Annotated in this window: 53 protein-coding genes, 3 tRNA genes and 1 pseudogene (1 of these 57 only partly in view); 33 read left to right on the plus strand and 24 right to left on the minus strand. The window is 68.0% G+C overall.

Annotated elements, in window-relative coordinates:
* Positions 1-249 precede the first annotated feature (249 nt).
* Together hutH and ACYSM9_RS14310 are read left to right on the plus strand one after the other, a co-directional pair.
* Positions 250-1,842, plus strand: coding sequence for a histidine ammonia-lyase (hutH, locus tag ACYSM9_RS14305; RefSeq protein WP_461857617.1), 1,593 nt, complete (start codon positions 250-252; stop codon positions 1,840-1,842).
* A gap of 162 nt (positions 1,843-2,004) precedes the next feature.
* Positions 2,005-2,250, plus strand: coding sequence for a hypothetical protein (locus tag ACYSM9_RS14310; protein WP_461857618.1), 246 nt, complete (start codon positions 2,005-2,007; stop codon positions 2,248-2,250).
* 110 nt (positions 2,251-2,360) lie between these two features.
* Here the strand turns inward: ACYSM9_RS14310 and ACYSM9_RS14315 are convergent, their stop codons facing one another.
* Entirely contained in the window at positions 2,361-2,621 is a 261-nt protein-coding gene (locus ACYSM9_RS14315; protein ID WP_461857619.1) for a hypothetical protein, read from the minus strand.
* Positions 2,622-2,823: 202 nt separating this feature from the next.
* Between ACYSM9_RS14315 and ACYSM9_RS14320 the strand changes: the two genes are divergently transcribed.
* Positions 2,824-3,705: a fumarylacetoacetate hydrolase family protein gene (locus ACYSM9_RS14320; RefSeq protein ID WP_461857620.1), complete on the plus strand. Its 882-nt coding sequence runs from the start codon at positions 2,824-2,826 to the stop codon at positions 3,703-3,705.
* Positions 3,706-3,716: 11 nt separating this feature from the next.
* On the opposite strand, the gene ACYSM9_RS14325 is transcribed toward ACYSM9_RS14320, so the two are convergent.
* Genes ACYSM9_RS14325 through ACYSM9_RS14340 form a run of 4 tightly spaced genes read right to left on the minus strand, consistent with a single transcriptional unit; the run spans position 3,717 to position 7,197 of the window.
* Positions 3,717-4,109: a universal stress protein gene (locus ACYSM9_RS14325; protein ID WP_461857621.1), complete on the minus strand. Its 393-nt coding sequence runs from the start codon at positions 4,107-4,109 to the stop codon at positions 3,717-3,719.
* 38 nt (positions 4,110-4,147) lie between these two features.
* Positions 4,148-5,686, minus strand: a complete 1,539-nt coding sequence (locus tag ACYSM9_RS14330; protein WP_461857622.1) for a tripartite tricarboxylate transporter permease — start codon at positions 5,684-5,686, stop codon at positions 4,148-4,150.
* Complete coding sequence (locus ACYSM9_RS14335; RefSeq protein WP_461857623.1) at positions 5,687-6,190, minus strand: tripartite tricarboxylate transporter TctB family protein; 504 nt, start codon at positions 6,188-6,190, stop codon at positions 5,687-5,689.
* A complete protein-coding gene (locus tag ACYSM9_RS14340) occupies positions 6,187-7,197 on the minus strand; it encodes a Bug family tripartite tricarboxylate transporter substrate binding protein (protein WP_461857624.1) in 1,011 nt (336 codons plus the stop codon). Before ACYSM9_RS14340 ends, ACYSM9_RS14335 begins: the two co-directional genes overlap by 4 nt.
* A 241-nt stretch (positions 7,198-7,438) precedes the next feature.
* Between ACYSM9_RS14340 and ACYSM9_RS14345 the strand changes: the two genes are divergently transcribed.
* Entirely contained in the window at positions 7,439-9,019 is a 1,581-nt protein-coding gene (locus ACYSM9_RS14345; RefSeq protein ID WP_461857677.1) for a sensor histidine kinase, read from the plus strand.
* Positions 9,016-9,696 (plus strand): response regulator, encoded by a 681-nt coding sequence (locus tag ACYSM9_RS14350; protein ID WP_461857625.1) that lies wholly within the window; start codon positions 9,016-9,018, stop codon positions 9,694-9,696. Before ACYSM9_RS14345 ends, ACYSM9_RS14350 begins: the two co-directional genes overlap by 4 nt.
* Positions 9,697-9,735: 39 nt before the next feature.
* Here ACYSM9_RS14350 and hutG read toward each other — a convergent pair whose 3' ends face one another.
* Positions 9,736-10,686: a formimidoylglutamase gene (gene hutG, locus ACYSM9_RS14355; RefSeq protein WP_461857626.1), complete on the minus strand. Its 951-nt coding sequence runs from the start codon at positions 10,684-10,686 to the stop codon at positions 9,736-9,738.
* Positions 10,687-10,888: 202 nt separating this feature from the next.
* Here hutG and ACYSM9_RS14360 point away from each other — a divergent pair, with 202 nt between their 5' ends.
* Entirely contained in the window at positions 10,889-12,193 is a 1,305-nt protein-coding gene (locus tag ACYSM9_RS14360; protein ID WP_461857627.1) for a cation:proton antiporter, read from the plus strand.
* A gap of 65 nt (positions 12,194-12,258) precedes the next feature.
* On the opposite strand, the gene ACYSM9_RS14365 is transcribed toward ACYSM9_RS14360, so the two are convergent.
* Complete coding sequence (locus tag ACYSM9_RS14365) at positions 12,259-13,698, minus strand: NCS2 family permease (RefSeq protein WP_461857628.1); 1,440 nt, start codon at positions 13,696-13,698, stop codon at positions 12,259-12,261.
* 111 nt (positions 13,699-13,809) lie between these two features.
* Between ACYSM9_RS14365 and ACYSM9_RS14370 the strand changes: the two genes are divergently transcribed.
* Complete coding sequence (locus ACYSM9_RS14370) at positions 13,810-14,463, plus strand: copper resistance CopC family protein (RefSeq protein WP_461857629.1); 654 nt, start codon at positions 13,810-13,812, stop codon at positions 14,461-14,463.
* A gap of 28 nt (positions 14,464-14,491) precedes the next feature.
* Here the strand turns inward: ACYSM9_RS14370 and ACYSM9_RS14375 are convergent, their stop codons facing one another.
* Complete coding sequence (locus ACYSM9_RS14375) at positions 14,492-15,115, minus strand: NAD(P)-binding protein (RefSeq protein WP_461857678.1); 624 nt, start codon at positions 15,113-15,115, stop codon at positions 14,492-14,494.
* A 425-nt stretch (positions 15,116-15,540) separates the two neighbouring features.
* Between ACYSM9_RS14375 and ACYSM9_RS14380 the strand changes: the two genes are divergently transcribed.
* The 5 genes from ACYSM9_RS14380 to ACYSM9_RS14400 are packed head-to-tail and all read left to right on the plus strand — an operon-like array spanning position 15,541 to position 22,633.
* Entirely contained in the window at positions 15,541-16,581 is a 1,041-nt protein-coding gene (locus ACYSM9_RS14380) for a universal stress protein (RefSeq protein WP_461857630.1), read from the plus strand.
* Between the two features lie 32 nt (positions 16,582-16,613).
* Entirely contained in the window at positions 16,614-19,424 is a 2,811-nt protein-coding gene (locus tag ACYSM9_RS14385; protein ID WP_461857631.1) for a PEP/pyruvate-binding domain-containing protein, read from the plus strand.
* A gap of 48 nt (positions 19,425-19,472) precedes the next feature.
* Positions 19,473-20,669, plus strand: a complete 1,197-nt coding sequence (locus tag ACYSM9_RS14390) for a LolA family protein (RefSeq protein ID WP_461857632.1) — start codon at positions 19,473-19,475, stop codon at positions 20,667-20,669.
* 10 nt (positions 20,670-20,679) lie between these two features.
* Entirely contained in the window at positions 20,680-21,753 is a 1,074-nt protein-coding gene (locus ACYSM9_RS14395) for an ABC transporter ATP-binding protein (protein WP_461857633.1), read from the plus strand.
* Positions 21,743-22,633: an ABC transporter permease gene (locus tag ACYSM9_RS14400; RefSeq protein ID WP_461857634.1), complete on the plus strand. Its 891-nt coding sequence runs from the start codon at positions 21,743-21,745 to the stop codon at positions 22,631-22,633. The genes ACYSM9_RS14395 and ACYSM9_RS14400 overlap by 11 nt, the downstream gene beginning before the upstream one ends.
* A gap of 50 nt (positions 22,634-22,683) precedes the next feature.
* On the opposite strand, the gene ACYSM9_RS14405 is transcribed toward ACYSM9_RS14400, so the two are convergent.
* The 5 genes from ACYSM9_RS14405 to ACYSM9_RS14425 all read right to left on the minus strand — a co-directional run bounded on the left by ACYSM9_RS14405 (position 22,684) and on the right by ACYSM9_RS14425 (position 27,733).
* Complete coding sequence (locus ACYSM9_RS14405) at positions 22,684-24,096, minus strand: C40 family peptidase (RefSeq protein ID WP_461857635.1); 1,413 nt, start codon at positions 24,094-24,096, stop codon at positions 22,684-22,686.
* A 180-nt stretch (positions 24,097-24,276) separates the two neighbouring features.
* Positions 24,277-25,197: a cation diffusion facilitator family transporter gene (locus tag ACYSM9_RS14410; RefSeq protein ID WP_461857636.1), complete on the minus strand. Its 921-nt coding sequence runs from the start codon at positions 25,195-25,197 to the stop codon at positions 24,277-24,279.
* A gap of 9 nt (positions 25,198-25,206) precedes the next feature.
* Positions 25,207-25,635, minus strand: coding sequence for a metallopeptidase family protein (locus ACYSM9_RS14415; RefSeq protein ID WP_461857637.1), 429 nt, complete (start codon positions 25,633-25,635; stop codon positions 25,207-25,209).
* A gap of 9 nt (positions 25,636-25,644) precedes the next feature.
* Positions 25,645-26,622 carry a DMT family transporter gene (locus tag ACYSM9_RS14420; protein ID WP_461857638.1) on the minus strand — a complete coding sequence of 326 codons (978 nt, stop codon included), beginning with the start codon at positions 26,620-26,622 and terminating at the stop codon, positions 25,645-25,647.
* A gap of 94 nt (positions 26,623-26,716) precedes the next feature.
* Complete coding sequence (locus ACYSM9_RS14425; RefSeq protein WP_461857639.1) at positions 26,717-27,733, minus strand: PHP domain-containing protein; 1,017 nt, start codon at positions 27,731-27,733, stop codon at positions 26,717-26,719.
* A 164-nt stretch (positions 27,734-27,897) separates the two neighbouring features.
* On the opposite strand from ACYSM9_RS14425, the gene ACYSM9_RS14430 reads away from it, so the two are divergent.
* From ACYSM9_RS14430 to ACYSM9_RS14470, 9 genes are all read left to right on the plus strand, one after another.
* Positions 27,898-27,970: transfer RNA gene (locus tag ACYSM9_RS14430), tRNA-Glu, on the plus strand.
* 91 nt (positions 27,971-28,061) lie between these two features.
* Positions 28,062-28,135: transfer RNA gene (locus tag ACYSM9_RS14435), tRNA-Asp, on the plus strand.
* Between the two features lie 48 nt (positions 28,136-28,183).
* A tRNA-Phe gene (locus ACYSM9_RS14440) sits at positions 28,184-28,259 on the plus strand.
* A 545-nt stretch (positions 28,260-28,804) separates the two neighbouring features.
* Entirely contained in the window at positions 28,805-30,403 is a 1,599-nt protein-coding gene (locus ACYSM9_RS14445; protein ID WP_461857640.1) for a glycoside hydrolase family 68 protein, read from the plus strand.
* A gap of 171 nt (positions 30,404-30,574) precedes the next feature.
* The gene (locus tag ACYSM9_RS14450; RefSeq protein WP_461857641.1) at positions 30,575-31,030 is read left to right on the plus strand and encodes an Asp23/Gls24 family envelope stress response protein; all 456 of its coding nucleotides are present in this window, start codon (positions 30,575-30,577) and stop codon (positions 31,028-31,030) included.
* Positions 31,027-31,218 (plus strand): hypothetical protein, encoded by a 192-nt coding sequence (locus ACYSM9_RS14455; protein WP_221385384.1) that lies wholly within the window; start codon positions 31,027-31,029, stop codon positions 31,216-31,218. Before ACYSM9_RS14450 ends, ACYSM9_RS14455 begins: the two co-directional genes overlap by 4 nt.
* Complete coding sequence (locus tag ACYSM9_RS14460) at positions 31,215-31,595, plus strand: hypothetical protein (protein ID WP_461857642.1); 381 nt, start codon at positions 31,215-31,217, stop codon at positions 31,593-31,595. Before ACYSM9_RS14455 ends, ACYSM9_RS14460 begins: the two co-directional genes overlap by 4 nt.
* Positions 31,592-32,230: a hypothetical protein gene (locus tag ACYSM9_RS14465; RefSeq protein ID WP_461857643.1), complete on the plus strand. Its 639-nt coding sequence runs from the start codon at positions 31,592-31,594 to the stop codon at positions 32,228-32,230. Before ACYSM9_RS14460 ends, ACYSM9_RS14465 begins: the two co-directional genes overlap by 4 nt.
* The gene (locus ACYSM9_RS14470) at positions 32,227-32,838 is read left to right on the plus strand and encodes a hypothetical protein (RefSeq protein WP_461857644.1); all 612 of its coding nucleotides are present in this window, start codon (positions 32,227-32,229) and stop codon (positions 32,836-32,838) included. Before ACYSM9_RS14465 ends, ACYSM9_RS14470 begins: the two co-directional genes overlap by 4 nt.
* A 5-nt stretch (positions 32,839-32,843) precedes the next feature.
* Here the strand turns inward: ACYSM9_RS14470 and ACYSM9_RS14475 are convergent, their stop codons facing one another.
* Positions 32,844-34,649 carry a glycoside hydrolase family 13 protein gene (locus ACYSM9_RS14475; RefSeq protein WP_461857645.1) on the minus strand — a complete coding sequence of 602 codons (1,806 nt, stop codon included), beginning with the start codon at positions 34,647-34,649 and terminating at the stop codon, positions 32,844-32,846.
* A 140-nt stretch (positions 34,650-34,789) separates the two neighbouring features.
* On the opposite strand from ACYSM9_RS14475, the gene ACYSM9_RS14480 reads away from it, so the two are divergent.
* The 5 genes from ACYSM9_RS14480 (at position 34,790) to ACYSM9_RS14500 (ending at position 39,418) form a co-directional block, all read left to right on the plus strand.
* Positions 34,790-36,082 carry an ABC transporter substrate-binding protein gene (locus ACYSM9_RS14480; protein WP_461857646.1) on the plus strand — a complete coding sequence of 431 codons (1,293 nt, stop codon included), beginning with the start codon at positions 34,790-34,792 and terminating at the stop codon, positions 36,080-36,082.
* Positions 36,083-36,089: 7 nt separating this feature from the next.
* Positions 36,090-37,127, plus strand: coding sequence for a carbohydrate ABC transporter permease (locus ACYSM9_RS14485; RefSeq protein ID WP_461857647.1), 1,038 nt, complete (start codon positions 36,090-36,092; stop codon positions 37,125-37,127).
* Entirely contained in the window at positions 37,124-38,023 is a 900-nt protein-coding gene (locus ACYSM9_RS14490; protein WP_461857648.1) for a carbohydrate ABC transporter permease, read from the plus strand. Before ACYSM9_RS14485 ends, ACYSM9_RS14490 begins: the two co-directional genes overlap by 4 nt.
* On the plus strand, positions 38,020-38,274 hold the full coding sequence (locus ACYSM9_RS14495) for a hypothetical protein (protein WP_461857649.1): 255 nt from the start codon (positions 38,020-38,022) through the stop codon (positions 38,272-38,274). Before ACYSM9_RS14490 ends, ACYSM9_RS14495 begins: the two co-directional genes overlap by 4 nt.
* Positions 38,275-38,365: 91 nt before the next feature.
* Positions 38,366-39,418 carry a LacI family DNA-binding transcriptional regulator gene (locus tag ACYSM9_RS14500; protein ID WP_461857650.1) on the plus strand — a complete coding sequence of 351 codons (1,053 nt, stop codon included), beginning with the start codon at positions 38,366-38,368 and terminating at the stop codon, positions 39,416-39,418.
* 54 nt (positions 39,419-39,472) lie between these two features.
* On the opposite strand, the gene ACYSM9_RS14505 is transcribed toward ACYSM9_RS14500, so the two are convergent.
* The gene (locus tag ACYSM9_RS14505) at positions 39,473-40,354 is read right to left on the minus strand and encodes a hypothetical protein (protein ID WP_461857651.1); all 882 of its coding nucleotides are present in this window, start codon (positions 40,352-40,354) and stop codon (positions 39,473-39,475) included.
* Positions 40,355-40,388: 34 nt separating this feature from the next.
* Positions 40,389-41,195: an exodeoxyribonuclease III gene (locus tag ACYSM9_RS14510; RefSeq protein ID WP_461857652.1), complete on the minus strand. Its 807-nt coding sequence runs from the start codon at positions 41,193-41,195 to the stop codon at positions 40,389-40,391.
* A 168-nt stretch (positions 41,196-41,363) separates the two neighbouring features.
* Here ACYSM9_RS14510 and ACYSM9_RS14515 point away from each other — a divergent pair, with 168 nt between their 5' ends.
* From ACYSM9_RS14515 to ACYSM9_RS14540, 6 genes and pseudogenes are all read left to right on the plus strand, one after another.
* Positions 41,364-42,860 carry a CoA-acylating methylmalonate-semialdehyde dehydrogenase gene (locus tag ACYSM9_RS14515; RefSeq protein WP_461857653.1) on the plus strand — a complete coding sequence of 499 codons (1,497 nt, stop codon included), beginning with the start codon at positions 41,364-41,366 and terminating at the stop codon, positions 42,858-42,860.
* Positions 42,860-43,966, plus strand: coding sequence for an enoyl-CoA hydratase/isomerase family protein (locus tag ACYSM9_RS14520; protein WP_461857654.1), 1,107 nt, complete (start codon positions 42,860-42,862; stop codon positions 43,964-43,966). The genes ACYSM9_RS14515 and ACYSM9_RS14520 overlap by 1 nt, the downstream gene beginning before the upstream one ends.
* Entirely contained in the window at positions 43,959-44,960 is a 1,002-nt protein-coding gene (mmsB, locus tag ACYSM9_RS14525; protein WP_461857655.1) for a 3-hydroxyisobutyrate dehydrogenase, read from the plus strand. Before ACYSM9_RS14520 ends, mmsB begins: the two co-directional genes overlap by 8 nt.
* The gene (locus ACYSM9_RS14530) at positions 44,957-45,733 is read left to right on the plus strand and encodes an enoyl-CoA hydratase (protein ID WP_461857656.1); all 777 of its coding nucleotides are present in this window, start codon (positions 44,957-44,959) and stop codon (positions 45,731-45,733) included. Before mmsB ends, ACYSM9_RS14530 begins: the two co-directional genes overlap by 4 nt.
* Before the next feature lie 11 nt (positions 45,734-45,744).
* Entirely contained in the window at positions 45,745-46,398 is a 654-nt protein-coding gene (locus ACYSM9_RS14535) for a DedA family protein (protein WP_461857657.1), read from the plus strand.
* 67 nt (positions 46,399-46,465) lie between these two features.
* A pseudogene (locus ACYSM9_RS14540) lies at positions 46,466-47,607 on the plus strand (acyl-CoA dehydrogenase family protein).
* On the opposite strand, the gene ACYSM9_RS14545 reads toward ACYSM9_RS14540, so the two are convergent.
* The 5 genes from ACYSM9_RS14545 to ACYSM9_RS14565 form a co-directional block, all read right to left on the minus strand.
* Positions 47,604-48,383, minus strand: coding sequence for a MerR family transcriptional regulator (locus ACYSM9_RS14545; RefSeq protein WP_461857658.1), 780 nt, complete (start codon positions 48,381-48,383; stop codon positions 47,604-47,606). The pseudogene ACYSM9_RS14540 and the gene ACYSM9_RS14545 sit on opposite strands and share 4 nt — an antisense overlap.
* 47 nt (positions 48,384-48,430) lie before the next feature.
* Positions 48,431-48,766, minus strand: coding sequence for a hypothetical protein (locus tag ACYSM9_RS14550; protein ID WP_461857659.1), 336 nt, complete (start codon positions 48,764-48,766; stop codon positions 48,431-48,433).
* Between the two features lie 125 nt (positions 48,767-48,891).
* Entirely contained in the window at positions 48,892-49,095 is a 204-nt protein-coding gene (locus ACYSM9_RS14555; RefSeq protein WP_009357211.1) for a cold-shock protein, read from the minus strand.
* 132 nt (positions 49,096-49,227) lie between these two features.
* Entirely contained in the window at positions 49,228-49,854 is a 627-nt protein-coding gene (locus ACYSM9_RS14560; RefSeq protein ID WP_461857660.1) for a response regulator, read from the minus strand.
* Positions 49,851-51,077, minus strand: a complete 1,227-nt coding sequence (locus ACYSM9_RS14565) for a sensor histidine kinase (RefSeq protein ID WP_461857679.1) — start codon at positions 51,075-51,077, stop codon at positions 49,851-49,853. Before ACYSM9_RS14565 ends, ACYSM9_RS14560 begins: the two co-directional genes overlap by 4 nt.
* A gap of 187 nt (positions 51,078-51,264) precedes the next feature.
* On the opposite strand from ACYSM9_RS14565, the gene ACYSM9_RS14570 reads away from it, so the two are divergent.
* On the plus strand, positions 51,265-51,843 hold the full coding sequence (locus tag ACYSM9_RS14570) for a GlcG/HbpS family heme-binding protein (RefSeq protein ID WP_461857661.1): 579 nt from the start codon (positions 51,265-51,267) through the stop codon (positions 51,841-51,843).
* A 120-nt stretch (positions 51,844-51,963) separates the two neighbouring features.
* On the opposite strand, the gene ACYSM9_RS14575 is transcribed toward ACYSM9_RS14570, so the two are convergent.
* The 3 genes in view from ACYSM9_RS14575 to ACYSM9_RS14585 are tightly spaced (at most 30 nt apart) and all read right to left on the minus strand, a layout consistent with a single transcriptional unit that may run on beyond the window.
* Positions 51,964-53,157, minus strand: a complete 1,194-nt coding sequence (locus ACYSM9_RS14575; protein WP_461857662.1) for an acetyl-CoA acetyltransferase — start codon at positions 53,155-53,157, stop codon at positions 51,964-51,966.
* Complete coding sequence (locus ACYSM9_RS14580) at positions 53,154-53,825, minus strand: CoA transferase subunit B (protein WP_461857663.1); 672 nt, start codon at positions 53,823-53,825, stop codon at positions 53,154-53,156. Before ACYSM9_RS14580 ends, ACYSM9_RS14575 begins: the two co-directional genes overlap by 4 nt.
* A 30-nt stretch (positions 53,826-53,855) precedes the next feature.
* Positions 53,856-55,263 carry the 3' portion of a short-chain fatty acid transporter gene (locus ACYSM9_RS14585; protein ID WP_461857664.1) on the minus strand. It continues 32 nt past the right edge of the window, so 1,408 of the gene's 1,440 nt are visible here — the last part of the coding sequence; the start codon falls outside the window, past its right edge; it ends in the stop codon at positions 53,856-53,858.

Below are 55,263 nucleotides of genomic sequence, written 5' to 3' on the forward strand. Positions count from 1 at the left end.
GCGTCATCCGCCACGCCGACGCCGGCTACGAACGCGCCCTCGACGTCGCCAAGGAGCGCGGAGTCCGCATCCCCATGCTCCCCACGGACCCCCTGACCTCGCAAGCTCGGCCAGGGAACCCTGCCCGCGTGGCCCCAGAAACCCGCTGACCCGGCCACCACCCTCATCGATTGCTCCGTAACTGCCGTTTTGGGCCTTCAAAAGGGCCGTTACGGAGCAGTCGATGGAATCTCTTTCAAGGAATCTCCAATGACTACGATTACCCACGAACCGCTGACCGTTACCCTGGGCCCGGCGGGCGTCACCGCCGAGGATGTGCTCGCCGTCGCGCGCCACGACGCCAAGGTGACCATCTCGCAGGACGCCCTGGACACCGTCGCCAAGGTGCGTGCCCACATCGACAGCCTCGCTTCCAGCGACACCCCTGCCTACGGCATCTCCACCGGCTTCGGCGCACTGGCCAACCGCCACATTCCCAACGACCTGCGCACCCAGCTGCAGAAGTCCCTGATCCGCAGCCACGCCGCGGGCATGGGGCCGGCCGTGGAACGCGAAGTGGTCCGCGGCATCATGTTCCTGCGCGCCAAGACCCTGGCGTCCGGCCGGACCGGCGTCCGGCCGGTGGTCCTGCAGACCATGGTGGATGTCCTCAACGCCGGCATCACCCCGGTGGTCCGCGAGTTCGGCTCCCTCGGCTGTTCCGGCGACCTCGCCCCGCTGTCGCACTGCGCCCTGGTGCTGATGGGCGAGGGTGAGGCGGAAGGGCCCGACGGCGTGAGGTACGGCGGGCGCGGAGAGCGGCCCGTCGCTGAGCTGCTGGCGGAGCACGGCATTGAGCCGGTCACCCTCGCGGAGAAGGAAGGGCTGGCGCTGGTCAACGGCACCGAGGGCATGCTGGGCATGCTGCTGATGGCCATTGCTGACCTCCGCCGGCTGCTGACGACGGCGGACATCACCGCCGCGCTCAGCGTCGAGGCGCTGCTGGGCACCGACCAGGTGTTCCTGCCGGAACTGCACGCCGCCCTGCGTCCCCACCCGGGCCAGGCGGCCAGCGCCGATAACATGCTGCGCGTGCTCTCGGACTCGCCCATCGTCGCTTCCCACAAGGTGGGGGACTCCCGGGTCCAGGACGCCTACTCGCTGCGCTGCGCCCCGCAGGTCGCCGGAGCAGTCCGCGACACCGTCGACCATGCCGAACTGGTGGCCACCCGCGAGCTTGCGGCGGCCATCGACAACCCCGTGGTCCTGCCGGACGGGCGCGTCAGCTCCAACGGCAACTTCCACGGCGCTCCCGTGGCGTACGTCCTGGACTACCTGGCCATCGCCGTCGCGGACCTTAGCTCCATTGCCGAACGCCGCACGGACAGGATGCTGGACCCGGCACGTTCCCATGGGCTGCCCGCGTTCCTCGCGGCCGATCCCGGCGTGGACTCGGGCCTGATGATCGCCCAGTACACCCAGGCGGGGCTGGTCTCGGACAACAAGCGGCTGGCCGTACCGGCATCCGTGGATTCCATCCCCAGCTCGGCCATGCAGGAGGACCACGTGTCCATGGGGTGGCACGCTGCACGGAAGCTGCGCAAGGCAGTGGAGAACCTGCGCCGTGTCCTGGCCATCGAGCTGGTGACCTCGGCGCGGGCCCTGGACATCCGGACCCAGCTCTCCGGCGGGGAACTGGTTCCCGGCCCGGCGGGCGCCGCCGTGGTGGCCGCGCTGCGGAACGTGGTGGAGGGGCCGGGAACGGACCGGTTCCTGTCACCCGAACTCGAAGCGGCGGACCGCCTGGTCGCCTCCGGTGAGGTGTGCGCGGCGGCCGAATCCGCCGTCGGCTCCCTCGCCTGAAACCGAAGGATCTTCAGCTGCTGTTTCGCTTCAGTCCAGGGAGTGGAATTTCCGGCGCCGCGGCCCGCCGCGGTGCCGGGAGTGTAGTAGAACTGAAGATGTAGTGAAAGTCACATCAACGAAGCTGTGGCGGCAGAACGATACAAAGGGGTAGAAGTTCAAATGAAAGCACGTGGGGCAGTCCTGTCCAGGCGCAATGCCCATTCCGCTACGGTGGCCGACTGGAAATCCCTCCAGGCCGGGGACCGTGTCGAGATCATCAAGCATGCGCATGTGGTGGCAGCCGGGGAGGTGGAAGAGGTGTCGCAGAGCGGAAACGTCCTGTGGCTCGTGCCGGCCGGCCCGTCAGGTTCGGCGGACAAGGAGCTCTTCCTCAAATCCGACGGCGTCCAGGTCCGCCGCGGCTAGCGGTCCCGCCGGCACTATCGAAAAATCCCCGCACTGCCTTCCGGCAGTGCGGGGATTTTTTGCTGGCAGGCGTGTGGCCGGCGGCCCAACGCCTGGCAGGCGCGCACGGATCAGGCGGCGATGGACTCGTACGTCTCGCCGAAAGGTACTGATTCGTCCAGGGCGACGGTGTAGCGTCCGGGGTGGATCCGGGTGACAAGGATGCCGCAGGCGGCTTCCTTCGCTGCCACCTCGATCAGCTCCGCAACCGCACCTTCCAGCCCGGCGTGCACCTCGCTGGCGCTGGAGAATTCCAGGCTGATGGACCGGGCCGCCGGTGCTTCGACGGGCTCGGCAGCGGCCGGGAGGCGCTCCAAAGTGGCTGTACTCATGTGCTGAACTTTCTGTGTTTCCTGCCTAAGGGCAGCACCATTCTACCGACTGTTCCCGGCATATGTCAGATATCTGCCCAATTCAGGGTTCCAAGGACCAGTCATAATCGGCATTTTCGGCAGGCGTTGCCCGCATCAACCACCATGGAACCAAGGCCCCGCCGGCCTGCCGGAGTGACGCTACCACCGAAGGAGAATCCGGATGAAACTTATGCGCCTGGGCGAAAGCGGCAACGAGCAGCCCGCCGTGATGGTCGCCGCGCCGGACGGCTCCCGCCGCTACTTCAGCCTGCTTCCCCTCACTGCCGACGTGGATGGTGCCTTCCTCGCGGCGGGCGGCCTGGCAAAGGTCGGCGACGCCCTGGCGGCCGGCAGCTTGCCGGTCCTGGAGAACGCCGCAAGCCTCCGGGTTGGATCCCCGGTGGCCCGGCCGGGGTCGGTGGTGGGCATTGGAATGAACTATGCCGCCCATGCCGCCGAATCCGGAGCCGAGCCGCCCGCGGTTCCGGTGGTGTTCCTCAAACCCAGCAACACCGTTACCGGGCCCTTCGATCCCGCCCCGGTTCCGCCGGGTTCAACCCGGTTCGACTGGGAAGTGGAACTGGGGATTGTGATCGGCCGGGAGGCCAGCTACCTCGCAGCGGTGGAGGATGCCCCGGCGTGCATCGCCGGCTACGTCACGGCCAATGACCTCTCGGAACGGGAATACCAACTGCCGGGAGCCGGCGGGCAGTGGACCAAGGGCAAGTCCCTTCCCGGCTCAACTCCCCTCGGTCCTTGGCTGGTTCCCGCGGAAGACGCCGATGCCGGCAGGCTCCCCCTGCGCAGCTGGGTCAACGGCGAGCCGCGCCAGGATTCCTCCTCCTCGGAGCTGATCTTCGACGCCGCCACGCTGGTCCACCACTGCAGCCAGTACATGCGGCTTGAGCCCGGCGACGTGATCCTCACCGGGACGCCCGAAGGCGTGGCCCTGAGTGGCCGGTTCCCCTACCTGCAGCCCGGGGACGTGGTGGAGGTGGAGGTCGGGGGACTGGGCCGGCAGCGCCAGGAACTGTTCCAGGCGCAGCCGGCCCCTCTCGCCTGACCCCAGGGCGCTTAGCCCGCCTTGACCGCCAGGACCGGGCAGTCGGCCTCGAGCAGGATGCGCTGCGACGTGCTGCCCATGATCAGCTTGCCCACAGGGGTGCGGCGCCGGAGCCCGATCACAATGAGCTCCGCGTTGTGCTCCTCGGCGGCGTCCAGCACCTCCGCGGCGGCATCGTGCCCACGGACCGGCTGCTTGATCTCGTGGTTGATGCCCTGGGTGGCCAGGCGTTCCTCAATACCCTGGATGTCGCCTTCCTGGGCGAACCGGTTGTCCACTGGCGCGTCACCCTTGGAGGAGTTGATCACCAGCAGCTTGCTGTTGCGGTTCCGGGCCTCGGTGATGGCCTGGGTGAGGGCGGCTTCGCCTTCCGGGGTCGGGACGTATCCCACCACAATGGTCATGGTCTCTCCTGTTTCTGCTGGTGGTCGGTGGATGGCGATTACTCGCTGTAGTCGGCTGCCCCGGAATTGGCCGGAACCAAGGAACTGCGCGCCGGACGGTTGCGGCGGATCAGCTTGTAGGCCAAGGGCCACACCAGGATGAGCCCAATGATGACATAGATGCCGACGGCGATCGGCTCGCTGAACAGTCCCGCCGGGTCGCCGGCGCTCAGCTGGAGCGTCTTGCGCAGCTGCCCTTCGATGCGCGGGCCCAGGATCACACCGAGGATGAGCGGCAGAACAGGGAGCCCGAAGCGCCGCATCATGAACCCGAGCGCGCCCAGGATCAGCAGGATCACCAGGTCGAACGCCTGCAGGTTCACCGAGTAGGCGCCCAGCGTGGCGAAGAACAGGATGCCCGCGTAGAGGTACGGGCGGGGGAGCTGCAGGAGTTTTGCCCACATTGGTGCCAGCGGCAGGTTGATCAGCAGGAGCAACAGGTTGCCGATGAACAGGCTGGCGATCAGCGCCCATACCAAGGGGCCTTGGCTGGAGAACAGCTGCGGACCCGGCTGGATGCCATACGAGGTGAAGGCGGCCAGCATCACGGCTGCGGTGGCATTGGTGGGCAGGCCCAGCGCCAGCATCGGGGTCAGCGTGCCGGCGGCCGCAGCGTTGTTGGCTGCTTCCGGGCCAGCCACACCTTCGATGGCACCCTTGCCGAACTCTTCCGGGTGCTTGCTGAGGCGCTTTTCAGTGACATAGGAGAGGAACGTGGGGATCTCGGCGCCACCTGCAGGCAGCGCGCCGAACGGGAAGCCAAAGGCGGTACCGCGGAGCCACGGCTTCCAGGAGCGCTTCCAGTCGGACTTGCCCATCCACGGCTGGCCCACCGGGATGGCGTGCAGGGGAGTGCGGCGCAGGTGCGCGGCCACCCAGAGGGCCTCGCCCACGGCGAAGATGGCCACGGCCACCACCACGATGTCCAGGCCGTCCGCCAGGAGCGGCTGGCCGAAGGTCAGGCGGCGCTGGCCGGTGACTGAGTCCATGCCCACCAGGCCGATGGCCAGCCCAAGGCCCAGGGATGCGAAACCGCGCAGCCGGGAGGAGCCCAGCACGGCGGTGACGGCCAGCAGGGCGAGGACCATGATGGCGAAGTAGCTGGGCGCGCCGAGGCTGACGGCGAACTTCACCACGATCGGTGCGCAGACGGCCAGCAGCGCCGTGCCGATGGTGCCCGCGACGAACGAGCCGATGGCCGCCGTCGCCAGCGCCTGCGCCGCCCGGCCCGCCTTGGCCATCTTGTTGCCTTCAATGGCGGTGACCACCGACGACGATTCGCCGGGGGTATTAAGCAGGATGGAGGTGGTGGAGCCGCCGTACATGCCGCCGTAGTAGATGCCGGCGAACATGATGAAGGCGCTGGTGGGTTCCAGTGCGTAGGTGACCGGCAGCAGCAGGGCCACGGTCATGGCCGGGCCCAGTCCGGGGAGGACGCCGACGGCGGTGCCCAGGATGACGCCGATGACGGCGTACAGGAAATTCATGGGGGTCAGGGCGGTGGCGAAACCGTCCATCAAGGAGGACCAGACGTCCATTTAGAGGATTCCTTCCAGGAGGCCGGCCGGCAGTGCGATGCCCAGGCCGAGGTAGAAGCCGTAGAAGGTGAGCAGGGACAAGGCCACGGAGATCAGCCCGTCGCGGATGTAGCGGCGGCTGCCGAGGGCCAGGACGCTGCCCCAAAACAGGACGGTCCCGGAGATAACCCAGCCCGCCCAATCGATGAGCAGGATGTTCGCAACGAAGGCGCCCGCCAGCGGCAGGATGGTCTTCCAGTCCGCAGGGTGGGTCAGGTCGACGTCCTCGCCGCCCTCAGCTTCGCCCCTGCCGCCGCGCAGCACGTTGATGGCCAGCAGCACCGCGCAGACCACCAGCATGCCCGCCACGATGAACGGGACGGTCTTGGGCCCAACAGGATCGGACTTCGAGTAAGGGGTTACCAGGCCGTTGGCGTCCAGGAAGACCATGACGCCGGCCGCCCCGAGCAGGAGTGCGACTCCCAGCTCGGAGCGGCCTTTCAGGCCTGTGGTCAGGGAGGTCACGCCAACCCAAGCTTGGTCAGGACGTCCGCCACCCGCTTGTCCTGCTCGGTGAGGAAGGTCTTGAACTGGTCACCGGTGATGAAGGCGTCGGTCCAGCTGTGGGTCTTCAGCGCTTCCTTCCAGCCGTCGGTGCCGTGCATCTTCTCGAGGGCGGCGATCAGGGCAGCCTTGTCCTTGTCGCTGATGCCCGGAGGGGCCACGACGCCGCGCCAGTTGGTGAACACCAGGTCGATGTTGGATTCCTTCAGCGTCGGGGCGTCCACGCCGTCCAGCCGCTTTTCGCCGCTGGTGGCAAGGACGCGGACCTCACCGGATTCGATCTGCTTCAGGTACTCGCCGGCACCGGAGGCTGCGAAGCCGAGCTTGTTGCCGAGGATCGCGGGAAGCAGGTCGCCGCCGCCGTCGTAGGAAACGAAGTTGACCTTGGTGGCGTCGATGCCCACGGCGCCGGCGAGCTGCATGGGAAGCAGGTGGTCGGGTCCGCCGGGGGAGGAGCCGCCGCCGACGGCGATCGAGCCGGGGTCGGCCTTCCAGGCCGTGACCAGGTCGTCGATGGTCTTGTAGGGGGAGTCCTTGCTGACCATGATGGCGCCCGGCTCTTCGATCAGGCGCGCCAGCGGTGTGGTGTCCGTCAGCTTGGATTCTGACTTGTTGGTGTAGCTGGCACCCACGACGCCCAGGCCCATGAGCATGGCCAGGTCGCCGTTGCCCTTTTCGTTGACCACGCGGGCCAGGCCCACAGTGCCACCGGCGCCGGCCAGGTTGAAGACCTCGGTGTTGGTGGCGATCTTCTCGTCGTCGAGGACCTTCGCGGCGGCGCGTGCGGTGGTGTCGTAGCCGCCGCCCGGGGTGTTGGGGACCATGATCTGCAGGCCGGTGATGGGACCGGCGGCAGCGCCGGTGCTTTCCGAACCCGTGGAGCTCTTGCCGGTGGCACCGCAGCCGGTGGCCATCAGGGCGAGGCCGGCGGCGACGGCGGCGACTCGCAATGCGCGGATCTGGCGCATGGTGTTCCTCTTCTCATCAACATCTGGTCAGCATCGGCTGACTTGTGGGCCCGATGCCCTGTGCTTTCCGATGCTAGGGGCGGCAGTGACGGCGGTCACTCTTGTGTACGCAGAGAAAGTTGTGTTCATTGCGTTCACGTTTCCGGGACCCCACAAAGCCCCGTCCGGAGCCTGTGGGATATAGTTCCCGGTACCACCCACCAAACCTCCAGGAAAGACCATTGTGACTCGACGACGAGGAATGTCCCTCGCGGGGCAGTACCTTCTGCTGCAGTTGCTGATCGTCCTGGCAGTCCTGGTGGGAGTGGTTGCCATCTCGCTGGCCCAGTCGGCGGCGGCGTTTGAACGCATCGAGGGCCGGCGCGCCCTTTCGGCAGCGGAAGCGCTCGGCGGGAACCCCACTGTGCGCGAACTCCTTCCCGATGCCGGGCCACGGGGCGGGGCAGTCCTTCCCGCCGTGGCAGAGTCGGTGCGGATCGTCTCCGGCTCGTCGCAGGTGGCACTGGCCACGATTGACCGCACCGTGGTGGCGTCCTCGGATCCCAGCCTCCTGGGGCAGCCGCTGGAGCTCGGTGCCAGCAGGGTGATGGAGGGCCGGGCCTGGACGGGAGTGGTGGGCGGGGCGGCCACCCCGCTCCTGTCCGCGCACGTCCCGGTCCTCGACGACACCGGGCACATGATCGGGATCGCCTCCATCAGCCGCAACTATCCCACAGTCCTGGAACGGCTCGGCGATGCCGTCCCCAACCTCCTCACCTACCTCGGAGTGGCCAGTGTCCTCGGCGTCGCCGGCTCCCTCCTGCTCTCGCGCCGGGTCAAGCGGCAGACCCTGGGCATGGAACCCAGCGAGATCACCGGCCTGGTGGAGAACCGCGAGGCCATGCTGCAGGGCCTGAAGGAAGGCGTGGTGGCCCTGGACCCGCATGAACGGATCACCGTGGCCAACGGCAGTGCGCGGTCCCTGCTGGGGCTGCCGGAGGACTGCGTCGGCAAACGGGTGGCCAGCCTCGCCGTCGAGCCCGCCCTGAAGGAAGTCCTCACCCGGGAACAGCCCGGGCCGGACCAGCTGGTGCTCGTCGGGGACCGGCTGGTGGTGATGAACCGGGTGCCCATCCAGTCCCGCGGCCGGGTGATCGGCTCGGTGACCACGCTGCGCGACCGCACGGAGCTGTCCGAGCTGGAGCGGGAGCTCGGCAACACCCGCACGGCAACTGACACGCTCCGGGCCCAGGCCCATGAGTTCGCCAACCAGCTGCACGTCATCTCCGGCCTGATCCAGATCGGCGAATACGATTCCGTGGTCCAATTCGTCAACGGCGCCACGCTCGATCGCACCCGGCTCAACGACGAGGTCACCAGCCGGATCAAGGATCCCGCGCTCGCTGCCCTGCTGATCGCCAAGTCCAGCCTGGCCACCGAGCGCGGCGCGGTCCTGCAGCTGGACCCCGGTTCCGCGCTGGAGAAGGTGGACGACGAGATGTCCCGCGACCTCACCACCGTGGTGGGGAACCTGGTGGACAACGCGTTCGACGCCGTCACCGGGCTTCCGGAGCCAACCGTCACGGTGCGCGTGGACGGCAGGCAGGGCGGAAACGTCATAGTCACCGTGCGCGATACCGGGCCAGGTGTTCCCGGACCGTCGGCAGAGACCATTTTCCGCCAGGGCTTCACCACCAAGGACCCCGGCCCGGCGGGCAGCCGCGGCTTCGGCCTGGCCCTCTCCCGGGTGGTGTGCCGCCGCAGCGGCGGGAACCTCACGGTGGCCAACGACCACGGCGCAGTCTTCACCGCCGTGCTGAAAGGAAGCAAAAGCAAGACATGATCAAGGTCCTGATCGTCGATGACGACTTCATGGTGGCCAAGGTGCACGCCGGGTTTATCCAGCGCACCCCGGGCTTCACGGTGGTGGGCGCGGCACATACGGGCGCCCAGGCGGTGGCGGAAACACAGCGGCTGCAGCCGGACCTGGTGCTGCTGGACATCCACCTGCCGGACATCAACGGGCTGGACCTGATGCACCGGTTGCGGGAGGTTGCACCCGAGCTGGATGTCCTGGTGATCAGCGCCGCGCGCGAGGTGGAGACCGTACGCAAGGCGCTGCGCGGGGGCATCGTCCACTACCTGATCAAGCCCTTTTCGCAGACGGATTTCCAGGAGCGGCTGGAGCATTACCGCAGCGCCTACCAGGGTTTGGATGCCGCCAAGGACGTGGCGGAGCAGTCCGACGTGAACCGGGTCTTCGGTGTGGACCGTTCCGCGGCCCAGGGCGGGCGCCCGCTGCCTAAGGGCTGCAGCATCGAGACGCTGAAACTGGTGGAGGCCGCGCTGCATGCTGCCGCCGGAGACCTGTCGGCAGCTGAGGTGGCGGAGGAGCTGGGTACCTCCCGCGTCAGCGCCCGCCGGTACCTTGAGTACCTGTATGACGAAGGGCTTGCCGAGGTGCGGCTCAAGTACGGCGTGGGACGGCCGGAGCGCAGGTACCTGCTGAAAGGCGCCTGACCTGGGCACCCGTGGGGAGCCGGCGCGTACGAAGCCGGGTCAGCGCAGCAGGGTATCCAGCAGCCGCGCAGCGGTTTTGGCGGTGCGGCCGTCGATGTCGAAGTGCGGGTTCAGCTCGGCCACGTCAAGGTGCAGCAGCTTTCCGCTCTGCGCCACCTGCCTGCATACGGCCGTGATGACCGGCAGCGGCACTCCGTACGCTGCGGGGGCGCTGACGCCGGGTGCCACGGCGGCAGGCAGCACGTCCAGGTCAATGGTCAGGTAGAGGACGTCGATGTCCGCCAGGAAGCCCGCCACGAAGTCGCGGACCCGGTCAGCGTCGCAGTCTTCGTCCAGCAGGTACCGGACGTCCAGCGTGTCCGCGGTGTCGAACAGGACCTGCGTGTTGTTCGGCTCCGAGATGCCGACGACGGCGTAGCGGAATTCGCGCCCTGCGTCGGCTTCGGCGCGGGCCATTTGCAGGAACGGCGTCCCGGAGCTGGGAACGGCTTCGTCACGCAGGTCGAAGTGCGCATCGAGGTTGAGGACGCCCAGCCGCTGCCCGCCTTGAACCGCGGCGGAAGCGCTGGCCCCGAGGTAGCTGGCGTAGGCGGTCTCGTGGCCACCGCCGAGGACAACGGTCAGGTGGCCGGCGTCGAGCAGGGCAGCCACAAGCCCGCCAAGCCGTTCCTGCCCCGCTTCCAGTGCATCGCCGTCGACCACGACGTCGCCGGCGTCGGATACCGTGCGGTCCAGATGGAACGCCAGGGGGCCAAGTGCCCTGCGGATCGCGGCGGGAGCGGCGGCCGCGCCGGTGCGCCCCTTGTTGCGCCGCACCCCTTCGTCACTCGCGAAGCCCAGCAAGGCCACAGGCCTGCGGCCCGGTGCGGGTGCCGCGGCATCGACCGGACCCACCGCCTGCCACCAGCGGCGGTGTTCCGGGCCGTCGCCGTCGAACCTCCCGGTCCAGGGCTGAGGCGGGACGTCGGCGGCGGGGAGCGTGAAAGCCATGCCTCAAGCTCACCGCATGGCCCGGACGAAAACCAGCACCGCCGCCGTCGTCCTGTCCGGAATCCAAGAAACCTGTTCAAAGCGGCCGGCCGTTGCCGCGGAACAGCCCGGTCCGATGGGTGCGGGGGATAGGGTGGGACCAGTCCGCCCGCGTCAGCGTGGCCCTGCTGCGCCGGACCACGCAACAACGGCTGGAGAGCCCATGTTTGAAGCCCCTGACATTCTTTTCGCCGCAGCCGGGGTGGCGGTGTTCGTCGCCGCCGTCCTGCCGAAGCTGCTGCGCGACATGCCCCTGTCCATGCCCATGGTCTTCCTCGGCGCGGGCATGGCCGCGTTCGCGCTGATTCCATCGCTCCCCAACCCGGACCCCACGGAGCACGGCAACTTCGTGATGCACCTGGCCGAGATCTGCGTCATCGTTTCGCTGATGGGCGCCGGGCTGGCCCTGGACCGGCCCGTCGGCCGCAGGCGCTGGGGCACCACGTGGCGGCTGCTGGGGATCGCCATGCCGCTGTGCATCCTTGGCCTGACGCTGCTGGGCATGTGGCTCCTGGGACTGGGCCTGGGCGCGGCTCTGCTCGTGGCCTCCGCCCTGGCGCCCACCGATCCCGTCCTGGCCTCGGAAGTGCAGGTGGGTGAACCCGCCGACCACGACGAAGACGCCGACAAGGAGGACGAGGTCCGCTTCGGGCTCACGTCCGAGGCCGGCCTCAACGACGGGCTCGCCTTCCCGTTCGTGTACCTTGCCATCGCCATCAGCGTTGCCGGCGGATCATCCTCCGGCTGGTTTGCCGGCTGGCTGGGACTGGATGTGGTGTGGCGGCTGGCCCTGGGCCTGCTGGTGGGCTTCCTGACCGGAAAGCTGCTGGCGATGCTGTTCTTTTCGGCGCGCCGGGAAAGCCTGCGGCTGTCCAACCATTCGGAGGGTTTCGTGGCCCTGTCGGCAACGTTCCTGGCATACGGGCTGACCGAAATGGTGGAGGGGTACGGCTTCGTGGCGGTCTTCGTCTGCGCCCTGACCATCCGTGCCGCCGAGCGCACCCACGGCTACCACCGGGTGCTGCACTCCTACGTCGAGCAGCTTGAGCGGCTCCTGACCGTGGTGATCCTTGTCCTGCTCGGCGGCGCCATTGCCCGTGGCCTGCTCGCCGGCGTCGGCCCCGCGGAGTTGCTGGTGGCGCTGGCGTTCCTGCTGGTGGTCCGGCCGCTGGCTGGCTGGGTGGGGCTGCTGGGCGGCAGGACCGGGCCGCGGGAACGCATCGCGTTGTCGTTCTTCGGCATCCGCGGGATCGGCTCCCTGTACTACCTGGCGTTTGCGCTGGACGAGGGCCACTTCGCGGACCAGGGGCAGTGGCTCTGGTCGTTCGTGGGGCTGGTGGTTGCACTTTCCATCGTGATCCACGGTGCCACCACGTCGCCGCTGATGAACCGGCTGGACCGGCTGCGCCAAAAGAAGGCGATTGCGGTGTCCGGGGACGAAGGGCTTGCCCCGAATACGCCTGTATAGCGCGAAGGGCCGGGGCGGCGGTTGCCGCCCCGGCCCTTCGGGCTGGCCTTTTGGTGCCAGCGCAACTACATGCCCAGCGCGGCCTCGATCGGCCCGATGGCGAAGAACAGTGCGAACGCCGCTGCCACGGCCCACATCAGCGGGTGGATGTCCTTGACGCGGCCCTGCACGGTGCGGATCAGGACGTAGGCAATGAAGCCGGCGCCCAGGCCGTTGGCGATGGAGTACGTGAACGGCATCAGGGTGAAGGTCAGGAAGGCCGGGATCGCGATGCCCCAGTCCTGCCAGTCAATCTTGCCCACCTGGGACACCATCATGAAGCCCACCACCACCAGGGCCGGGGCCACGGCCTCGAACGGGACGAGGTTGATCAGCGGGGTGAAGAACATGGCCACCAGGAACAGCAGGCCGGTGACGATGGAGGCGATGCCCGTCCGGGCGCCCTCGCCGATGCCGGCACCGGCTTCCACATAGATCTGGTTGGAGGAGACGGACGCGCCGCCGCCGATGATGGCGCCGAGCGCGTCCACCTGGAGCACCCGGTCGACGTCGGGGATGTTGCCGTGCTCGTCCACCGTGCCGGCCTCGTTGGCCAGGCCCACCATGGTGCCCATGGCGTCGAAGAAGATGCTGAGCAGGATGACGAAGGCCAGCAGCGTGGCGGCCACGAAGCCCAGGTGCTCGAACGCGCCGAACGGGTTGGCTTTGCCGATCAGGGAAAGGTCGGGGGCCGCCCAGCCGGAGAAGGCGGGCGCCACCAGGGACCAGCCCTGCGGGTTGAAGTTCTTGCCGTCGAAGCTGGGCCCGATGTGCAGGGTCAGTTCCAGGATGACGGACAGCACGGTGGAGGTGATGATGCCGATCAGGATGGCGCCCTTGATCTTCCGCACCACCAGGGCGATGGTCAGGACCAGGCCGAACACGAACACAGCGGTGGGCCAGCCCAGGAGCTTGCCCTCGAAGCCCAGGCCCACGGGGACAGTGGTTCCTGCCACGTCCGGAATACGGCGCACGAACCCTGCATTCACCAGGCCGATCAGGGCAATGAACAGGCCGATGCCCACCACGATGGCGGTCTTCAGCCCGTCAGGAACGGCCTTGAAAACGGCGGTACGGAAACCGGTAAGGACCAGGATCAGCATGGTGACGCCGGACAGGACCACCAGGCCCATCATGTCCGGCCACGTCAGGCCGGGATTCGTGGCCACGGTGACCGCCACGAAGGCGTTGACGCCCAGGCCCGTGGCCAGCGCGAACGGATGCCGTCCCCAGGCCCCCATGAGGATGGTGAGCAGGCCGGCGACGAAGGCAGTCACCGCTGCCACGGCGGTGAAGCCCAGCGTGGTGCCGCCGGAGTCCGGCCCGGACAGGATCAGGGGGTTCAATACCACGATGTAGCTCATGGCGAAGAAGGTGGCGAACCCGCCGCGGATCTCGCGGGAAAGGTTGGAACCGCGCTCGGTGACCCTGAAATAGCGGTCCAGGGCAGAGCCTTGCTTAAGCATTAGTCCTCCGGGGAAGTGTGTGGGGATACCTGCATCCTAAGGGAGCGGCACCGGCGGGGCAGGCAGATTCGCCTAGTCTGTAAGGAAGCCAACACAAGGAGCAGTCCACGCATGCGTTCCACCTGCCGCCCGTTGCTGAGCCTGGTGCTCGGGGCCATCTTCCTTGCCGCGTCGGTCCTGGGCCTGGCAGGTCCGGCCGCCGCGCATGACGCCGCCGAGTCCACGAGCCCGGCCCAGGGCGCAACACTCGCGGCACCGCCGGACGAGGTGTCGGTGACGTTCGGCAACAAGCCACTGGGGATCGGCTCGTCCTTCTCGGTCAAGGACGCGTCCGGCACCGAGTGGGCCGACGGGCCGGTGCAGATCGTGGACAACGTGGCCACGCAGAAGCTTCGGCCCGGTGGCCCGGCGGGCGCATACACAGTTGCGTGGCGCGTGGTCAGTTCCGATTCACACCCCATCGAGGGGACCTTCAGCTTCACCGCGGCCTCCGGGGCAGCGGGCGCATCCGGGCAGAGGACCGCAGGAAGTCCGACGACGGCGGGAACAGTCCCGGGCATGGGCACCGCCCGGCCCGGGGTGACGGAGGAGCCCTCCGCGCCTGCCAGCGCGGGCGAGCCGTTCCAATGGAGCATCGTGATCTTCGCGGCCGTCGCAGTGGGCCTGCTCGCCGCCCTCGGCATCCTTGCCAGGCGCCGGCTCACCGGAGACAACGGGAACGGCGGCGAGGACAACGGCGGCGCGGACAAGGAAGACGGGGAGTAACCCGCGGCGGCGGGATCCGGCGCGGCCGTCAGCAGCCCAACACCGCAAGGCTTCCCGTCGCCGGGAAGCCGCCGCCGTGCGGATTGACCTTGGCGGAGATCGCCTGGCCCACGGTCTTGGCCTGGCGCAGGACTTCCTTGGGCGAGGGCGTGATCAGTTCTCCCACTCCCACCAGGTAAATGCCGATGGCCCGCATGGCGGCTGCCACGTTCCGGCCCACCGCCAGGCCGAAGTCGCTGATCATGCGGCGCAACTGGCTGTGGGCGCAGCGGGTCAGAACGATGTGGTCCGCCACCAGGATGCCGGTGGGGGTGTGCACCTGCCATTGTGGTGCACCGGCCCCGTCCGGGGCGTCCAGCATGGTGAGCTGGACGGCGCGGGTTGTATTCCGGACGTCCACGCTGTGGCTGGCTGCGTAGTTGCGCAGGTGGCGCAGGATCTCGTTGCGCTCGCGGAGGGTATCGGAATCTGCTGCGTCGCAGCGCTGCAGCGAAGTCGTGTTGGCCGGCTGCCCGGCGCCCAGCAGGTCCAGTCCGTCCACCACGATGGAGTCCACCCCGCGGCGCCGCAGCTCAGCCGCCACGGCCAGCCCTGACAGGCCTGTGCCGATGATGACAGTGGTGGTCTGTTCGGTCCCGGCACTCCCAGGCATGCTTGACACTACAGTTTCCCTCCTTCGAAGCTTCATCAGGTGCCGGCATCCTCGCCGGCGCGCCTGCCGGTGCCCCCAAGCACGGCCGCAGCGCAGGTCCGGGCGCGCGCTGACAGGAAGTGGCAGTCGGCGTCCCGGACCAACAATGTCCTGAAGACTACAGAACAATCGCGGCCGTGGGTAGCCCGAAACGCAAACAATCTTGACGGGGTGAAGGCGCTTTCCGCGCACCGCGCCGAAGGCTGTGGATAACCCCCTTTTCCCGGCCTGGCCACGCTTGCTAAGCCGTTTGCTTCGGAGAATAGTGGGCACTGGAAGGCGGACTTTTCACCGTGGCTCCGGCCGGGGACGGGATGCACGGAGAGCGGCCCGTTTTCTGGCAGAATAGCCGCAACATCAGGCAGTAACGCGAGGAGGCGGCCCCCATGGGCGCACAAGAGTTGCATCCGGACCCGGCGCGGGACGGTGGTGGTGCACCGGCCGCTCCCGAAGGCATCGTCGTAGGCGTCGACGGCTCCGAACACGGCCAGTGCGCCCTGGTGTGGGCCGCGCGCGAAGCCCAGCGCCGCCGTCGTCCCCTGCATATCGTCACCGCGTACTCCGTACCGATCTTTGCGGCGTCCGGCCTGGACGGCGGCTACGCCACGGTGGACGACTCCGTCATCCGTGAAGGAGCCGAGGCCATTGCCCGGCAGGCCGTGGACAAGGTTGCCGGCTACGACGTCGACGTCAGTTCCTCCGTGGAAAACGGCGACGCCGCCGGAGTGCTGCTGGAGATGTCCGGAAGCGCCGAACTGCTCGTGGTGGGCACCCGTGGCCGCGGCGGCTTCGTGGGCAGGCTCCTGGGCTCGGTGAGCAGCGCCCTGCCCGCACACGCCAAATGCCCCACCGTCACCGTCCCGTTGTTCTGTTCCGACCGGCTCGGCGAAACCACCGAGGATCGGCGCATCAAGGCTGAGCAGGCCAAAACCGGGCACCGGCAGGTGGAGAACGTCGTGGTGGTCGGCGTCGACGGCTCCGAACAGGCGCGCGTCGCCGTCCTGGAGGCCGCCGACCAGGCCGTGCGGCTCGGGGCCGCCCTCCGCGTTGTCTGCGCTGTGCCCCAGTACAGCGGCTCCCTCGCCTGGGTCCCCGCCCCGATGGACCGCAAGGCCCTGTTCGACGACATCCGGGTCACCCTGGACGCCGGCATGGCGTGGCTTCGAAGCCACTACCCGCGCCTCCAGGCCGACTACGAACTCAAGGACGGCTCACCAGTGGACGTGCTGGTGGAGGAAAGCCGGCACGTGGAACTCGTGGTGTTGGGCACCCGCGGCCGCGGCGGCTTCACCGGCATGCTCCTCGGCTCAACCTCCGACGGCGTCCTGCACCACGCCAAAGGCCCCGTCATGGTGGTCCCGGACCGCGAAGACCCGCGCCTTGCCGACCGCGCCCGCTTCGGGCCGATCCTCGGAGACGCGGCCTGACCCGCCCACGTTGAGGCCAGGAAACCGCGGACATGCAGCGGCACGGGACGCCCGGTGACGAGCCAGAGGGGCTTGTCCTGGATTTGCGCCGGCTCAACGCCGGCATGCTTGGGCTGGTGGGCGGCAAGGCAGCCAACCTGGGGGAACTGCTTGCCGCCGGGCTGCCCGTCCCGGACGGTTTCTGCCTGACGACCAGCGCGTACCGGCAGGCGGTCTCCGGTTCCGGAGCCTTGCTTCCCGGCCTGGCGCGCGTCTACGCCGCCCTGCACACCGGAACAGGTGCCGCCACAGAGATGCCCGACGTCGGGGCCCTGGCGGGGGCGGCCCGGGCCGCCATCCTCGCAGCCCCGTTTCCGGCGGCCGTTTCAGAGGCGGTGGCGCAGGCCTATGCGGCACTTGGGCACGATGTGCCGGTGGCGGTCCGGTCCTCCGCCACCGCCGAAGACCTGCCTTTTGCAAGCTTCGCCGGCCAGCAGGACACCTATCTCAACATCGTGGGCGTGCCTGCCCTGCTCGACGCCGTCCAGAAATGCTGGGCCTCGCTGTGGACGGACCGGGCCACCGCGTACCGGGCGAGCCTTGGGATCGATCCTGCCGGAGTAGCCCTTGCCGTCGTGGTCCAGCGGATGGTGGACGCGGACACGGCAGGCGTTATGTTCACGGCGAATCCGCTCACCGGCAGCCGGCGGCAGACCGTTATCGATGCCAGCCCTGGCCTGGGCGAAGCGGTAGTCTCCGGGGCGGTCAATCCTGACCATTTCGTGGTGGACGCACTCACCGGCAAGGTGCTGGAACGGAAAATCGGCGCCAAGGGCAGGGAAGTCCGCCCCCTTCCCGGGGGCGGGACGGAGGTCCGGGAGTCGCCGGGGGCCGGTGACGCTCCCTGCCTGGCCGATAGCCAGGTGGCAGGACTTGTGCGGCTCGGGCAGCAGGCCGAAGCGCACTTCGGTGCCCCGCAGGACACTGAGTGGGCCATCGACGGCGCCGGCACCCTGTGGCTTACCCAGTCCAGGCCGATCACCACGCTGTACCCGGTCCCCCAACGCAACGGGGCCGGGACCAACGGGGCCGGGAGCCATGGGTCCGCGGGCGGGACCAGGGCCTACCTCTGTTTCAGCCTCGCCCAGGGGCTCACCCGGCCGCTCACGCCCATGGGCCTCGCCGCTATCCGCCTCATTGCCTCCTCCGTCGCCACGGCGGCCGGTTTCCCGGTGCCGGATCCGCGCCGCGGACCGTCGCCCTACGCCGAGGCCGGGCAGCGGATCTATATCGACTTCACCACTCCGCTCCGCAGCGCAGTGGGCCGGCGGATCGTTCCCAGGGTTTTCGACATCATGGAGGCCCGGACGGCGGCGGTCATGCGGCAGCTCTTCGAGGACCCGGCCTTCTCGGTGACCAGCCGGACACCGTTCGGGCTGCTGCACCACGTGGGGCCGGTGGCGGCCCGCGCCAAAGTCCCGGCCACCCTCCTGCGCGCGCTGGCACGGCCCGAGGCTGCCCTCCGGCGGCTGGACCGCTTCACCCGGGACTTCGACGCTTCCCTGGCACTGGGCGGCGAAGCCGGCCCGCTGGCACGGCTCGACCACGCCGAATCACTGCTGGGGTCGCGCCTTTTCCAGATCATTCCGGCCATCCTTCCCCTGCCCGCCGCAGGGTTCGCGATGCTGGGCGTTGCGGGGAAACTGCTCGGCGGCCCGTGGGATGACCTGCAGCCGGTGATCCGGGGCCTGCCGAACAACATCACCACGCAGATGGACCTGGAGCTGTGGCACCTCGCTGAGGCAATCCGGGACGATGCCCAGTCACGCACCACCCTCATGTCCGGCGACCCCGCCCTCCTGGCGGAGGCTTTCCGGGCAGGGCAGCTGCCCGCCCGCCTGGATGCCGGGCTGACCCGGTTCCTGGAACGGTACGGCCACCGGGCGGTGGCCGAAATCGACGTCGGGCAGCCGCGCTGGTCGGAGGACCCAGCGCACATCCTGGGCATCCTGGCCAACTACCTGCGGCTGGACAACCCGGCCCTCGCGCCCGATGTCCAGTTCAGCAAGGCAGCCGAGGAAGCGGAAGCCCAGGTGGACCGGCTCGCCGCCCGTGCCGCCGCCCGCGGCAGGCTGCGTGGAATGTTGGTGCGGGGCGCGCTGCGCAGGGCGAGGCTGTTCGCGGGCCTCCGGGAGCTGCCCAAGTACCAGCTGGTGGGAGGCCTGGGGGAGGTCCGCCGGCAGATGCTGCTGGTGGGGCGGGCACTTGCGGACTCCGGCAGCCTCGAACAGCCGGATGACGTGTTCTTCCTGGGGTTCGACGAAGCCCGGCACGCGCTGACCGGGCCCTCCGGGGACTCGGGGAACTCCGCGAACGCGGGTACGGCGTTCCCGGACTTCCGGGCACTCGTGGCGGCGCGGCGGGAAGACTACGACCGCGAGCTCGGGCGCCGGCACATCCCCCGTGTGCTGCTCTCGGACGGAACGGAACCCGAAGCGGTGCGGACCGCCGTCGTAAGCGCAGCCGAAGGAACCCTCACCGGCAGCCCGGCCTCCGCAGGAACGGTGACCGGTGTTGCCCGCGTCATCCTGGACCCAGTGGGCGCGCGCCTGGAGCCGGGGGAAATCCTGGTTGCCCCGTCCACGGACCCCGGATGGACACCGCTGTTCCTGACCGCCGGGGGCCTGGTGATGGAGATGGGCGGGCCCAATTCGCACGGCGCGGTCGTGGCCCGGGAATACGGCATCCCTGCCGTCGTAGGCGTGGCGGACGCCACGATTGCCATAGCGACCGGACAAACAATAACGGTCGACGGCGGCTCCGGAACCGTGGTGCCGGAGCGCTCCGCCGCGCTCCAGGATTAGGGGCCTGGGGCGGGTATGGACCCGCCGGCACGGGCGTACGCTTGAGCTATGGGCTCCAACGGACCGGATTCCACTGATCGGCTTCAACAGGGCAGCGGCCCGGGCCGCCGGGCATGGCTGCGGTGGCTTCCTGCCGTCGCGGCGCCGGCGGTGATCGCCGCGGGTGTCCTGGCCGGCTCCATCCCCGCACGTGCCGGCGATCCCCTTCCCGCCAAGACCCCGGCGCAGGTGCTGGAACTGCTGGGAACCCACCAGGTGCGTTCCTTCTCCGGGACCGTGGAGCAGTCTTCCGAACTCGGCCTGCCCGAACTGCCGGCGGCCGGTAAGACGGCCGGGCCGGCCGCCACCGGCGGTGCAGCGTCGGTGATCGAGCTGCTGTCCGGCGACCACACGGCCCGCGTCTACGTGGACGGCAAGGACAACGCCCGGCTGCAGATGGTGGACCAGCTGGCCGAACGGGACGTCGTCCACCACGGCAACGACGTCTGGTTCTACTCATCGAAGGACAACAGCGCCGCCCACCTCACCCTCCCGGCGCACACCGCCGACCACGCCCGTCCGGACGGCGGCCGGGACATGCCTGCGATGCCCACACCCGGCGACCTGGCACAGCAGTTCCTGGCCAAGGTCGAGCCCACCACCTCCGTCACGGTGGGACCGGACGTAGCAGTCGCGGGCCGGGCTGCCTACAACCTGGTCCTTGAACCGCGCACGGATGCGACCCTCGTGGGCCGCGTGGCCATCGCCGTCGACGGGAGGAACGGCATGCCCCTCTCCGTCCAGGTGACCGCCCGCGGAGCGGACCAGCCCGCCTTCCGGACCGGCTTCAGCAGCCTCTCCCTGGAGGCCCCGGACCCGTCGCTGTTCACCTTCGCTCCACCGCCAGGCAGCAGCGTCAAGGAAATCCAGGTCCCGGACAAGCAGCACCTGCCCGCCAGCGTCCACGAACCCGGCATGGCCATCACGCCCGAACAACTCCTTGCGCAGATGACGGCCAAGGGCCACGTCGTGGTGACCGGCAAGGGCTGGGACACCGTGGTGGGCCTGCCCGCCCAAGCGTCATCCGGCTCACCGGCCGAGGCGCTGCTGCAGGATCCGCTCCTGTCCCAGGCCGCCGTCGTCGTTCCCGGCGGACACCTGCTCTCCACCGCCCTGCTGAACGTGCTCATTACCGACGACGGACGCATCTTCGCCGGGATGGTGCCGCCGGAGAGGCTGCAGGCCGCAGCGGCTGCGGCACAGTGAGCGCGGCACAGTGAGCGCCGCCGCGGACTCCGCCGGCCTGGCGATCGAGACACATGGCCTGAGCAAGCGGTTCGGGCAGCAGCTGGCAGTCGACGGCGTGGACCTTGCCGTCCCGCATGGAACCGTGTTCGGCTTCCTGGGACCCAACGGGTCAGGCAAGACCACCACCATCCGGATGCTGCTGGGCCTTGCGGGCGCCTCTGCCGGTACGGTGAGCCTGCTCGGCGTGGAGATGCCGCGCAGGCTCCATGAGGTGTTGCCACGCGTCGGCGCCTTGGTGGAGGGCCCCGCGTTCTATCCCTTCCTGTCCGGCGCGGCGAACCTCCACCGGCTGGACTCCGCCAGTCCGCACACCGTCCCGGCAACGCGCAAGGCGAGGGTGGACCGGGCCCTGGAACGGGTGGGCCTGGGACATGCAGCGGCCAAACGCGTGCATGCCTACTCCCTGGGGATGAAGCAGCGCCTGGGGATAGCAAACGCCCTGCTGTCACCACGGGACCTGCTGGTGCTGGACGAACCCACCAACGGACTGGACCCGCAGGGGACGCGGGAGGTGCGGAACCTGGTGCGGTCGCTGGCCCACGAAGGTACCACCGTGTTCGTTTCCAGCCACCTGCTCGCGGAGGTGGACCAGATGTGTACCCACGCGGCGGTGATGAGCGCCGGCAGGCTGGTGGCCCAGGGCCCGCTGGCCGGGCTGCGCCAGGCCGGTACGGCGCGGATCCGGCTGGTGACCCCCGACGGCGGCGCCGCACGGCAGGTGCTGGCAGGCCTCGGCCTGGACCCGCAGCCGGCAACTGGCGCGGGGGGCGGGGCTGCGACGGCGCCGGGGCAACCCGACGGCGAAAGCATTGTCGCGGCGCTGGACGGGATGAAAGCGCTGGGCAGGATGAGCGGGCAGGGCGGGATGGACAGGCCGGACGGCCAGGACGGCCGCGACCCGGGGGCCGTGGTCCTCCCGGAGGAAGTGGTGGCGCGCCTTGTCCGCGCCGGCGTCCGGGTCCGGGGCTTCGCCGTCGAACGCGAAAGCCTGGAGGACCGCTTTGTTGCCCTCACCGGGGAAGGATTCGACGTTGCCCAGTAGCGTACCCGCCGACACGCCGGATGCCGCGGCAGCGGCAACAACCCGATCCCCAGCCGCGCCCCGCCGCTCCGGGTTCTCACTGCTGGGCTCGGAACTGAAGGTCCTGTTCGGGCGGCGGCGGACCTGGGCCCTGCTGCTGGCGCTGGCCGCCATCCCTGTGCTCATCGCGGTTGCCGTGCGGGTTTCCTCCGGGGTGGCACCCGGCCGCGGCCCTGCGTTCCTCGACCGGATCACCCAAAACGGCCTGTTCGTGGCGTTCACAGCCATGCTGGTGTCCGTGCCGCTGTTCATGCCGCTCGCGGTGGGCGTGGTGGCCGGGGACACCATCGCGGGGGAGGCGAACCTGGGGACCCTGCGGTACCTGTTGGTGGCACCGGCCGGCCGGGTGCGGCTGCTCCTGGTCAAGTACGCCGGCGCGCTGGCCTTCTGCGTGGTGGCGCCCCTGACCGTGGGTGTCGCCGGGGCGGCCATCGGGGCGGCACTCTTCCCGGTGGGCCCGGTGACGCTTCTCTCCGGGGGAGTGGTCCAACCCTCCGAGGCCGCCCTGCGCATCGTGCTGATCGCCGCCTATCTTGCGGTGTCCCTGGCGGGCCTGTCGGCGGTGGGGCTCTTCCTGTCCACCTTGACGGTGGTTCCCGTGGGCGCGATGGCGGCCACGGTGGTGGTATCGGTGGTTTCGCAGGTACTGGACCAGTTGCCGCAGCTGGAGTGGCTGCATCCGTGGCTGTTCAGCCATTACTGGCTGGGGTTCGGCGACATGTTGCGCCAGCCCTTGCTGTGGGACTCGTTGGGCAGCAACGCCCTGCTCCAGGCGGGCTACATCGTGGTGTTCGGCACGCTCGCCTACGGCCGCTTCACCAGCAAGGACATCCTGAGCTGAGGGGCCGGTCCGGCGCGCCGTTACTGGGTTCAGCCGCCTGGTTACCGGGTTCAGTAGCGGGCCGCGTACGGGTAGAGGTCCATGCCCACCATCGAGCTGATGGCTGACACCGTGATGCCTTCCTGCGGATTCAGCGCCTGCACCACCTGCCCGTTCCCCAGGTAGATGGCCACGTGGTAGAAACTGCCGGGCGAACCCCATACCAGCAGGTCGCCGCGGCGGGCCTGGGAGATGGGGACGTGGACAGGTGCTGCGGCGTACTGCTGGGTGGCCGTGCGCGGCAGGTAGGTCCCGGCGGCGGCGAAGGCGTTCTGGACCAGCCCGGAGCAGTCAAAGCCGTACAGGCCCGTGCCGCCCCACTGGTAGAAGTACGGCGCCCCCACCTTGCCCATGGCAACTGAAATTGCCACCTCGTACGAGCCGCTGCCGGTCGACGGCGCGGGTGCAGGGGCCGGCGCGGGCGCGGGGGCGGGGGCCGGTGCGGGGGCAGGGGCCGGCGGGGGCGCGGGGGCGGGTGCGGCAGCGGGTGGGGCTGCCGGGGCGTCCGGCACCGGCGCAGCCGGAGCAGGTGCAGCAGGTGCCGGCGCAGCGCCTGAGCCGGTGGACTGTTGCGGCGCTGCTGCACGACCGCCCCTTTGGTCCTGCGCCGCCCTGTCGGCGGCCGCCGACAAGGCGGCCAGCCGCTCCTCTTCCCGCTGCCGGTCCAGGGCATCCACGCGGGCGGACTCCAGTGCCACCGTGGTGTTGCGAAGCTGTGCCAGCTGGTCCACCAGGACAGTACGCTGCGCCTTCGCATCGGCAACGGCCTTGGCCTGGGCGGCGTTGGCCTGCTCCGCCTGCGTCTTGCGCTGCTCCGCAGTCCTGGCGGCGTCGTCAGCGGCTTTGGTGGCGTCCTCGGCGGCGGCGGTGAGCGAGCGGTACGCCGCAGCCGCCGCGTCTGCGGTTTCAAAAGCACGGCTGCGGCTGGCAGAGAGCGCCTGGAGCGTGGCGGCCTGCTGCAGACTTTCGCCGCCGCTGGCAAGGGTCCCGAGGGTGGGATTGAGGCCGCCGTTGCGGTACAGGTCCCCGGCCAGCTGCCCTACCTGCTTCCGGGCTTTGTCCTGCTGCTCACGGGCAGTGGAAGCCCGCGCTGCAGCGAGCGAGGCCGCGTCGGTGCGCTGCTGCAGCTCCACCAGCGCCTCGCTGTAGGCGTTGTTGGCCTGCATCGCCACGGCAAAGGCGGCCTGCTGGCTGGCTGCTGCACCGGCCAGGATGCGCTCGATCTCCGTCACCTGGCCTGCCGTGGCGGCCTCGCTGGCCTTCGCTGCCGCAATGTCCTCCGGCGAAGGGATCTCGGGCGACGCCGGCACAGTCCGGGAAAAGAGCGGTCCCGGTACGGCCGCCGCGGGCGGTGCCACAGTTGCGAAGAGTACGACGGCGGCGCACAGCACGGCCGTCCTGCGTCCCGACCCGGGTAAAGCCATGTGAAGAGACCTCGCAACGGTAGAGGCTGGGAGGTCCTGGATGGGGCACACGTGTGCCCTGAGCTGCCCGCCAGCAGTCCGAGGTTACGTGAGCGTTTGCACTTTGGCAACAACAGTCACATCAATAACATAAACCACAAGCGTGTCATTAGCGCGGACGTAAGGGCAGCGTGTCGCGGCTCAGGCGTGCTGGTGCGCCTCGTGCTCGGAATGGCTGGCCGGCTCCAGCTGGAACGTGCAGTGGTCGGTGTCGAAATGGCTGCCCAGGCAGCTGACCAGTTTGTCCAGGAGCTGGTCGGCGCCCCGGGCATTGAGCACGCCATCCTCCACCACGACGTGGGCGGAGAAGACCGGGACCCCTGATGTGATGGTCCAGATGTGGATGTCATGGACGTCGGTGACGCCCTCGACGGACAGGATGTGCTCGCGGATCATCTGCACCTCCACACCCTTCGGGCTGGCCTCGAGCAGGACGTCCACCACATCCCGCAGCAGGCTCCAGGCCCGCGGCAGGATCAGCAGGGCAATCAGGACCGAAGCGATGGTGTCTGCCGCCTCGAAACCCGTGAGCATGATGACCACCGCGGCGACGATGACGGCGGCCGATCCCAGGAGGTCGCCGAGCACTTCGAGGTAGGCGCCCCGGACGTTCAAGCTTTCGTCCCGTGCCCCGCGCAGGATCAGCAGCGACGCCAGGTTGGCCACGGCGCCGAGGACTGCGGCAAAGAGCATGATGTCCGTCTGCACTTCCGGCGGTGCCCCGAAGCGCCGGATGGCCTCGGTGAAAATAACGACGGCGATCACGATCAGGATCAGCGCGTTGGCCAGCGCGGCGAGCACCTCGGCGCGCTGGTAGCCGTAGGTCCGCTGGTCGCTGGCCGGCCGGCCGGCGATCCACGCCGCCAGCAGGGCGATGGTGACGCCTGCCGCGTCGGAAAGCATGTGGCCGGCGTCCGCCAGCAGGGAAAGCGACCCGGACAGGACGGCGCCGGCAATCTGGATTACGACGACGCCCAGCGTGATCGACAGGACCGCCACCAGCCGCTTCCGGTGCCTGCCGGTGGCGGTGATGCCGTGCGCGTGGCTGTGGTCGTGTCCCATGCTTACAGGCTAGCCCCAGCCCAGCTGGTGGAGCCGCTCGTCCGAAATGCCGAAGTGGTGGGCGATCTCGTGGACCACTGTCACGGCCACTTCATGGATGACGTCATCCCGCGACGCGCAGATCTCCAGGACGGGTTCGCGGAAGATGGTGATGCGGTCCGGGAGGGAACCGGCGTCCCACCAGGAATCGCGTTCGGTCAGCGGGACCCCCTCGTACAGTCCCAACAGCACGGTATCGGGGTCCTCTCCAGGCCCCGCGACGTAGTCGTCCTCGATGAAGACGGCCACGTTGTCCATGGCGCGGGCCAGCTTCTCCGGGATGCTGTGGAGGGCGTCCCGGACGGCGGCTTCGAACTCGTCGGCTGACATGCTGAAAGCTGAGGGCTCGTGCGGACCGTCAGGAATGATGGGCAGGCCCGGCGGGAGGCTGGCTGGCATACCCCGACTCTAGCTCCGGATCTGCCGTTTGCGGGGTGTGCGTGCCCGCCGCCGGGTCAGTGCCACGCCGGCCAGGCACACCACACCGCCCACCAGGCCCCAGATGGTGGGGATCTCGCCCAGCAGAAGCCAGGAGATGAGGACCGTGGTTCCGGGAACCAGGTAGGTGGTGGCGGCCAGCCTGCCGGCGTCGACCAGGGACAGCGCGTAGGCCCAGGTGGTGAACGCGACGGCCGTCGGAAACACGCCCAGGTACACCAGCGCCCACGTCGCCTGCGGCGGTGCGGCCTGCACTTCGGAGGCAAGCTGGCCGGCGAAGGGGACGCAGCACAGGGCACCCACCAGGATCCCGTACCAGGTGGCCTGGGCGGCGGGGATCTTCCGCACCACAGGTTTCTGGATGATGACGCTCACGGCCGCGAGCACAGCGGCCAGGAGGCACAGCGCAACCCCCGCGAGGTCCGCCGTCGCGCTTTCCCCCGGGTTCCGGGGCCGGCCGGACCCCAGGGCGATCAGTGCCACCCCGGCAAAGGCCACGGTGCTGCCGATCAGCAGCCAGCGCGGAAAGCCTTCCTTGAGGAAGATGCCGGCCATGATGGCCACCAGGATCGGGTTCACGTTGATCAGCAAGGCGCTCGTCCCGGCGTCCAGGATGTGCTCGGCGGCGTTCAGCGCCACGTTGTAGCCGCCGAACCACATCACGCCGTAGGCGAGGATGGGCAGCCACTCCCGGCCCCGGGGCAGGTTCCGGCTGTTCCGCAGCTGCGGCAGGACCAGGAAAGCCAGGACGACGGCGGCGATCGCCAGGCGGCCAAGCGTCAGGGAACCGGGCGAGAAGTTGGGGCCGATGGCCCGGATGCCCACGAAGGCGGAAGCCCACAGCGCCACGGTGACCGCCATGGCGGCCACCCCCAGCGCCTTGGCGGGGGACGCCGGGGCGGCGGTCGCCGCAGTATGTGGCTGGCGGGAGGCGCTGGAGGAGGGCATAACGCCAATGTATCGGGGCGCGGAACCGCCCGCTGGCGGAAATCGGCCACCTCGTGGCACCAGCCGTTTCCGGGCCGCACGGGCGGTGGCTTCGCTACTGCGACGACGCCCAGTCGAGCAGCTTTTCCACGGGCCAGGTGGTGATGATCCGTTCCACGGGAACACCATTGCGGGCTGCGCGCTCGGCGCCGTACTGCAGGAAGTCCAGCTGGCCGGGTGCGTGGGCGTCGCTGTCGATCGAAAACAGGCAGCCGGCCTCCAAAGCCTGCTGGATCAGGACATCCGGCGGGTCCTGGCGCTCGGGCCGGGAATTGATCTCCACGGCCACGTTGTGTTCGGCGCATGCCGCGAATACTTCCTCGGCGTCGAATTCCGACGGCGGCCGGGTCCCGCGCCCGCCCTCCACCAGGCGCCCCGTGCAGTGTCCCAGGACGTTGGTCTGCGGGTCCGTGATGCCGCCCAACATGCGCCTGGTCATGGTCTTCCGGTCTGCGCGGAGCTTGGAATGGACGCTGGCCACCACGATGTCCAGGCGTGCCAGCAGGTCCGGCTCCTGGTCCAGTTCGCCGGATTCGAGGATGTCCACCTCGATGCCGGTCAGGAGTCGGGTGGGGTTGCCGTTGCTGTTGATGGCTTGCACAACGTCCAGCTGGTCAAGGAGCCGCCCGGCTGTCAGTCCGTTCGCGATCGTCAGGTTGGGGGAGTGGTCGGTCAGGGCCAGGTACTCCCGGCCCAGCACCCCGGCGGCGTCCACCATCAGCTCGATGGGGGAGCCGCCGTCGGACCACTCGCTGTGGCTGTGCAGGTCGCCGCGGAGGGCACCCAGGATCTCCCCGCCGCCGGACGCGAGCGGCTCGGCGCCCTTCTCGCGCAGGTCCGCCAGGTAGTCCGGTATTTCTCCCTCCACCGCCTGCCGGATGACCGAGAAAGTCCGGTCCCCGATGCCCTTCATGGATTTCAGCCGCCCGGTCCGGGCCCGCTCGGCCACTTCCTCCGGCGACAGCGCGCTGATGGCCGCCGCCGCTTTGCGGAAGGCCTGGACCTTGAAGGTGGCGGCGCGTCCGCGCTCCAGCCAGAAAGCAATCTCATTGAGTGCTGCAACGGCATCCATCCGTCCATCTTCACCCGAGGGGCCGTTTGCTGGCGGCAATTTTGGCCGATTTTGGAATATTCCCGCCTAGCCCCTATAGTTGTTGAGTCCCGTTCGGAGAAACGCAAAGGACAAAGACGCAAAGCCCCGCTTTACGCCTTTTATTTTGTTCCGGACAGGTTCTGGCCCCCATCGTCTAGCGGCCTAGGACACCGCCCTTTCACGGCGGCGGCACGGGTTCGAATCCCGTTGGGGGTACGCAAGGAACTGGTCAAACAGGCTGAAAAAGTCTGGTAGGCTGGAAGCCTTGAAAAAAGCGGTAGAGATACTGCGGAAGCAAGAAACGCAAGGCCCTGTAGCGCAGTTGGTTAGCGCGCCGCCCTGTCACGGCGGAGGTCGCGGGTTCAAGTCCCGTCAGGGTCGCTCTGATTGCCGGAAGCAATTCCGGCTCTCAAGGTGACTAGTCACCTAGGCTCTGTAGCTCAGTTGGTAGAGCGTTCGACTGAAAATCGAAAGGTCACCGGATCGACGCCGGTCGGAGCCACCACTGGGAAGCATCAGTTCTTCGGAACTGGTGCTTTTCTTCGTTTAACTCCGATTCTTCCGCCGCGTGGCTGCTCCGTGACGGCGGCGTTGTCGGGCGCCGCCGTCACGCCCGCGCCCTCAGCAGCCACGCCGGCAGGCCTGTCCGGACCTCCCCGTCATGGCCTCCCATCCTGTGGCGGAGGCAACAATTCATCGCCTGCTGATAAAAATTCCGGCAGCGCCCCGAAACATTTGACTCATGCCAAACCGTTGTGGCACGCGCGCGTGTTGGGTTGCGTAAGCGCTTGCGCAATGGAGTCCGGCTCGGTTTTCGACCCCTTGAAACATGGTTTGAAATGTCCCCCGGCGCCCGCCTAGCGTGGAGCGCGGCCCGGGATGGCATGTCCTTCCCGGAAGTCCCGGGGTCCTACCCAGACCCCGTTTCCCTCGATACACAACGGCGTCCTCGATGACGCCTGCGGTGTTGTCGGGCCGCCGGAGTGGCAGAGGACCAAGGGCATCCGCCCGTCTTCCCCGAACAGTTACCACTCCGCGAGAAGAGCAACAATGCACAAGCACCCCCAAACCTCCCGGTTGCTGCGGTGGCGTCCTGCCGCCGCAGCACTGGCGGCGGCCGTAGCGGCCTCGGCCTTCCTGGCCGTCCCCTCCGCCCAGGCCAACGAACCGTCGGATCCTCCGGCCAGCCAGGAACTGCCGGCCCCCACCCCCGGCTTCGCCCTCCCCACGGAACACACGCAGCAGGCGTTCGATCCGGCGTCGGACTTCACCTCCAAGTGGACCCGCGCCGACGCCAAGCAGATCATGGCGCAGAGCGACCCCACTGTCGCACCGGGCCAGAACTCCATGAGCCCGGACGTTTCCATGCCGGAAATCCCCCAGGATTTCCCGGCCATGAATGACGACGTCTGGGTCTGGGACACCTGGTCCCTGACCGACGAGAACGCCAACCAGATCAGCTACAAGGGCTGGGACGTCATCTTCTCCCTGGTGGCAGACCGGCACGCCGGCTACGGCTTCGACCAGCGCCACTGGAACGCCCGGATCGGCTACTTCTTCCGCAAGACCAACGCCGATCCGGCCAAGGACAAGTGGAACTACGGCGGACACCTGTTCCTGGACAACACCTCCATCGGCAACACCGAGTGGTCCGGCTCCACCCGCCTGATGCAGGGCAACCACGTCAACGTCTTCTACACCGCCACCACGTTCTACGACGTGGCAGAGCGCAACGCGGGCGGCGGCGGCATCGCACCGGACGCTGCGATCGCCAAGGCGCTCGGCAACATCCACGCCGACCAGAACGGTGTGACCTTCGACGGCTTCGAGCACACCAAGCTGCTGGAGCCGGACGGCAAGATGTACCAGACCAAGGCGCAGAACCCGGGCTTCGCGTTCCGCGACCCGTACACGTTCGCCGATCCCGCGCACCCGGGCAAGACCTTCATGGTCTTCGAAGGCAACACCGCCGGCAACCGCGGCGACTACCAGTGCAAGGGTGAAGACCTGGGCTACCAGGCTGGGGACCCGCAGGCCGAGAACGTCAATGATGTCCAGAACAGCGGAGCGAACTACCAGACCGCGAACGTGGGTCTGGCCGTGGCCGACAACAAGGACCTCACCAAGTGGTCCTTCCTGCCGCCAATCCTTTCCGCCAACTGCGTCAATGACCAGACTGAGCGTCCGCAGATCTTCATCCAGAACGAAAACGGCAAGAACAAGTACTACCTGTACACGATCAGCCACCAGTTCACCTACGCCGCCGGCATGCGCGGCCCCGACGGTGTCTACGGCTTCGTCGGCGACGGTGTCCGCTCCGACTTCCAGCCCGTCAACAACAGCGGCCTGGCCCTCGGTTCCCCCACGGACCTGAACCTCCCGGCGAACAACCCGAGCGGGACCATCTCGGGCCAGCAGAACGGACGCCAGTTCCAGGCCTACTCGCACTACGTGCAGCCCGGCGGCCTCGTTCAGTCGTTCATCGACAACGTCAACGGCGTGCGCGGTGGATCGCTGTCCCCGACCGTGAAGATCAACTTCAGGAACGGCGTGACCCAGGTTGACCGCGGCTTTGGCCAGAACGGCCTCGGCCCCTTCGGCTACCTGCCCACCAACGTCAGGGTCGGCGGCGAAGGCCTCTACAAGTAGGCCGCTGCTGACTGCTGCACCACACCGCTCAGGCGGGGATGTCCTTGGGGGCTTCCCCGCCTGAGTCCTTTTAACCGTCAGGTGCTCTTCGCCGTGCCACGCCCGCTGGGTTTCCAGTACATCTGTCGCGGGCTAGGGATAGGGTGGAAGCAACAGAAGGGGGAGTGCCTGATGGAATACCAGAACCCACAACCCGATGCCGTGGTGCCGCGCCATCCTGCCGGAAATCCGTTGGCTGGCCCGGGCCGCACCGTCATCGCCGAGACCGCAGTGGCGAAGGTGGCAGGAATAGCCGCCCGGGCCGTTCCCGGCGTTTATTCCCTGGGCTCGGGCCCGTCCCGTGCGTTGGGGGCCATCCGCGACGCCGTTGGAAGCTCAGACCATGCCGCGGGCGTCCGCGCCGAAGTCGGCGAAACCCAGGTGGCCGTGGACATCAGCCTGGTGGCAAGCTACGGCACACCCCTGCACTCCCTTGCGAATGAGGTCCGCGCCGCCGTCTACCGCGCGGTCGAGGAGCTGGTCGGGTTGCAGGTTATCGAGGTGAACGTCGAAATCACCGATGTCTACGTGCCGCCGGCCGTCAAAACCGCCTCCTCGGGGGCCCCCGAAAGGGAGGCGCTGCTGTGAACCTCACTGTGGCGGGCACGGCCCTCGGGGCCTTCGTCGCCTTCATGTCCCTGCAGTTCGGGCTCTGGGGCTTCCTTGTTTCGCTGCTCTTCATGGCCATCGGCGCCCTCCTGGGCCGCGCCGCGGAAGGGAAGCTGGACCTGCGCGGCGTCTTCGACGCCATAACTGGCCGGCGCTCGTCCTCATGAGCGCGCCCGCGCCGGCTGTCCGCGGGCAGGCGTTCAACGGCCACAACCGGATCAGCACCCAGGCTCTGACCAGCCTTGCCAAGGTGGCCGCGGCGCAGGCGCTTGGCGTGGAGCCACAGGACGTGCGGGCGGACTGGGCGGACGACGACGGCCTGCTGGCTTTGTCCCTCGTCACGCCGATCAGCATTCCGCCGCTGCAGTCCGTAGAACGTGATGCCTCGAAGGTCGCCGCTGCCGGCGGCTCCATCTGGGACCGGACCGTGGCCGCCAAGGCGCGCATCCTGGCAACTGTTTCGGAACTGAGCGGTTCCCGGTTGAGCAGGGTGGACATCCGCATCAGCGGGGCCAGGATCAGCCAGGGAGGCCGGGTGCAATGAGCAGCAGCGTCGACAACCGTCCGCCGGACACCCGCCGCCGGAAAGACCCGGCGCCGGACATGCGCCGGATCCTGTACCGCGAAACCCACTCGTCCCGGGCAGCGGTGGCAACGGCTGCCGCCATCCTGGTCATCGTGTTCGCCGCCTACGGGGTGCTGGAAGCCGGGGTCCACGCCGTCGGACAGCCCGCCTGGCTGATCGAGCCGCAGGTCGCGGCGCAGCGCATCATTGATCTTCCGGCCGGGATGCCGGCGTTGCTCCTGGCCGCGATCGGGGCAGTGCTGGCCATGCTGGGACTGATCTTTCTCCTCAACGGCATCCTGCCCGGAAGGCGGGCCCGCCACCGGCTGCTCGGCGCACAGGGGGAGGGCCTGCCGGTCGTCGTCGTGGATGACGAAGTCGTTGCTTCGTCCCTGGCGCGCCGCGCGAGGCTGGCCGCCAACGTGACCCCGGAACAGGTCATGGTGGTGGTTTCCCAACGGCAGGTGCTCGTGAATGTGCGCCCCACATCCGGGGTGCCGGTGAACCAGGACGTGGTGCTGGCTGCCGTCCGCGACGAACTGGACCAGATGCTGCTCGATCCCGATCCGGAAGTCCGCGTCAACGTAACCCCCTCGGGGGTGATCGGCGCATGAACAGCACACCTGCCCTGCTCAACCGGATACTCCTCGCAGCCCTGGGCGTGATCCTGCTGGCTGTGGGCGTCCTGTTGCTGCTGCTGGCAACCGTGCCTGCCGTGGGGCCCTGGTGGCACCACTGGGCAGCGGGCAGCTGGGAGGGAATCAACCAGGCCTTCAATTCCACGCGGTTCCCCGGCCGGAGTGAAAGCTGGCTGTGGATCATCGTTGCGTTGGCGCTGCTCGTACTGATGGGGCTGGTGGTGGCGTGGATCGCCCAGCAGGGCAAGGGCCGCTCGAACCTGCTGGCAGCTGAATTCGACCCAGGTGAAGTTCCCGGCGATGTGCGGATCGGCGGGGGCGTCGCGGAACAGGCCCTCAAGCAGGCACTCGAGGGCCGGCCGGATCTCGCCGGTGCTGCCGTCACCACGTATGACGTCAAAGGCTCGCCTGCCTTGAAGGTGCGGCTGATGCCGCGGCAGGGAGTGGCGCCGCACCTGCTCGCCGCCGAGGTTTCCGGGCTTGTTGCGGCCTTGGAATCCGTGGTGGGCAAGGAGACACCCGTCCTGATCCATATCGGAGCGGGTGCGCGGACACGCTTCAGCAGGGCTGAGCGCGTCCGCTGACCCGGTTACCGCCGCTGCAGGTAGACGGTGCAGTCCACGGGTACCTCCTGCATGCTGTCCCAGTCTTCTGCCGGTTCGGGACCGCTTGAGAGCACCACGGAATATCCCCCGGGCACGGGCGCCGATGCGAATCCCATGTTGGCGACCACCAGGATGTCCCCGTTCCGGAACGCCAGCAGGCCGCTGTCCGGCGCGTGCTCGTCGGTCCATTCCACCATCCCCAGCCCCAGGCGCTGCGACGACCGGAACCTGAGGGCGGCCCGGTACAGCTCCAGTGTTGAGCCTTCCTCGCCGTCCTGCTGGTCGGCGGCCAAGGGGCCGAAACTGTCCGGCTGCGGAAGCCAGGGCTGCGCCGCGGGACCGCCGTGCGTGACGGAGAAGCCGAACCCGGGCTGGTCCTCGACCCACGGCAGCGGAACCCGGCATCCGTCCCGTCCGGTTTCCGCGCCCTTGGTGCGGAAGAAGGTGGGGTCCTGCCGTGCCTCGGCGGGGAGCGTGGTGTGCTCCGGAAGCCCCAGTTCCTCGCCCTGGTAGACGTAGGCGGAGCCGGGGAGTGCCAGCGAGACGAGTGTGGCGGCGCGGGCCCGCGCAAGGCCCAGGGCGGCGTCGGGCTGTTCGTCGTTTGCCGCGATGCCTTTCGGGAAGGTGGTGGGGTCCTTGAGCCCGAACCGGGAGGCGTGCCGGACGGTGTCGTGGTTGCTCAACACCCAGGTGCAGGGAGCGCCCACCGACGCCGCCGCTGCCAGGGACGCCTCAATGGCCTCCGCCATGCGTTCGGCGTCCCAGCCGGCGAGCAGGAAATCGAAATTGAAGGCCTGCTGCATCTCATCCGGCCGGACATACCGTGCCAGCCGTTCCGCCGGCTCCACCCAGGCTTCAGCCACCATCATCCGGTGGCCGCCGTATTCGTCCAGGACCCGGCGCCAGTCCCGGTAGATCTCGTGCACGCCGTCCTGGTCGAAGAACGGTGAGGGCGGGTACATCGGAGACACGGCGCGGTGCGGTTCCTCGGAATCCGTGTGGGCGCCGGGGGCATCGCCTGGCTGATGGCCGTCCGCCGGTGGCTTGGACGTGCCTTCCACCATGGCGGCAACCCCGTCCCAGTCGGGGAGCCCGGCTTCCTTCACCATGCCGTGGGCAACGTCCACCCGGAACCCGTCGGCTCCCCGGTCCAGCCAAAAACGCAGCACCGACCGCATCTCTTCCTGTACCTCGGCGTTTTCCCAGTTCAGGTCCGGCTGCTTGGTGTCGAAAAGGTGGAGGTACCACTGGCCGGGGGAGCCGTCCGCCTCAGTCACCCGGCTCCACGCCGGGCCGCCAAACACCGATTTCCAGTTGTTGGGCGGCCGCTTGCCATCCCCCGAGCCGGGCACCTCATCCCTGCCGTCCCGGAACATGTACCGGTCCCGTTCGGGGCTTCCCGGCCCCGCCGCGAGGGCCGCCTGGAACCAGGCGTGCTCGTCCGACGTGTGGTTGGGAACCAGGTCCACGATGACTTTCAGGCCGCGGCGGTGAGCGTCCTGCAACATGGCGTCGAAGTCGTCCAACGAGCCAAAGAGGGGATCCACCTGGCGGTAGTCCGCTACGTCGTACCCGCCGTCGGCCTGCGGAGACTTGTAAAAGGGAGACAGCCAGATGGCGTCGACGCCCAGTTGCTCAAGGTAGGGGAGCCGGTCCATGACGCCGCGCAGATCCCCCATCCCGTCGCCGTTCCCGTCCGCGAAGGACCGGGGGTAGATCTGGTAGACGACGGCGTCTGCCCACCACTCAGCGGAAGGCCCGGACGGGGCGGGAACGGACGGGTTGGACATTTGGTTCCCCTCAGATAACTTTTTGATGTAAACGCTTGCATCGGCGGTAGCAACCTTACTAGTGTGATGGTCACCACATCAACCTCACCTAGCAAGCGCACTGTCGACTTACTTGTCACTCAGCGAGGAGCTTCAAGCTAATGAAAACCCGTAGATTCCTGCTTCCGGCTGCCACTGCCGGCATTCTGGCCCTGACATTGTCCGCCTGTGGCGGCGGAGGTGGAGGGGGCACCACGGGTGGCGGTGGAGGCAGCGATGCTGACGCCAACCTCGACGGCCGCGGCCCCATCACCTACGTCCAGGGCAAGGACAACAGCAACGTCGTCCGGCCCCTCGTGGATAAGTGGAATGCTGCCCACCCCAACGAGAAGGTCACCTTCAAGGAACAAACCGACCAGGCCGACCAGCAGCACGACGACCTCGTCCAGCATTTCCAGGCCAAGCAGCCCGACTACGACGTCGTCGATGTGGACGTAGTCTGGACCGCCGAATTCGCCGCCAAGGGCTGGCTGCAGCCGCTCAAGGACAAGATGGCGATCGACACCAGCGCCATGCTCAAGCCGACGGTGGACAGCGCAACCTACAAAGGCACCCTCTACGCGGCACCGCAAACCTCCGACGGTGGAATCCTCTACTACCGCAAGGACCTCGTGCCCACCCCGCCCAAGACCTGGGACGAGATGATGGGCATGTGCTCCATCGCCAAGGCCAATAACATCGGATGCTACGCAGGCCAGTTCAGCAAGTACGAGGGCCTCACCGTGAACGCTTCGGAAGCCATCAACTCCGCCGGCGGTTCGGTCCTGAACAAGGACGGCAAGCCCGACCTGAACACCGCGGAAGCCAAGGCCGGCCTCGGGAACCTGGCCAAGGCCTACGCTGACGGCAACATCCCCAAGGAAGCCATTACCTACAAGGAAGAGGACAGCCGCCAGGCCTTCCAGAGCGGCAAGCTCCTGTTCCTGCGCAACTGGCCTTACGCCTTCAACCTGATCACGACTGAAGGCTCCTCCGCAGTGAAGGACAAGACCGGCCTCGCGGCCCTGCCCGGCAAGAGCGGTCCCGGTGCCTCCTCGCTGGGCGGCCACAACCTCGCCACAAGCGTGTACTCCAAGAACAAGGCCACCGCTCTTGACTTCATGAAGTTCATGACCTCGGCCGAAACCGAGAAGTTCTACGCGACGCAGGGTTCCCTGGCCCCGGTGCTTGGTTCGCTCTATGAGGACCAGGAACTCGTTGCCAAGCTGCCCTACCTGCCGGTCCTGAAGACGTCCATCGAGAACGCCGTTCCGCGTCCCGTAACGCCTTTCTACCCGGCTGTCACCAAGGCAATCCAAGAGAACGCCTACTCCGCTATCAAGGGAGAGAAGACAGTGGAAACAGCACTTTCCGACATGCAGAAGTCCATCGAATCCGCCGGTGCGGGATCGTAGTTCTGCCATGGCAACCGAACTAGGCCCGACGCCGGTCAAGGCACCGGCGTCGGGCGGCACCCCCGTCCATCACGGCCCCAAGGGCGTAGGGGAGGACAACAGGATCGCCAGCCAGGGACGCTGGGCGTCCTGGCTGCTCGCCCCCACCATCGTCGCCCTGGGCATCGTGATCGTTTACCCGATCATCAGTGCCGTCGTCATGTCCTTCCAGAAGGACGCCGGCCTGGATCCCGCCACCGGCCTCTTTACCGCAGGCGGCTCCGCCGGCATCCAGAACTACGTGAACTGGCTCGCGCAGCAGTGTTCGGCACCGGCCGGCGGAACCGTTGCCTGCCCGCCCGGTACGCTGGGCGGCCAGTTCTGGTCCGCCACCGCCACCACGTTCTTCTTCACCGTCGTGACGGTGGCCCTGGAAACGGTCCTGGGCTTCTGGATGGCCATGATCATGGCCCGTGAATTCCGCGGCCGCAGCATGGTCCGGGCAGCAGTCCTGGTGCCGTGGGCCATCCCCACGGCAGTCACGGCCAAGCTCTGGTTCTTCATCTTCGCTTTCGAGGGCATCGCCAACAAGCTCTTCAACACCACCATCCTGTGGACCGGCAGCGAGTGGCCGGCCAAGTGGGCTGTGATCATCGCCGACGTCTGGAAGACCACGCCCTTCATGGCGCTGCTCATCCTCGCCGGCCTGCAGATGATCCCGGCAGAGGTCTATGAAGCAGCAAAGGTGGACGGCGCCTCCGCATGGCAGCGGTTCCGGATGATCACCCTGCCGCTGGTCAAGCCGGCGCTGATGGTGGCAGTCCTGTTCCGCACCCTGGATGCGCTGCGCATGTTCGACCTCCCCTACATCCTCACCGGCGGTGCGAACAACACCACAACGCTGTCCATCCTGGTCATCAACCAGATCCGGCAAGGCTTCAACTCTGCAGCCGCGTTGTCCACCATTACCTTCATCATCATCTTCCTCGTCGCTTTCATCTTCGTCCGCTTCCTCGGGGCAAACGTGGTTGAGCAGAGCGGCGCCACAGGAAAGGCGAAGAAATGACCGCGGCAACAGCTGACGCCACAGCGCTTCGCGCCCGCCAGGACAAGGGCCGCAAGGCTGCGCAGAACCGCGAGAAATGGGCGCAGGGCAGGACCTACATCAGCGCCGTCGTCATCCTGATCTGGTGCCTGGCGCCGGCCTACTGGATGGTGGTAACCGCGTTCCGGGAGGTCGGATTCACCTACGACACCTCGATCCTTCCCACGCACGTCACGATGGACAACTTCATCACCGCGTTCGACACCTCGTTTGGCAACAGATTTGGTGCCGCACTGCTGAACAGCGTGTTCATCGGCGGCGTGGTGACGGTCGTGTCACTGCTGATCGGTGTGTTCGCAGCCTACGCCCTGGCCCGCTTGAACTTCCGGTTCAAGTACCTGGTGCTCGGCTTCATCCTGGGGGCCTCGATGTTCCCCGGCGTCGCCCTGATCACCCCGCTGTTCCAGCTGTTCACCAACATCGGCTGGATGGGCACCTACCAGGCGCTGATCATTCCGAACATCTCGTTCGTGCTCCCGCTGACCGTGTACACCATGACCTCCTTCTTCCGTGAAATGCCATGGGAACTGGAGGAATCGGCACGCGTGGATGGCTGCACGCAGGGCCAGGCATTCCGGAAGGTGATCATGCCGCTGGCAGCGCCGGCGATCTTCACCACCGCGATCCTGGCATTCATTTCCTCGTGGAATGAGTTCCTGATCGCCAGCCAGCTCTCCAGCGACGCGACGCAGCCGGTAACGGTGGCCATCGCGAACTTCGCCGGGGCGCAGCCCAACCAGATTCCCTACACCGCCATCATGGCTGCCGGCACCATCGTCACCATCCCCCTGGTGATCCTGGTGCTGGTGTTCCAGCGCAAGATTGTCGCCGGCCTCACGGCAGGTGCAGTCAAGTGACGGACAACGGTTCCCGCCCCCAGCGAACGAAGGGGGCGGGAAACCGGAGCCGGCTGGTCCGGTCTGGCGAGGATTTTGACATCATCATCGGGTTTCTTGGCTTCTGGGCCGTTGTGCTCCTGGTGGTAACCGTCTGGATGGAAGTGACGGCCCAGCCGGCGCTCGGCTGGGCGCTGGGACTGCTGGCCACCCTGCTGGCCCTGTACGGCATGGTGCGGCTGCGGCGAAAGCTCCCCGCCCGCAACAGTTAGTACTGCCCGGCCGCGGAATGAAAAGATACAAAGCTCGGGGATAAGCGGGGCATCTGGCCCTGCGCGGCAAGGGAGCGGATGAGGGGACACGGTGGCACGGACAACAGAAAGGTCCCAGCGGGGCGGCCATAACGGCGTCAGCATCGAGGATGTGGCGGCGGCCGCCGGCGTATCAACCGCTACTGTGTCACGGGCTGTTCGTGGACTGCCAAGGGTTTCTCCGGCCACCCGGGAGAAGATCCTGGAAGTGGCCGGAAACCTGGGCTACGTTGCCTCTTCATCGGCATCGGGCCTGGCCACCGGCCGTACCAGGACAGTAGGCGTGCTTGCGCCGTACGTTGACAGGTGGTTCTTCTTCAAGGCCATCGAGGGCGTGGACCGCGAACTCCACAAGCGGGGCTACAACCTGTCCCTCTTCAACCTCGGCGGCCAGCGTGGGGCCCGGGAGCGGCTCTTCAGCAAGACCATGGTCTACAAGCAGATCGATGCGCTCCTGGTGCTGTGCATGTCCCTCACGTACGAAGAGATTGAAGACCTCCAGCGCATCGATATCCCGCTGATCATCGTGGGCGGACCGGTCGAGGACTGCCCCAGCATCGGTATTGACGACTACGCGGCCGCGGCCGAGGCCACCTCCCACTTGATCGGGCTTGGACACCGCAAAGTTGCCCTCCTGCACGGCCAGGACGACTCCGACCTGAACTTCACGGTCCCGCGGCTGCGCGTGGAAGGGTTCGAGGAAACCATGGCCAAGGCCGGCGCGACGATGCCGCCGGAATGGGACATTTTCGGAAACTTCACGGTCGGCAGCGGGCAGGAAGGCTTCGATACGCTCTGGTCAAAGCCCGGCCCCAAACCGACCGCTATCCTGTGCGCGTCCGATGAGATGGCGATCGGGGCAATGCTCCAGGCACGGCGCCGGGGTGTCCGCGTACCCGAAGAGCTCTCCATCATTGGCATCGACAACCACGAATTCTCCGAAGCCATGGGGCTGACCACAGTGGCCCAGGATCCCGTGGAACAGGGACAGCAGGGCACTCGCATGCTCCTCGACGAACTCGCCGGTTCCCATGGCGCCGTGCAAACGATGGTGGCACCGCACCATCTGATTGTGCGGGAATCGACGGCGCCACCGGCGCACTGACAGTACCCGCAGCTGGCTCCCGCCGTCAGGCCTCCCGGTTCAGGACGCCTGTGTTCAGGATGCGCGGGCCAGCTGCCGGATGGGGATCCAGCGCGACGCAAGCCTCCGGTAGGCCGCGGCCGCACCGGTCATGTCGCCTTCGGCCAGGCATTCGATGCCCAGCCTGATATCCATGGGCGACTCGTCCGGGTACACCTTGTCAGCCACGGCGCCGTAGTCCAGTTCCACCATCGACTCCACGTGGAAGAGCTCCAGCCACTCCGTCAGCTGCGCCAGGTCATCGAGCATGTCCAGGTCCGGGGCGGCCAGGGCCAGGTTGGCCACCGCATACCGGGCCCGCTCCAGCGCTTCGGTGATGGGCGCCCAGATCCGCACCGTGAGGATCCGCCCGGCGGACTCCACCACGTCCTTGTGGTCCGATTCCATGAACAGCGAAAACCAGCTGAACGGGATTCCCCATGTGGATGCCCGCGTGTGGACCCGGATGGAACCGTCCCTGGCCTTAACCAGGTCGATCCGTTCCTGGTGCCGGTCCCGCTGCTCCTCGGGGATGAGCAGTTCGGCCAGCGGGCCGTGGATGCCTTCCATCAGGGCATTGGCGGCCAGTCCGGCGCGCAGGACCAGCTGGCTGGGACAGTAGAGCAGCACCTGCCCGGCCTCGCCGTCGTCGGCCGTTCCGCTTTCCGGCGCCGGGGCAGTGGTGACGCGCACCAGGTCGGTGCGGCCGGTGGGGAACGGGTCGCCGCCGGAGCGGGTGATCCGTCCCAGCGAGGCCAGCAGTTCGGCGTTTTCGACGGCGGCACGCGAGGCCGCGCGGGCCCCCGCTGCCTGGATCGCGGAACGCTGCTCCTCCGGGAAGGCTTCCAGGGGTTCGTAGACGCGCAGCGTGGAGGAAAATGGCAGGCCTGCCTGGCCCCGGTAGAGGCTGCCCGTCATGACGGTCTCCTTGAATGGGTCCAGGACGCTGCCATCAGTCCGCCAGGTCCACCAGCACGGGGGCGTGGTCCGAGGCGCCCTTGCCCTTGCGTTCCTCGCGGTCGATCGACGCGCCCGTGACCCGGGCAGCCAGGGCGGGGGAGGCAAGGACGAAGTCGATGCGCATGCCTTCCTTCTTGGGGAAGCGCAACTGGGTGTAGTCCCAGTAGGTGTAGACGCCAGGGCCCGGGGTGTAGGGGCGGACCACGTCCGTGAACCCGGCGGACTCGAAGGCATGGAACGCCGCCCGCTCCGGCGGACTGACGTGGGTGTAGCGGTTATTGACGAACAGGTCGATGTCCCAGACGTCCTCATCGAAGGGCGCGATGTTCCAGTCGCCCATCAGTGCAACCTGCGCCGCGGGGTTTTCCGCCACGAGTCCCTGCGCGTGCGTTTTGAGGCTTTCCAGCCACTTGAGCTTGTATGGCATGTGCTCGTCATCGAGGGACCGTCCGTTCGGGACATACAGGCTCCAGATCCGGACGCCTGCGCACGTGGCGGCCATCGCGCGGGCCTCCTGCACGGGGTCCTTCCCTGCCTTGCCGAACGAGGGCTGGTCCAGGAACGTCCGCTCCACGTCCTCGAGGCCAACCCGGGAGGCGATGGCCACGCCGTTCCACTGGTTCACACCGAAATGCGCAACCTCATAGCCCATCCGCTCAAAGAGCTCCCACGGGAAGTTCTCGTCCTTGCACTTGGTCTCCTGGATGGCCAGCACGTCACAGTCGCTGCGCTGGAGCCAGGCCTCAACACGGTCGGCGCGGGCGCGGAGCGAATTCACATTCCAGGTAGCTATCTTCACGGTTCCTAACTTACCTTGGCTCCCGCTCACCGGGTAAAGCCGCAGGGGACCGTGCAGGGGGTGGGACAGCCGGGACGGGATGGGGGACTTCGGTGGGAAGGACGGGTATATTCGCACACACAGAATGACCCTGGACCACCCACCCGGGCATGCGAAGGAGCACCAGCCATGCGCGAACTCTCCCACTACGTCGGCGGACACCACGTGCAGGGCCGGTCCGGCCGTTTCTCCGATGTCTTCGACCCCTGCACCGGCCGGGTCCAGGCGCGGGTGCCGCTCGCTGGAGACGATGAGGTGGGGGAAGCTGTTGCCGCGGCCGCGAAGGCCCAGCCGGAATGGGCGGCCATGAACCCCCAGCGCCGCGCCAGGGTCCTGCTGCGGTTCGTGGACCTGGTCAACCGGAATATGGATGAACTCGCCCGGCTGCTGTCCTCCGAACACGGCAAGACGCTGGCGGACTCCAGGGGAGACATCCAGCGCGGCCTGGAAGTGGTGGAATTTTGCGCGGCGGCCCCGCACCTGCTCAAGGGCGAGTTCTCCAGTGACGCCGGTCCCGGCATCGACATCCACTCGCTGCGCCAGCCGCTGGGCGTGGTAGCGGGCATCACGCCCTTCAACTTCCCCGCCATGATTCCGCTGTGGAAGTCCGGGCCGGCGCTGGCTGCCGGCAACGCCTTCATCCTCAAGCCCTCCGAATGGGACCCGTCCGTGCCGCTGCGGCTGGCCGAGTTGTACAGCGAGGCCGGCGTCCCGGACGGCGTGTTCAACGTGGTCAACGGGGACAAGGCAGCCGTGGACGCCCTGCTGGCGGACCCGGCGGTCAGGGCAGTCGGCTTCGTCGGCTCCACCCCCATCGCCGAATACATTTACGCGACGGCGGCTGCCGCAGGAAAGCGGGCACAATGCTTCGGCGGGGCCAAGAACCACATGGTGGTCATGCCCGACGCCGACCTCGACCAGGCCGCGGACGCCCTCATCGGCTCCGGGTACGGGTCCGCGGGGGAGCGCTGCATGGCGGTCTCCGTGGCCGTGCCCGTGGGCCGGGAAACGGCCGACCGGCTGGTCGCCGGGCTCCAGGAAAGGATCAAGGCGCTGAAGGTCGGGCCCGGAACCGACCCGGACGTGGACTTCGGCCCCGTGGTTTCCGCGGCGGCCAGGCAGCGGATCGAGGGGTACATCAAGGCCGGCGAAGAGGCGGGAGCCACCCTCGTTGCGGACGGCCGCGGCCTCACCGTAGACGCCCACCCCGGCGGGTTCTGGCTCGGGCCCACCCTCTTCGACCACGTCACCACGGACATGGCCATCTACCGCGACGAAATTTTCGGGCCCGTCCTGGTGGTGGTCCGGGCTGAGGACTACGAACAAGCCCTCCGGCTCTGCAGCGAGAACCCCTTCGGCAACGGCGTGGCGGTCTTCACCCGGGACGGCGACGCCGCCAGGGACTTTGCCACCCGGGTGGACGTTGGCATGGTGGGTATCAACGTCCCCATTCCAGTGCCGCTGGCCTACTACACCTTCGGCGGCTGGAAGGCCTCCGGCTTCGGGGACCTGAACCAGCACGGCGCCGATGCTTTCCGTTTCTACACCAAGACCAAGACGGTCACCACCCGGTGGCCCTCGGGAATACGCCACGGAGCAAGCTTCGTGATGCCGGAAGGAAGCTGATGACCGCAGGCCCTGGCAACCCACCGGACAACGCGGATGTGCTCTTTGAGCGCCGCGGCCGCCTCGGCGTCTGCACCCTCAACCGGCCCAGGGCGGTCAACGCCCTCACCGCCGGGATGGTCGGCATGCTCCTGCAGCAGCTCACCGAGTGGGCAACGGACGACGACGTCTCCACCGTCCTGGTCCAGGGCGCCGGAGAGCGGGGCCTCTGCGCGGGCGGCGACATCGTGGCCATCTACGAGGACATGCTGCGGGGCGGGAGCGCGACAGCCGGTTTCTGGCAGACGGAGTACCGGGTCAATGCCCTGATTGCCCGGTATCCCAAGCCCTACGTGGCCCTGATGGACGGCCTGGTCCTGGGCGGCGGCGTAGGGATATCCGCCCACGGGAGCATCCGCGTCGTCACCGAGCGGACCCGGACGGGGATGCCGGAAACCACCATCGGGTTCGCGCCCGACGTCGGCGGTACTTTCCTGCTCGCCCGCGCGCCCGGGGAAACCGGAACACACGCTGCCCTCACCGGGGCGCACCTGGATGCCGCGGACGCGCTGTTCCTGGGCCTTGCCGACCACTACGTCCCCTCCCAAGCGCTGCCGCGCCTTGTGGACGCGCTGGTGGAGCAAAGCGCGGAAGACGCCGTCGTGCACTACACGCAGCAGGCACCCGGCTCCGCCCTCGAGGCGCAGCGGGAGTGGATTAACGCCTGTTACGCGCCGGACGACGCCGAAGGCATTGTCCGCCGCCTCCGGGCCTGGGACGGCCCAGGCAGCCGCGAGGCAGCCGCGGCCGCGGACACCATCGAGTCCAAGTCACCCACGTCGGTGAAGGTGACCCTCGCGTCGCTGCGCCGTGCGAAAAACCTGACCCTGGATGGGGCACTCGCCCAGGAGTACCGCGCGGGACTGCATTTCCTGGCGGGACCGGACTTCAGGGAGGGTATCCGGGCGCAGGTAGTGGACAAGGACAGGAAACCGCGGTGGAAGCCGGCAACGCTGGGCGAGGTCACCCCGGCCCAGGTGGACCGGTTCTTCCAGCCGCTGGAGGGCCCGGAACCGGACCTGCAGCCAACCCTGGAACTGGTGGAGAAGGAGACGGGCCATGCCTGACATGCACACAGTAGCTTTCCTGGGCCTCGGGCACATGGGTGCACCGATGGCCGCAAACCTGGTCCGGGCCGGTTACCAGGTTGCCGGTTTCGACGTGGTGCCCGCAGCGGTGGACGCCGCCCGGGAGCGGGGAGTGCACGCCGCCGGCAACGCGGCCGAGGCGGCGGCGGGTGCCGGCGTCGTCCTGACCATGTTCCAGACCGGCCAGCAGGTGCTCGATGCCTACCGCGGCACGGATGGGCAGCGGGGGCTGCTGCAGGCGGCCGCTCCGGGAACCATGTTCCTGGACTGCTCCACCATCAACGTCGATGAAGCCCGGGAAGCGGCAGGCCTTGCCGTGCAGGCCGGCCACCGGTCGGTGGATGCTCCTGTTTCCGGCGGCGTGGTGGGTGCCGAGGCCGGGACCCTGACGTTCATGGTGGGCGGTGACGCCGCTGACTTCGAGGAAGTCCGGCCGCTCCTGGAAGCCATGGGCAAACGGGTGGTCCACTGCGGCGCGCACGGCGCCGGCCAGGCCGCCAAGGTCTGCAACAACCTCATCCTGGGCGTCTCCATGATCGCGGTCAGCGAAGCGTTTGTGCTCGGCGAAAAGCTGGGCCTGAGCCACCAGGCCCTGTTCGATGTGGCGTCCGCCGCCTCCGGCCAATGCTGGGCCCTGACCACCAACTGCCCCGTCCCCGGCCCGGTCCCCGGCAGCCCCGCCAACCGGGACTACCAGCCCGGGTTCGCCGGAGCCCTCATGGCCAAGGACCTCAACCTCGCCGTCAACGCGCTGCGCAGTACCAGCGTGGCCGGCCGGATGGGCCCGCTGGCGGCCGAAATCTACGATAGGTTTGCCGCGGAAGGCGGCTCCGGCCTGGACTTTTCCGCCATCATCACGGACATCCGGAACAAGTCGGAGCAACAGGCCGCAGCGGCAGGGGACACCTCCAGCGATGGCCCCGCAGCCAAACGCCCCGCCACCACCGCACACGACGACGGGAGTCCTGAATGACCGAGTACGCCAACATCCTGGTGGAGCAACGGGACAGGGTGGGGCTGGTGACGCTGAACCGGCCCTCCGCGCTGAACGCGCTGAACAAAGCCACCATGGAAGAAGTGGTGTCCGCCGTGTCCGCCATGGACGCCGATCCCGGAGTGGGAGCCGTTGTCATCACCGGATCGGGGAAGGCGTTCGCCGCGGGGGCGGACATCAAGGAGATGGCGGACCAGGGCTACATGGACATGTATGCCGCGGACTGGTTCCGCGGCTGGGAGGATTTCACCCGCCTGCGGATACCCACGGTTGCCGCGGTGGCCGGGTTCGCCCTGGGCGGCGGCTGCGAACTGGCGATGATGTGCGATCTCATCATCGCCGGCGACAACGCCAAATTCGGGCAGCCTGAAATCAACCTTGGCGTGCTCCCGGGCATGGGCGGATCCCAGCGGCTCACCAGGGCAGTGGGTAAGGCGAAAGCCATGGACCTGATCCTGACCGGCAGGTTCATCGGCGCGGAGGAGGCCGAACGCTGCGGCCTGGTATCGCGGGTGGTTCCTGCCGAGGATACGGTTGACGAGGCACTCAAGGCCGCCGCGGTCATCGCCGGCAAGTCCAAGCCTGTGGCGATGGCGGCCAAGGAGGCCGTGAACGCCGCCTTTGAAACCGGGCTGGCCCAGGGAGTGCTGTTCGAACGCAGGCTGTTCCATTCGTTGTTCGCCACCGAGGACCAGAAGGAAGGCATGACGGCTTTCACGCAGAAGCGGGAGCCGGACTTCAAGCACCGTTAGGGGACGCGCGTATGTGGACGGCAATGACCGGTGCGGCGAACCCCACTGAAGGCCTGACCGGGATCGTGGGAGTGGCGGCGAGGGTGATCGACACCCTGGGCGAGTGGGGCGTGGGGGCCTTCACGCTGGCGGAAACCGTGGTGCCCCCGGTCCCGAGCGAGGTGATCCTGCCCCTTGCCGGCTACCTGGCCAAACAGGGGTCGCTGAACCTGCTCCTTGTGTTCGCCACCAGTACCCTCGGCGCCTACCTGGGCGCCCTGTTCCTGTATTGGCTGGGCGCCAAACTCGGCCTTGAGCGCTCGACCCGGGGACTGTCGAAGCTACCCCTGGTGGACCGGGAGGACTTCGAGAACGCCGCCGCGTGGTTCCGCCGCCACGGCAGATCCTCCATTTTCTTCGGCCGGCTCCTGCCCGGGGTGCGGAGCCTCATCTCGCTCCCTGCAGGGGCTGCGTCGATGCCGCTTGGCACCTTCAGCGTGTTCACCATGGCCGGCAGCGGGCTGTGGAACGCGGCGCTCATCGGGCTGGGATACCTCCTCGGCACCCAGTACCGGCTGATCGAGGAATACTCCCGGTTCCTCAACTACGCGGTGTACGCGGCCCTTGCCGTCGCGCTGGGCCTGCTGGTGGTCCGGCGGGCCAGGCGCGTCAAGGCGCGGCGCTGAGGACGCGGGGCCTGCCTTGACCCGCCAGGAACCTGCCGGAAGCCCGCCGTTCAGTGACGCCGACCTGATGCATGTGACGGACCTCCTGGCCGGCCCGGAACGGGAACGCTACCTCCGGACCCGGCAATTCCTGCAATCCTCCGTCCGGGACCAGTCAACCGGGTACTGGAACCGTGAGGAGTTTCCGTTCGACCTGGTGGCCGGGCTGGGACGGCAGGGGCTGGGGGCGCTGCAGCTGGACGGCAGTTCAACCCTGTTCAAGGGCCTGATGTACGTGGAGCTGGCCCGCGCGGACGTTTCCCTGTCCGCGCTGGCGGGGATCCATAACGAATTGATCGTGGGCATGATCAGCCAGCTGGGATCCGACGGGCAGAAGCGCCGCTGGCTGCCGGGGCTGCGGGATTTCAGCGCGTTGGGAGCTTTTGCGCTGACGGAGCCGGACCATGGATCGGATATCTCCCGTGCGCTCGGGACCACCGCCACCCGGGACGGCGGGCAGTGGGTCCTCAACGGTGCCAACGCTGGATTGGCGCCGGAACCATTGCCGATTTCGCCCTCGTGTGGGCGCGGGACACAGCGGACGGCGACATCAAGGGCTTTCTCGTGGAAACGGACCGCCCCGGGTACACGGCAACCAAGATTTCCAACAAGATCGGCCTGCGGATCATGCAGAACGCCGATATCACCCTGGCGGATGTGCGCATCCCCGCGGAGAACCTGCTGCCCGGGGCAGACCGTTTCGCAGCCGCACAAAGCCTGCTCCGCGACTCCCGCGCCTGGGTGGGTTGGCAGGCGGCGGGCATCCAGTTGGCCGCGTTCGATGTGGCCCGGGGCTACTCGCTGGCCCGGAGCCAGTTCGGCCGGAAGCTTGCCGGGTTCCAGCTGGTCCAGCAGCAGCTCGCCGACATGCTGGGCAACGCCTCGGCATCCCTGGCCCTGATGGTCGAACTGGCGCGCATCCAGGAGGCGGGAAAACTGGAAATGGCGCAGGCGGCCATGGCCAAGGCAACCACCACGCGCCTGGCCCGCTCGACGGTGGCTATGGGCCGTTCCCTGCTGGGCGGCAACGGCATCAGCACCGACTATGGCATGGCCAAGCTGTTTGGCGACGCCGAGATCCTTTACACCTATGAAGGCAGCTACGAGATCAACTCGCTGCTGGTGGGCCGCGCCGTCACCGGCGTTCCGGCGTTCACCGAGTCCGGCTAAAGGTGCCTGTCCGCGAAGCTGCGCAGGGCGTCCCGCACGAAGCCCGCGTTGGCTTCCCCGCCGTAGTTGGCGGCAAACCGGGGATCGGCCACATACATGTCCGCCAGGCCCCTGACATATCCCTTGATGTCGCCGCCGGGATCGGCGGCAGGAGCCCCGGGGATGGAACGCAGCCAGTCGACGTGCCTCCTGGCCAGGTCCTGCGCCGCAGGGCCGTCTGCGGGTGCTCCGGCGCCGGCGGCGGCGATCCAGTCCCTGCCCAGCTGTTCGGCCCGTGACTTCCATTCCTTCCGCGCGGCGTCGTCCATGCCGCGCCACCACGCGTCGCCCTGTGCGTAGGCGTCCTTGCCCCACCGTTCCTCAACCTCATCCTTGTACTGGGTGTGGTCGAAGCCGGCAAACATGTCCTCTGCCATGAGTTGGCCTCCTGCCTTTACCGTTTCGATTGTGTGGCGGACGGACTGCATCTGGACCGTCAGCCGGTGTTGTTCCTGTTCGAGCCACCGCAGGTGGCGGGTCAGAGCGGTGACTGGATCCGTTTGCCGCCCGAACACGTCGGCGATGGCGGGCAGCCCCAGGCCCAGCTCCCGAAGGAGGAGGATGCGCTGCAGCTGCAGGAGGGCGGCGGCGTCGTAATAGCGGTAGCCGTTGCTGCCCACCCGCGTTGGCTTCAGCAGCCCGATGTCGTCGTAGTGCCGCAGGGTGCGGCTGGTGGTGCCGGCAATCCGGGCCACGTCCTGGATGGACCAGCTCCTCCCGCCGGGGATTTCTTCCATGCCACGAGCGTACGGGTTGACGCTGCGTCAAGGTCAAGGGTGTCCGCTTACTTGGCTGGACCGTTTGGCGGTGTCCGGTGCCGGGCCTGGGCCACAAGCCGCGTGAAGGCGAAGACAAAGACGGATTCGAACATCAGCATCAGGCCCACGAGCAGCCACTGCTGCCGGGCGATGAACACGATGTATCCGGTCAGGGCCAGGATGGTGCCCAGGGCCAGGGCGTAGACGGCAAAGCCGACGGCGACCCGCGCGCTGCGGACGCCGGTGCGGAACCCGAAGCCGTGGGGTTCACCGCCCGGCTGCCCCGGAACGCGGTCCGGTGCGGCCGGACCGAGCGCGTCGAACTCCACCCACGGATCCTTGTCCTGGTCCTGTCCGGTCATGAGTCAATTATCCCAAACCCGCGGTGCCGCGGAAAAACCGTGCCGCAAAAAACAGCGGCCCCGCCAACTCTCGTTGGCGGGGCCGCTGGATGGGGTCCCGGCGTGTGCCGGAGGCCTCCGAAGACTTAGAGCGGGCGGATGTTCTCTGCCTGCGGACCCTTCGGTCCCTGGGTCACATCGAATTCGACCTTCTGGTTCTCGTCCAATGAGCGGTAGCCGCTGGTGGCGATTGCCGAGTAGTGGGCGAAAACGTCAGCGGACCCGTCATCGGGGGCAATGAAGCCAAAACCCTTTTCGGCGTTGAACCATTTAACTGTGCCTGTTGCCATGGCTGCATTCCTTCATGTGACTCTGATTCTCTCCCCAGGGATCATCCCGGAGTGCGCGGGAGTTCGTCCCCCACTGTCCCCAAAGTACGGGGCGCGGGGCCGCTGTGCAAGGGTAAGCGCCATAAACCGCTGTTACCGCATGCCTTCCCGGCGGATGGCGGTCGCAATCGCGGCCGCCCGGGTGTCCACACCCAGCTTGGCGTAGATGTGCGCCAGGTGGGTTTTGACGGTGGCCTCGGAGATGAAGAGCCGCTTGCCGAGCTCGCGGTTGCTGAGTCCTTCGGTGAGCAGGCTGAGCAGCTCCGCTTCCCGCGGTGTCAGGATGGCGTCCGGGTTCCTCAGCTGCTGGAAGAGCCTGGATGCAACCGGCGGGCTCATGACGCTTTTGCCCTGGACAGCGCCCCGGACCGCCGCGAAGATCTCCTCCGGGGCGGCGTCCTTCAGCAGGTAGCCCATCGCCCCGGCATCCACCGCGCGGACGATGTCGGCGTCGGAATCGTAGGTGGTGAACACCAGGACCGCCTGGCCGCCGTCGTCTTCGCGCAACCGCCGGATTGTCCCGATCCCGTCCAGTCCCGGGCCCATGGCGAGGTCCATGACCACCACGGCGGGCCTGTGCTGCCGTACCAGTTCCAGCGCCTCCTCGCCGGAGGACGCCTCGGCGACCACCTCAATATCCGGCTGGGTGCCCAGCAGGGCGCGCAATCCGCTCCGCACCACCAGGTGGTCATCAGCCAACAGCACGGTGATGGGGTTCATGCGGCATCCTCCAGGGGAAGCTGCGCTGCCACGATCGTTCCTTCCCCGGGCGCGCTCTCCACCGAAAACAGTCCGCCCAGCTGCTCCACCCGCTGCCGCATGGCCCGCAGGCCGTACCCTCCGGCGTCCGACGGCGGTGCTGCCGCCGCCGGGTCAAAGCCCGCGCCGTCGTCGTAAACATCCAAGGTGACGGCGTCCGGAAGGAATCCCAGCGTCACGGTGGCCACTGACGCGCCGGCATGCAACCGGATATTGGCTGCCGCGCTCTGCACCACGCGGAGCAGGGCGTGCCGGACTTCCGGCGACACGGGCCGCGGCTCGCCGGTGACCAGGAGCGTTGCGTCGGGCATGTACTGCCGCGCGGCAAGCAGCACAGCCTCGGGCAGCGGTGAGGTCTCCAGCCCGGGGGAGGCCAGTTCGTGGACCAGGCTGCGGGTCTCCGACAGGCTGGCGCGCAGCAGGCCGGTGGCTTGCCGGATGTCGTCATGTGCCGCCCCGGCGGGCCATGCCCGTTCCGCGGCTTCAAGCAGGAGCAGGCTGCTGGCGAGGCCCTGGGTCACGGTGTCGTGGATTTCCCGGGAGACCCGCTCACGCTCCGCGATGGTGCCGGCCCTGCGTTCACTGGCCGCCAACTGCCCCTGCGCGCTGGTGACCTCCGCGTGCAGGCGGCGCTGTTCTTCGGCGTCGCGCTGGATGCGGTCGTAGATGAGGGTCAGCATGGTCCCCACGGCCAGCGGTCCCAGGAGCATCGCCACATCCGTGCCGCCGCCGAGCCGGAACAGCCCGGCGGCGGTAGCAAGCGTGATGGCCCCCGCCAGGACGTAGGCGGCTGTTCCGCGCAGGGCGCTGCGGCACAGGAAGAACAGGGCGAAGGAACACCAGGCGAAGCTTGGCGCCGCCACCACCAGCACCGACCAGACCACCACCAGGACCACCACCCACGGCGCCCCGGCCCGGTCCTGTGCGGACAAGAGGGCCACGACGGCGTAGAGCAGGGAGGCGGCAGCGGCCAGGGCCAGGACCACGAGGTTGTCGGCGGGGCTGTGGCGCATGACGTAACGGACCGCCGAGGCCACCAGGAGCAGGGCGAAGCCGGCATGGACGGCCAGGCCGATGCTGCCCAACGGCCCGGTGCGGGTGAACAAATGCATGCGCAAGCGGCGGCCGCTGGCGGCAGGGGTTGCGGCGGGGCCGGGGTCTGGACGGGTTTCTGCGGCGGGCATGGGAATCCGGATCTGCTGGGGAGCGCTGCCTTTCATGCTAGGGCTCCCGTGCCGTTCCGGGCCTCAGCCTTTTGGCTGATACCGCCGGCCTGTTGGCGGAGCTGGGATCCGACCGACGCCCGATGGCAGGCGCCGCCCGTCCCGGAAGGATGGAAACAACAGTCCCGACCAAACGTAAGGAACAACCATGAAGAAGTCCCACAAGGTATTCGCCGCCGCAGCAGCCGGAGCCCTCCTGGTCACCGCCGGTGCCACCGCCGCCGCCAACGCCGGAACCGCCACCGACGGCGGCGCGCAGGTTCCCGCCGTCGTCCCCGCCGTGGATGTGCAACCGGCCCCGGAAACGGTGGTGCAGCAGAGCCGCATCGCCGTGGGGGCATCGGCCCAGGCCGTCACTGCCGCGCTCGCCAAATGCCAGGCGGACAAGCTGCCGTTCGTCACCGTGGCCCTTGTGGACAGGTTCGGCACTGTCCAGGCGCTGCTGCGCGGAGACAACGCCGCCGAGCACACCATCGAAGCAGCCAAGCAGAAGGCGTACACGGCGGCAGCCTTCGGCGCGCCCACCAGCGAGTTGGCCAAACGGGTTACCGGAAACGGACCCTCCATCGCGGACCTCCCCGGCACCCTGTTCCTGGCCGGCGGCGTCCCGCTGAAGGTCAACGGCGTTTCGGTGGCAGGCATCGGCGTCGGCGGAGCTCCCGACGGCGCCCTGGACGAAGCCTGCGCCACCGCCGGTGCCGAGGCCATCGCGGGCGCTACTAAGTAGGGCAGGAGGTGGTCCGGCCCGCTGGAATTCCCCACCTTTGGCGAATAATGACGGCGGCGCGCCGCACTTTTGGTGCGACGCGCCGCCGTCGTGGTCTGAACGTGGGGAAACTCAGCGGCGCTAAACAGCTTCGAGGATGCTGACGTAGTTGGCGATGCCCACGCCGCCCATGTTCTGGACGGCGGCGCGGCGGGGGCTGGCCAGCTGCATGGCGCCGGCGGTCCCGGTGAGCTGCATGGCGGCGAGGACGTGCTGCGAGACGCCGGTGGCGCCCACGGGGTGGCCCTTGGATTTGAGGCCGCCGGAGACGTTGACCGGCAGTTTCCCGTCTTTGTACACCCAGCCTTCCGTGAGGGCGCGGGCGCCCTGGCCGGGTTCGGTCAGGCCCATGGCCTCGTACATGATGAGTTCGGCGATGGTGAAGCAGTCGTGCACTTCGGCGAGGTCAAGGTCGTCGAGTCCGACGCCAGCCATCGCCAGGGCGCGCCGCCACGACACGCGTGTGGCTTCGAAGGCGGTGGGGTCGCGGCGGTCGGCCGGGAAGAAGTCGTTGGCGTGGCCGAACCCGGCGAGCCGGACCGGGGCGTTGGTGCCTCCCGTGGGGGAGGTGGAGAGCACGACGGCGGCGGCCCCGTCCGAGACAGGGGAGCAGTCGGTGCGGCGCAGGGGATCGGCGACCATCGGGTTCTTGTCCGACACGGTCCGGCAGAATTCCTCGCCGAGGTCCTTCCGGAGCTGGGCGTACGGGTTGTCCACGCCGTTGCGGTGGTTCTTCGCCGCGATGCTGCCCAGGACGTCGCCCAGGCGGCCGGCGGGGTCGTAGCGCTTGGCGTAGTGCTTGGCGACTTCGGCGAAAAGCCCGGTGAAGCCGGTGGTGGAGGGCTTGCCGGCCATGTCGTAGTCCGCCCCCAGGAGCCCGGCGCCCACCACGTCCGCGCCGGCGTGGGTCATCTTCTCCGCACCGATCACCAGGACGGTCTTCGCTGTGCCCGCGAGCAGGGACTTGGTGCCCTGCTGGAACGCGGCCGACCCGGAAGCGCAGGCGTTCTCCACCCGGGTGGACGGGACGTTGGCCAGGTCCGGGGAGACCTGCAGCGCCAGCGAGGACGGGAACGCCAGCGGCATCATGCCGGAGTTGAACTGGCCCACATAGACCTCGTCGACCTGGCCGGGCTCGATGCCTGCGGTGCTGATGGCGTCCGTGGCGACCTGCACGATCAGCGATTCCAGGGTGTCGTCGGTGAGTTTGCCGAACCGGCTGTGTCCCCAGCCGGTGATCAGGACATCCTTGCCGAACTGGTCCTTCAGGCTCATGCTGCCACTTCCTCATTCTCGAGCCGGACTTCGAAGCCGGCTTCGGTCTTTTCGCGGATCTCCTCTTCGGTGACCCCGGGTGCCAGGCGGGTCAGCGTGAGCTGCCGCCCGCCGTCGTCGTCCTTCACCAGGTCGAACACGGCGAGGTCGCTGATGATCCTGTCCACGCAGGCCAGCCCGGTCAAAGGCAGGGTGCATTCGCGCACGATCTTGGCTGTGCCGTCCTTGGCGTTGTGCTCGGTCAGGACCACCACCCGCGGGGTGCCGGCCACCAGGTCCATGGCCCCGCCCATGCCCTTGACCATCTTGCCCGGGATGGTCCAGTTGGCCAGGTCGCCGTTGCCCGAAACCTGCATGGCACCGAGGATGGCAACCTTCACGTGGCCGCCCCGGATCATCCCGAAGGACGTGGCGGAATCGAAGATGCTGCCGCCGGGAAGCACCGTGACCGTCTGCTTCCCGGCATTGATCAGGTCGGCGTCCTCCTCGCCCTCGTACGGGAAGGGGCCCATGCCCAGCAGCCCGTTCTCGCTCTGCAGGACCACCCGCACGCCCTCGGGCAGGTTGTTGGCCACCAGCGTGGGAATCCCGATGCCCAGGTTCACGTAATCGCCGTCGTTCAATTCCTCGGCCGCAATCGCAGCCATTTCATCCCTGGTCCATCCCATGGGGTTTCTCCTTAATCTCGTTGGCTGTACTCAGTTGGGTATTACCGGTGGCACGAACTCAAAGGTCATCCCGAGCAGCCAGGCCAGCAGGAGGACCACCGGAAGGTGGAACAGGAACTGCTGGAAGGTGAAGCCCACCAGGTCCCTGGCCCGCAGGCCCAGCACCGCCAGCAGTGGCAGCATGAAGAACGGGTTGATGAGGTTTGGCAGTGCCTCGGCCATGTTGTAGATCTGGACGGTCCAGCCAAGGTTCATGTTCACGTCCGTGGCGGACTGCATGACGTAGGGCGCCTCCACCAGCCATTTGCCGCCGCCGGACGGGACGAACATGCCGAGGAAGGCCGTGTAGATGGCGATGATGACGGCAAACGCCCCGTTGCCGCCGATGCTGGTGAAGAAGTGCGCCAGGTGTTCGGAGACCGAGAGGCCGCCCGCGCCCGTGGCCTTGGTCAGGATTGCCGCCATCGCCGCGTACAGCGGGAACTGCACCAGGATTCCGGCGGTGGCGGGCACAGCCTTCGACACGGACTGGAGGAACCTGCGCGGCGTCCCGTGCAGCACGAGGCCCAGCATGAGGAAAACCAACAGGTACCCGTTGAGGGAACTGACCACGCTCAGGATGGGCAGCGTTAGCAGCTGCGACACCAGCCAGCCCAAGGTCAGGACGCCGGCGAGGATGGGCAGTAAGCGGCTGTATTCCAGCCATTCGCCCGGCCGCGACTGTTCCGCGGCTGGTTCGGGCTCGTCATTGAGGTCGACGCCGAGGTCCGCGGCCGTCCTGATCGCGCTGCCGGTGGGGGCGGAGAAGTGCGCGATGACGGTGGTCAGCAGCATGAGGATGGCCAGCGTGAGCAGGGACTGCCACGTGAAGATGGTGGTGCCGAAGTCCAGGACACCCGTGATCTTCAGCAGTGCCGGCGGAATGGACTGTTTTGTCGCCTGGAGCTGGGCCGCCGAGGAGGACATCCCCAGCGCCCAGACCGCGCCCAGGCCCATGAACGCCGCCGCACCGAGTGCCCGGTAGTCCACCTGGAGATCCCGGCGGCGGGCGATGGCGCGGGCCAGGAGTCCGCCGAAGATCAGGCTCAGCCCCCAGTTGACGAAGGAAACAGACATCGCCAGCACGGCAACAAAGCTCACGGCAGTCCGTGCGGATCCAGGAACCTGGGCCAACCGTTCGATCAGCCGGGCCATCGGGGGTGCCGTCGCCACCACATAGCCGGTCAGCACCACCATGGCCATCTGCAGGGTGAAGGCCGTCAGGTCCCAGAACCCGTTGCCGAACGAATCCACCACGGCCTTGGGCGAGGCCCCGATGGCCAGCGCCGCGATGGCAACCAGCAGGACCCCTGCCAGGGCGAAGATGTACGCGTCCGGGAACCATTTCTGGGTCCACCCGGCGAGGCTTTCGGCCATCCGGGCCAGGCCCTTCTGCCGG

Source organism: Arthrobacter sp. C152 (genome assembly GCF_054890965.1).

Coding starts and splice junctions, on each gene's coding strand:
- hutH (WP_461857617.1), top strand. CDS start 250: ATGACTACGATTACCCACGAACCGCTGACCGTTACCCTGGGCCCGGCG.
- ACYSM9_RS14310 (WP_461857618.1), top strand. CDS start 2,005: ATGAAAGCACGTGGGGCAGTCCTGTCCAGGCGCAATGCCCATTCCGCT.
- ACYSM9_RS14315 (WP_461857619.1), bottom strand. CDS start 2,621: ATGAGTACAGCCACTTTGGAGCGCCTCCCGGCCGCTGCCGAGCCCGTC.
- ACYSM9_RS14320 (WP_461857620.1), top strand. CDS start 2,824: ATGAAACTTATGCGCCTGGGCGAAAGCGGCAACGAGCAGCCCGCCGTG.
- ACYSM9_RS14325 (WP_461857621.1), bottom strand. CDS start 4,109: ATGACCATTGTGGTGGGATACGTCCCGACCCCGGAAGGCGAAGCCGCC.
- ACYSM9_RS14330 (WP_461857622.1), bottom strand. CDS start 5,686: ATGGACGTCTGGTCCTCCTTGATGGACGGTTTCGCCACCGCCCTGACC.
- ACYSM9_RS14340 (WP_461857624.1), bottom strand. CDS start 7,197: ATGCGCCAGATCCGCGCATTGCGAGTCGCCGCCGTCGCCGCCGGCCTC.
- ACYSM9_RS14345 (WP_461857677.1), top strand. CDS start 7,439: ATGTCCCTCGCGGGGCAGTACCTTCTGCTGCAGTTGCTGATCGTCCTG.
- ACYSM9_RS14350 (WP_461857625.1), top strand. CDS start 9,016: ATGATCAAGGTCCTGATCGTCGATGACGACTTCATGGTGGCCAAGGTG.
- hutG (WP_461857626.1), bottom strand. CDS start 10,686: ATGGCTTTCACGCTCCCCGCCGCCGACGTCCCGCCTCAGCCCTGGACC.
- ACYSM9_RS14360 (WP_461857627.1), top strand. CDS start 10,889: ATGTTTGAAGCCCCTGACATTCTTTTCGCCGCAGCCGGGGTGGCGGTG.
- ACYSM9_RS14365 (WP_461857628.1), bottom strand. CDS start 13,698: ATGCTTAAGCAAGGCTCTGCCCTGGACCGCTATTTCAGGGTCACCGAG.
- ACYSM9_RS14370 (WP_461857629.1), top strand. CDS start 13,810: ATGCGTTCCACCTGCCGCCCGTTGCTGAGCCTGGTGCTCGGGGCCATC.
- ACYSM9_RS14375 (WP_461857678.1), bottom strand. CDS start 15,115: ATGCCTGGGAGTGCCGGGACCGAACAGACCACCACTGTCATCATCGGC.
- ACYSM9_RS14380 (WP_461857630.1), top strand. CDS start 15,541: ATGGGCGCACAAGAGTTGCATCCGGACCCGGCGCGGGACGGTGGTGGT.
- ACYSM9_RS14385 (WP_461857631.1), top strand. CDS start 16,614: ATGCAGCGGCACGGGACGCCCGGTGACGAGCCAGAGGGGCTTGTCCTG.
- ACYSM9_RS14390 (WP_461857632.1), top strand. CDS start 19,473: ATGGGCTCCAACGGACCGGATTCCACTGATCGGCTTCAACAGGGCAGC.
- ACYSM9_RS14405 (WP_461857635.1), bottom strand. CDS start 24,096: ATGGCTTTACCCGGGTCGGGACGCAGGACGGCCGTGCTGTGCGCCGCC.
- ACYSM9_RS14410 (WP_461857636.1), bottom strand. CDS start 25,197: ATGGGACACGACCACAGCCACGCGCACGGCATCACCGCCACCGGCAGG.
- ACYSM9_RS14415 (WP_461857637.1), bottom strand. CDS start 25,635: ATGCCAGCCAGCCTCCCGCCGGGCCTGCCCATCATTCCTGACGGTCCG.
- ACYSM9_RS14420 (WP_461857638.1), bottom strand. CDS start 26,622: ATGCCCTCCTCCAGCGCCTCCCGCCAGCCACATACTGCGGCGACCGCC.
- ACYSM9_RS14425 (WP_461857639.1), bottom strand. CDS start 27,733: ATGGATGCCGTTGCAGCACTCAATGAGATTGCTTTCTGGCTGGAGCGC.
- ACYSM9_RS14445 (WP_461857640.1), top strand. CDS start 28,805: ATGCACAAGCACCCCCAAACCTCCCGGTTGCTGCGGTGGCGTCCTGCC.
- ACYSM9_RS14450 (WP_461857641.1), top strand. CDS start 30,575: ATGGAATACCAGAACCCACAACCCGATGCCGTGGTGCCGCGCCATCCT.
- ACYSM9_RS14460 (WP_461857642.1), top strand. CDS start 31,215: ATGAGCGCGCCCGCGCCGGCTGTCCGCGGGCAGGCGTTCAACGGCCAC.
- ACYSM9_RS14465 (WP_461857643.1), top strand. CDS start 31,592: ATGAGCAGCAGCGTCGACAACCGTCCGCCGGACACCCGCCGCCGGAAA.
- ACYSM9_RS14470 (WP_461857644.1), top strand. CDS start 32,227: ATGAACAGCACACCTGCCCTGCTCAACCGGATACTCCTCGCAGCCCTG.
- ACYSM9_RS14475 (WP_461857645.1), bottom strand. CDS start 34,649: ATGTCCAACCCGTCCGTTCCCGCCCCGTCCGGGCCTTCCGCTGAGTGG.
- ACYSM9_RS14480 (WP_461857646.1), top strand. CDS start 34,790: ATGAAAACCCGTAGATTCCTGCTTCCGGCTGCCACTGCCGGCATTCTG.
- ACYSM9_RS14485 (WP_461857647.1), top strand. CDS start 36,090: ATGGCAACCGAACTAGGCCCGACGCCGGTCAAGGCACCGGCGTCGGGC.
- ACYSM9_RS14490 (WP_461857648.1), top strand. CDS start 37,124: ATGACCGCGGCAACAGCTGACGCCACAGCGCTTCGCGCCCGCCAGGAC.
- ACYSM9_RS14505 (WP_461857651.1), bottom strand. CDS start 40,354: ATGACGGGCAGCCTCTACCGGGGCCAGGCAGGCCTGCCATTTTCCTCC.
- ACYSM9_RS14515 (WP_461857653.1), top strand. CDS start 41,364: ATGCGCGAACTCTCCCACTACGTCGGCGGACACCACGTGCAGGGCCGG.
- ACYSM9_RS14520 (WP_461857654.1), top strand. CDS start 42,860: ATGACCGCAGGCCCTGGCAACCCACCGGACAACGCGGATGTGCTCTTT.
- mmsB (WP_461857655.1), top strand. CDS start 43,959: ATGCCTGACATGCACACAGTAGCTTTCCTGGGCCTCGGGCACATGGGT.
- ACYSM9_RS14530 (WP_461857656.1), top strand. CDS start 44,957: ATGACCGAGTACGCCAACATCCTGGTGGAGCAACGGGACAGGGTGGGG.
- ACYSM9_RS14535 (WP_461857657.1), top strand. CDS start 45,745: ATGTGGACGGCAATGACCGGTGCGGCGAACCCCACTGAAGGCCTGACC.
- ACYSM9_RS14545 (WP_461857658.1), bottom strand. CDS start 48,383: ATGGAAGAAATCCCCGGCGGGAGGAGCTGGTCCATCCAGGACGTGGCC.
- ACYSM9_RS14550 (WP_461857659.1), bottom strand. CDS start 48,766: ATGACCGGACAGGACCAGGACAAGGATCCGTGGGTGGAGTTCGACGCG.
- ACYSM9_RS14555 (WP_009357211.1), bottom strand. CDS start 49,095: ATGGCAACAGGCACAGTTAAATGGTTCAACGCCGAAAAGGGTTTTGGC.
- ACYSM9_RS14560 (WP_461857660.1), bottom strand. CDS start 49,854: ATGAACCCCATCACCGTGCTGTTGGCTGATGACCACCTGGTGGTGCGG.
- ACYSM9_RS14565 (WP_461857679.1), bottom strand. CDS start 51,077: ATGCCCGCCGCAGAAACCCGTCCAGACCCCGGCCCCGCCGCAACCCCT.
- ACYSM9_RS14570 (WP_461857661.1), top strand. CDS start 51,265: ATGAAGAAGTCCCACAAGGTATTCGCCGCCGCAGCAGCCGGAGCCCTC.
- ACYSM9_RS14575 (WP_461857662.1), bottom strand. CDS start 53,157: ATGAGCCTGAAGGACCAGTTCGGCAAGGATGTCCTGATCACCGGCTGG.
- ACYSM9_RS14580 (WP_461857663.1), bottom strand. CDS start 53,825: ATGGGATGGACCAGGGATGAAATGGCTGCGATTGCGGCCGAGGAATTG.